Here is a 56,243-nt window from a genome sequence, read left to right on the forward strand (position 1 = left end):
CAGCAGGGCAATCCCAACCCCGGAAACGAACTCAGAACTGGATAAAACTTGGGGGCAACGTCAACACGAGCGTCTCTTCGGCCACCCTCAACATGCCGCCCGTGCCGCAGGCGCCGTCATAGACGAGGTAAGTGCCCGACTGAATGTCGTCGGCGATCGGCATGAAGATTAGGTACGCCATGAGCTCCACCACGTCGTGCGGGGTGAAGTGTTCGCCAGCCTCCTCATTGTTCTCTTCGTTGAACCGACGGATCAGTTCCTCGAAGATCGTTCCCATCGAATGGTTATCGAGGCCCGGCAATCGCACCGTGCCATCGGTGTGCAACACCGGTTTCGGACTGAGATTGACCGAGGGATCGAGGAACTCCTCGATCAAGAAGCCAAGCACGTCCGCTTCGATCAGCGTCGGGATTTGCTTGCGAAACTTGAGCTTATCCAACACCTCTTGGACGTTGGGCGAGAACCCATCGAGATATGCCTCGAAGTCGGCCTTGAGCTGCTGACGGCGAGCGCGCGCCGCGAGGTCTCTCAGCCTGAATTGCGAGGTGTTGTAGAACGCCTCGTCGGACGCCTGGTAAAGCGCAGCGTGCTGGTTCGCCACGCCCGCTTTGTCGAGCTGGGCCTTCATTGACAGCATTGCGTCCTTCGTCGGCTCAAGCACCGCGTCCAAACGCCGGATCACCGTCATCGGCAGGATGACGTCGCGGTATTTCCCCCGCACGTAGACATCCCGAAGAACATCGTCGGCAATGTTCCAGATGAAATCGCTGATGTTGAGATTGCTCACGATCCCCCCTTCGGCTTCAACTTCTTATCGCCCGTTACCGAGCTCGCGCTTCTCGTAGACTGTCGTTATCCGCGCTCCGTCCCAGACGTAGCAAAGGTGCCGCTCTTGGCGTGCGTTGGAGAGCAGGGGCGGGCGAAACACGGCCACACACTCTCCGCCATCGCGCCGCACGCTGTCGTAGGCGACGCCGTTCGAGCCGTCCTTGCGCAGCGACTTCGCCAGATGCTGGGCCGCAGCGTAGTTGTCGTTGTGATAGACGAGCGGATAGCCGGCTTTCTGTCCCCTCAGGTCGTGGAGATCGCCCGCGAGGTCGATGACATAGACCCGCATGTCGAGTTCCATTTGCGCCTGCGCGGTGGCCAGCATGAAGCGCTCACGGTGGTACCTCGTCTCTGCAATGGCCGTCTCCAGGTCATTGGCGGCGTAGAACACGCCGAAAGTCCCGTCAGTGAAGCGGCTCCCATCGGGATTGAGGTGCGTGAAAGCCGCCATGATGATGCTGGTGCCGGGGCCGCTGATCCGGTCCTCCGGCTGCACGAGGCTGATTTCGCCCACTTCATCGCGCAGACGAGGGTTGGTGAGCGACTCTAGCTCGAAAATGGCTTCGAGGTCGTCCGGCGCGGTCACTCGCTCGAACAGCTGAATCGGAGGAAACCGGCTGGGGATGATCCGCCAGCACGGCTTCCAGTCGATGTGGGCGACCGGCAACGTCATGCCCAACCGCCGCGCTGGGCGTCGAGGTATTGGCGGACGACGAATAGGTCGGCTACCTGGCCGGACAGCATCCGATCGAGCGCCGACTTCCCGGCGAAGAGAGGGGCTTGGTTCGGCCGCTTGACCCAAGCATCAGCGGCCTTTTCGTTGGGCAGGAGGATCTGAAGCGCCTTGTAGACCCCGAGGATGTACGAGATGCGCTCCAGCGTGTCTTTCGGCAGTGCCGTGTTCGTGTCCTTCTTCCACTTGAAGAAGGTCGAGCGCGCCGTCACACCGAGAAGCGTCATCTGCTCGTCGACCGACAGGCCCCATAGCTCGGCAATGCGAAAGAACGTCCGCAATGCCGGGCCCGAAAGGCCTTTGCGATCAATCGCAGGTGCTGGTTGTCCGTGCGCAGCCATGGCTCGCCTCCAATAGTGGGTTATATGCTGATTATTGTCCATATATGGACTTAATGCAAGGGGTGAGTTTGAACGAAAGAAGCCCCGCACGGGGGTGGGGCTCCAGTCGCGGCCGCGATGAGGGCACATCGCCATCCTTCATCGAAGAATTTTCCGGAGCCGATTGAGTCCCGACGACTCTTTCGCCCCGCCTGCGCCTGTGCTACACGACGGTGATACCATACTGTCATACACGCCCAGACGGCATTGAAATTTACCGATATAGATCAATAGCTTGTGGCGGCCCTAAAATTGGCTGCGAATCCAGGTCCCCCAGCCAATTCCCCTATTCCGATAAAGTCCACCAGCCCGATATGCTGCTGCACACCCGACAACTTTCATCGACCCAGGCATGTTCCGATGGATAGGGAAGAGCAAGACAGGGGCGAGGCAGCCATTCTTGAGCTTTGGCTAGGTATGGCGGGCCTTATGGCGCTCATTGCTTTTGCAGGCATGGCATTCGCCTATGAGGCTGCGCCTTATGCATACACGCTCGGTATCCTCGTCTCGGCCGTCACTGGCTTGAGACTTGGCTATGGATGGCTGTCAATCCTGATCAGACTGAGCCTTTCCCTCCTGATGGTCTGGTGGGTTGTCGCAGACTTGGTCAACCTGTCCAACCTGCCGGGAACATCTCGCATGAGCAGGGCGTTTCATGCTGCTGGCTGGAGCGCTTTCATTGGGTTGACGTTGTTATTCCCGTTCGTATTGACGATGCTCTGGGTACGCCCTTACCGAGACCCAACAAAACCACGTCCACGGTGGTGGCCGTACCAATAAACTCGGCCCGTCAAAACACCGCGTGTTCGCCCCGGTCGATCGTTTCCTCGCCCCGCACAAGCCGGCCATAGAATTCCGCCAGCGTGTCCGTGCCGGTTTCCGGCGTCGCATCCGCATCATAGCGGCCGGTGGCCGGGTCAAGCATCAGCATGGACTCGGTGGCGTAATAGCGACCGATCCGGGCGAGTTCCGCCTTGGCGGCGAGGCGAGGGCTGAAGCGCCCGCCCAGCGAGAGCAGGGCGATGATCCCGTCCAGGAAACCCACAGGCACAGACCGGAAACGCGGCGACTGCCCCATGGCCGCGAACAGCAATTCGCCCTGCTGCCGGGGTGTCAGGGCCGGACCCGGCCCGCCGATCGGCAGGATGCGGTTCCAGCGCGCTTCCTCATCAAGGCAATCCGCCAGATACGCGGCCAGATCCGCATCGCTGATTGGCTTGCAGGCGGTCAATTCGCCATTTCCGAAGATCAGGAAGGGCTTGCCGGCCCGAACGCGCTCGAGCTGGCCGGACAGCGACTTGAAGTAGGCGGTTGGTCGAACGATCGAATAGATCAGGCCGGAATCCCGCAACGCGGCCTCGAAGGCGAGTTTTGCATGCTGGAAGGCGAGGTGCGGCTTCTGCACGCAGATGGCCGAGAGCAGCACGACCTGCCGAACCCCCGCCGCCTGTGCAGCGGCAAGCGCAACACAATGGGCCTTGTGATCGATGGCCCAGGCATCGGCAGGCGCGCCGCTGCGCGAGGCAAGGCAGGAGACCAGCACGTCAAAGTTTTCGCCCTGGAGCGCTTCATCACGCAAAGATTCAGCGTTTGTCACGTCACATTGGCGAAGTTTGGCGGCGGCGGGAAGGATCAGGCGGGCGTTGTCCGGGTTGCGGACCGGGCAGACCACTGTATGTCCCCTGGCGAGCAGCGCGGACACGGTGGCACGCCCGATTGTCCCCGTCGCACCAAGCATCAGGATCCGCAGGGAGGGCGGGGTGGGCCGCAGCCCAGGTGGCTCGGGCAGGGTCTCGGCCTTCATGAATTTTTCCATACGCCCGGAAGAGCAGACCAAACCTGCTGCTGCGAACCTGCCTCGGCCTTCAGTCCCGGTCAATCTGCGCGATGGCGTCGCTGGTGCGGAATCGCCTGAGCCTCTACGATCCCCCGGGTCCCCGGGGCGGCCCGCTCCGGAACTGAAGGGAAGCCTGCACGGATGAAGTCCCTGTTGTCGCGCATCATCCTCGTGCTGGCCCTCGTGCTGGCCGGCGCGATGGCATGGCTCTGGACGCCGGACCGGCCGCGTGAGCTCCTCGAGAAGGCCTATCTCCAGCGGCCGGAGGACCTGATGTCCCTGCTCGGGATGCGCGTCCATGTCCGAGACAGCGGGCGCGCCGATGCCCCTGCGATCATCCTGCTGCACGGCTTCGGCTCCAGTCTGCACACATTCGAGCCCTGGGCGCGCGGTTTGGAACAGACGCATCGCATCGTCCGGTTCGACCTGCCGGGATCCGGCCTGTCCGATCCCGATCCGACCGGTCGCTATACCGATGCCCGTTCGATGGAACTGATGATCGCGCTGATGGATCGCCTCGGCATTGGCCGGGCCGCGATTGCCGGCAACTCGATCGGCGGCCGCCTGGCCTGGACTTTTGCCGCTGCCCATCCGGACCGCACCAGCCATCTCGTCCTGATCGCGCCGGACGGTTTTGCCAGCCCCGGTTTTGCCTATGGCAAGGCACCGGACGTGCCGGTCATGCTCGATCTGATGCGCTATGCCCTGCCGAAATCAATGCTGCGCAGCAATCTGGCCCTGGCCTACGGCGACCCGGCTCGCCTTGATGAGGCAACCCTTGAGCGCTACCACGCGCTGATGCTGGCACCCGGCGGCAGGCAGGCCATGATCGAGCGGATGCGGCAGACCATCCTGCAGGATCCGGTGCCGGTCCTGCGGACCATCCGCGCGCCCGTGCTGCTCCTGTGGGGCGGGAAGGATGCGATGATCCCGGTTATCCATGCGGAAGATTACCGGGCCGTCCTGCCGCGTTCCGAGGTGGTCATCCTCCCCGAACTCGGCCATGTCCCGCATGAGGAAGCGCCGGAGCGCAGTCTTGCTCCGGTGCTTGAATTCCTGACCCGCCCCTGAGGCGGTCAGCCATAGAGTTTGCCGGGAAGCCATAGCGCGATCCCGGGGAAGAGATAGACCAGCACCATCGCCACCAGCACGATCCAGAGGAAGGGCATGACGCCCGAGAAGATCTGGTTGATCGTGACATGTTTCGGCGCCACGCCCTTCAGGTAGAAGGGCGCCATGGCCACGGGCGGCGACAGGAACGACGTCTGGATGTTCAGGGCGATCAGGATGCCGAAGAACAGTGGATCAACGCCGAATTGCTGAAGCAGTGGCAGGAAGATCGGCACGAAGATCACGATGATCTCCGTCCATTCAAGCGGCCAGCCCAGCACGAAGATGATGAGCTGCGTCATGATCAGGAACATGGTCGGGCTGGGATTGAGCCAGGCCATGAAGGTCTTGATCGGCTCATGGCCGCCGAGATACCCGAAAATCGACGAGAAGATGAAGGACCCGACGAACAGCCAGCAGACCATGGCCGATGTCCGGGCCGTGAGATAGACCGAGTCCCGTACCTTCACATAGTCGAGCGAGCGGTAGAGCGTCGCAAGGACGAGCGCGCCGATCGAGCCGATGCCGGCTGCTTCCGTCGGTGTGGCGAGACCGAAGAAGATCGCCCCGAGCACCGAAAGGATCAGCAGTGTCAGCGGGAAGAAGCTCAGCGCCAGTTCCCTGAGGATAACGAGAACCGGAACGTTCCGCTCCTCCGGAGGCAGTTTTGGCGCCAGCGACGGGTTGAGCATGCATCGTACCAGCACGTAGAGCATGTAGAGCGATGCCAGCATCAGCCCCGGGAAGAAGGCAGCCGCATAAAGCTTGGGCACGGAAACGCCGGCAGTGGCCCCATAGAGGATCAGCATCACCGAAGGCGGGATCAGGATGCCGAGGCACCCGCCGGCACAGACGACGCCAGCCGAGAGACGTACGTCATATCCGGCGCGGAGCATGGCCGGAAAGGCGAGAAGCCCCATCAGCGTGACCACCGCGCCAACAATGCCGGTCGCCGTCGCGAAGATCGCGCAGGTCGCGAGGGTGGCAATGGCAAGCGATCCCGGCAGGAAGCCAAGCGCAAGCTGGAGCGAACGGAACAGCCGGTCGAGAATGTTGGCCCGCTCGATGATGTAGCCCATGAAGACGAAGAGCGGGATCGAGACGAGTACGTCATTCGCCATGACCGAATAGGCGCGCTGTACGACGAGGGCGAATACGGTGTCGCCCATGGCGATGTAACCGAAGAACACGCCGAGGGCCATCAAGGTGAAGGCGATCGGAAAGCCCAGCATGATGAAGCCGATGAAGAGCACCAGCATCAGCACGCCGAGTTCAGGATTGGTCAGGCCGAACATCACGCATTCCCCTTGGCGGCGGCTTCAGCCTGTTCGAGGATCAGTTTCTCCGTTTCCTCGACATCCGAGAGGCGCTGCGGCCATTCCCCGGTCCGGAGGCAGACGATGCACCGCGTGACTTCCGCGGCTCCTTGGAGAACCATGAGACCGCCGACAATCGGGATCAGGGCCTTGAAATGGTAGAGCGGCGGCCCGTTCGGCGAGTTGGAGGAATGCTCCTTGATGATCCAGGAGAAGGACGCAAACGTGAAGCCGGCATAGCAAAGCGCCAGGATTCCGGGGAAGAAGAACAGGATATAGAGCACAAGATCGAGAATGGCCTGCCGTTTTGCCGGCCATTGGCGATAGAGGAAATCGCCCCGGACATGGCCGTTTCTTGCCAGCGCGTAGGGGCCTGCCAGCATGAACAGGGCGCCATAGAGGATGTAGCTCGCGTCGAAGGCCCATTCCGTCGGCGCGCGCATGACATAGCGGGCAAAGACCTCGTAACCCATGGCGAAGGTCAGGATCAGGATCGCCCAGGCGCCCAGCTTGCCGACCGCTGTCGAAAGCCGGTCAACCGCGTGAAGCATGGTATCGAGCGTGAGGTTTCGCCTGTTGAGGAAAACGATCACCGCGAGATAGAGCACCACGGCGCCGATCAGAGCGAGCAGAATGCTCAGCAATTCCTTTGAAACCAACGTCAGCCCCCCTGAATCCGCAGGTTTTCGCCAAAAAGAGACCCGGCAGGCAAGCCTGCCGGGTACCGGATCGGAAAAAGACGATCAACCCTTGCTGAAATGGGCAGCAGCCATCGCGCGCGGCGGCGTATTGGCGCGCTCATAGGCCAGCGTACGCTTGGTCCAGGCCTTCTGGCTGTCGACGACCTTCTTGAAGAAGGCGTTGTCGGCGGAGAGCTTGTCGATCACCTTGGTCCAGGCATTGAGCTGCGCCTGCAGCACGGCGTCCGGCGTCTCGATGATGGTCACGCCCTTGGCCTTAAGCCCTTCCATGTCCTTGGAATAGCGGTCGAGCGCCTTCCAGAGCATGTCCGACGAGGCGGATTCCGCCGCGTACCGGACGATCGACTTCAACTCGGCCGGCAGCGCTTCGAATTTCGCCTTGTTGAAGATGATCTCGAAGGCTTCCGCGTCCTGATGGAAGGAGCGCATCATGTAGACTTTCGAGACATCCTGGAAGCCGAGCAGCGAATCCGAGGACGGGTTGTTGAATTCGGCGCCATCGATCACGCCGCGCTCAAGCGCCGGGACGATTTCGCCACCGGCGAGGATCGTGACGGCTGCGCCCATTTCGCGCATCAGGTCAGCAGCGAGGCCGACGGTGCGGTACTTGAGGCCCTTGAAGTCATCGGCGGTCTTGATTTCCTTCTTGAACCAGCCCAGCGGCTGGCAGGGCATCGGGCCAGTGAGGAAGCCGACCAGATTGAGCTTCAGGATGCTGCCCACCAGCTCGTTATAGAGCTCGTAGCCGCCGCCATACTTCATCCAGCCGAGGAAGCTGTTGGCATCCCAGCCGAGCGCCGGCGGTGTGCCGAAGAGCGAGAAGGCCTTGTTCTTGCCGTACCAGTAGGCGCAGACACCGTGACCGCCATCGAGAATGCCGGCATTAACGGCATCCTGCAGCTGGAAAGCCGGAACGACGGTGCCGGCAGCCAGCACTTCGAGCTTCAGGCGGTTGCCCGCCATCTCGTTGACACGGTTGGCGAAATCCTGCGCGAATTCGTGGAAGATATCCTTGGTCGGCCAGGTCGACTGGAACTTCCAGTTCACCGTCTGGGCACGGCTGACCTGCGGCATGGCCACGGTCGCAGCGCCACCGGCCGCAAGGCCCGTCACGAAGCGGCGACGGCTGGTCGATTTGGTCTTGGTCACGTCAGTCATGTTCCTCTCCTCAAGCTCGGCGTTTTGACGCCGTATTCGTGCTTGTCATCAGGATAAGGCGTGACCGGCAAGGATCAAGACCTCCCGGGCCGATAATCTGAATAATGAATTTTGTTCGGCTGCCGAGCTTGGAAAGCATGCTCGCCGAGACCAGCCCGCGACGTCAGAACGCCACCTTGTCCGCCCCCTTGAGCTTCAGGATCTCCCGTGCATCGGCCGGGCTGGCAACTTCAAGGCCGAGCCCTTCGATGATCTGCCGGGCCGCACGCACTTGCTGGGCGTTTGATTCCGCCAGCCGGCCCGGGCCGATCCAGAGCGAATCCTCAAGGCCGACACGCAGATTCCCGCCCATCGAAACCGCCATGGCAGCAATAGCGAGCTGATTGCGGCCGGCTCCGAGCACTGACCATTGGTAATCATCGCCAAACAGGCGGTCAGCTGTCCGCTTCATATGGGCCACATCCTCCGGATGCCCGCCGATCCCGCCGAGGATGCCAAAGACGGATTGAACGAAGAAGGGCGGCTTGACGAGCCCGCGATCCACGAAATGCGCCAGCGTGTAGAGATGCCCGATATCGTAGCACTCGATCTCGAACCGCGTGCCGTTCTCGGCGCAGGTGGTCAGGATGTTCTCGATATCCTGGAACGTGTTCTTGAAGATGCGGTCCTTCGAACCCTCGAGATAGGGCCGTTCCCAGTCATGCTGGAATTCCTTGAAGCGGCCCAGCATGGGATAGAGGCCGAAATTCATCGAGCCCATATTGAGCGAGGCGACTTCCGGCTTGAACACCGCGCAGGGCCGCAGCCTTTCCTCGACCAGCATGGTCGGCGCCCCGCCCGTGGTGATGTTGATCACGCAATCCGAGCGCTGCTTGATGATCGGCAGGAACTTGGCAAAAGCCTCGGGTGACTGGTCGGGCTTGCCGGTCACCGGGTCGCGGGCATGCACATGGACAAGTGCGGCACCGGCCTCGGCGGCGCCGACCGCCGCATCGATGATCTCCTCCGGCGTGACCGGCAGATGCGGCGACATCGACGGCGTGTGGATCGCACCGGTCACGGCACAGGTGATGAGGACCTTGCGGTTCTTGCTCATGATCAGGCTCCCGAGGGTTTGCGCTTGGCGTTCCGTTTATGCGCCTTCAGCGCCGCCAGCCTTGTATCGCGCCAATCCGATACCCGCTTCACATTGTCCGGCGAGGGTGCATCGCCCCATTCCGAAAGGATGCGGCCGACATTGGCTTCGCCGAACGGATCGCCACCCTGGCATTCCTCGGCAATCCGCGTGAGCGACGGGCCATACCGCCGGCAGTAATCGCCGATGCCGCCAGGGGCATTGAGCTCGATCGTCTCGAAGGGACCCATGAAGGACCAGCGCAGGCCGAGCCCGTCCTTGATCGTCTTGTCGAGATCCTGCGGCGAACAGATGCCGGAGCCGACGATGCGGAAGGCCTCGGCCAGCAGCACGGCCTGCAGCCGGTTCAGCACGAAGCCCGGATGCTCCTTGCGCAGCACGATCGGCACCTGCTTCGCCTTCTCGTAGATCCGCTTCGCCCGGGCGACGACCGCCGCCGAGGTCCAGGGCGCCGGAGCAAGCTCGACGATCGGCACGAGATGCGGCGGGTTGACGGGATGCGCGACGAGGCAGCGATGCCGGCCCTTCAGCCCTTCAGCAAAGCGCGAGGCGATGATGAAGCTGGTGGACGAAGCGAGAATACAGCCTTTCGGCGCCAGCCGGTCCATCTCGGCGAAGAGCGCCTGCTTGGCTTCGACCGTCTCCGGCCCGTTCTCCTGCGCCAGTTTCGCGCCCTTCAGCGCATCGGCAAGGTCCTTCGCCACGCGGATCCGGGCCAGCGAAGCCCGGGCATCGTCGACAAGGCCAAAACCGGCCAGCTCGCGCAGGTTGCGGCCGATATGCGCCCGGGCCTTGGCAGCAACGCCCGGCACGACATCATAGAGCGCCACCTCGAAACCGTTGCCGGCGAACACGGTGGCCCAGGCGCGTCCGATCAGGCCCGAGCCGATAATCGCTATCTTGTCCGTCACAGCCACAGAACCTTCCTGCGCAAGTCGAGATCATCCAGCAGGGCCTTGCACGGCCCGGTATGCGCCACAGCGCCGCGTTCAAGGACAACCGCCCGGTCGGCCAGAGCCAGCGCGAGGTCGAGATGGTGATCGACGATGATGATCGCGATTTCCCGGCGCAGCTTGTCGAACGCCTCGAACAATTCCTCGACGATCGCCGGTGCCAGCCCTTCGAAGGGCTCGTCCAGCAGCAGGATCCGCGTATCGCCGGTCAGCGCGCGCGCAACCGCCACCATTTGCTGTTCGCCACCCGAAAGATAATCCGCCGGCGAGAGCCAGCGCTCGCGGATCCGGGGGAAGAAGGTGAAAACCTTGTCCTCGTCCCAGAAGGTGCCGGCGCCGTTGCGCCGCTTCAGGCGACCGAGTTCCATGTTCTCCTTGACGCTCATCCCCGCGAACAGGCCGCGCCCTTGCGGCACATAGGAAACACCCTGCCGGGTGATCTGGGCCGAGCTGAGGCCGTCGAGGCGCCCATCGCCCAGCCGGATCGAGCCCGAAGCCGGCGGGGCGATCCCCACCAGCGTCTTGAGTAGGGTCGATTTGCCGGCCCCGTTCCGCCCGAGCAGGGCGACGATCTCGTTCCGGTGAACCTCGAGGCCGACATCCCGGAGGATATGGCTCTTGCCATAGAAGGTATTCACACTCTCCAGCGCAAGCAGCGTCTCGTCCCGCGCGGCGCTGGCCCGTGGCTTGGCGGCGAGGGCATGGCTTCCCGATCCGATATAGACCTCCTGCACACGGGGCGAACTGCGTGCCGTCTCGACAGAGCCATCGACCAGCACCGAGCCCTCGTTCATCACCGTAACATGGTCCGCGATCTGGAAGACGCGGTCGATATCATGCTCGACGAGGAGAACCGGAAGGTCGGTGGAAATCGCCTTGATCAAATGCCCGACACGCTCGCGTTCTGCCGCCGCGAGGCCCGCCAAGGGTTCATCCAGCAGCAGGATCCGCGGCTTGGTGGCGAGGGCGAGCGACATGTCGAGCAGGCGCTGGCCACCGTAACTGAGCGAGCCGGCTTCCGCCTGCTCGACGCCGGCAAGGCCCATCGTTCGCAGCACGCTGAGGCATTCGGCATTGACGCCCTGAAGGGCCCGGGCCGGCCGCCACGGATCAAACGCCTGCGGCGAGCGGGCCTGACAGGCCAGCCGGACATTCTCTTCCACCGAAAGGCCGGGGAAAAGATTGGTGATCTGGAAAGAACGGCCGATGCCAGCCTGTGTCAGCGCCTCGGGCGACAGGCCGGACACCACCCGGCCAGCCAGCCGGACTTCGCCTTCGTGAAGCGGGAACAGGCCGGAAATCAGGTTGAAGGCGGTTGTCTTGCCGGCACCGTTCGGACCGATCAGCGCATGCAGGCGCCGGTCGAGCACATCAAAGCTGACGCCCTGCACCGCCTTGATGCCCCCGAAATGCCGGACCATGCCCGTGGCCTGCAGCACCGGGCCATCGCCCAGCAGGGAATCCGGTTTGAGGAAATTCGGCAGGGTGACCGCTCCGGCCTGTCGTGCCGACATGGCGGCATCCTGCATCACCACCTTGCGGAAGGGGCGGAGCAGCCGCTCGGCCATGCCGACAAGCCCTGTCGGCGAGAACAGGATGAAGGCCACGAAGAGAAGGCCGAACCAGAGCAGCCAGTTCTCCGTGATGCTCGAGAGATAATCCCGGAAAATCACGAAGAACAGCGCGCCAAGTGCCGGCCCCAGGAAAGAGCGCATGCCCCCGATCACCACCATGGCGAGCAATTCGCCGGAAAACGCCACCGAGATCGGCTCGGCCGAGGTCATGCGGTTGTTGAAGAGCAACAGCGTTCCGGCAAGCCCTGTCAGGCTGGCCGAGATCACGAAGGCGAGCAGCTTGTACCGGTCGACCGCATAGCCGATGAACCGGGCGCGCTGTTCGTTTTCACGGATCGCAACAAGGGTGGTCCCGACCGGCGAGCGGTGGAAGCGCCAGAGGATGTACACGACGATCATGCCCATCAGCGCGACAAGCATGTAAAAGTTCTGCGCCTGCTCGAAATCGATGCCACCGAAGAGCGGCCGTTTGATGCCGCCAAGGCCATCCTCGCCGCCAGTCACTGCCGTCCATCGGAATGCGATGGAATAGAGCATGGCCGCAAGAGCGAGGGTCAGCAGCGAGAAATAGACCCCGCGCCGGCGCAGGATCAGCGCGCCGAAGAGGGCGGCGAACACGGCCACCAGCGCCACGGCCCCGAGGATCGGCAGCAGGAACTGCCCGGGCAGCAGCTCCCGTTGGAGAAGCCCGGCCGCATAGGCGGCGAGCCCGAACCAGGCACCATGGCCGAACGAGACGAGCCCGGTCGTGCCGACCAGGACGTTCAGCGCCATGCAGGCCATGGCAAAAACGACGACCTCGGTTGCGGACGTGGTCCCGAGTCCGATCGCCCGCATGAAGAAGGGCAGGGCCAGCAGCATGACGGCGGCAATGACGAGGGGAAGGCGCTCACGCAGGAAGGCAGGCATCGGATGGCCTCACTCGAAACGCTGGATGCGCTCGCCGAACAGGCCGCGCGGTCGGAAGAGAAGGACGAGCAGCATCATCAGGTAGATGACGGCGGTCGCGAATTGCGGATAACCGAGCCCGATCGTGGCCCCCTTGACCAGCCCGACCAGCAGGGCTGCGGCGACAACGCCCCAGAAGGAGCCGAGCCCCCCGATCACCACCACCACGAAAGCCGGGGTGATGATCTCCTGTCCCATGGCCGGGTGGATCGAGTAGATCGGCGCCAGCAGCACGCCCGCCAGCCCCGCGAGGCCGATCCCGATGGCCGCCACCGCCATCATGTAGGGCGGCAGGGCAATGCCGAGCGCGCCGACCATATCGGGATTCTGGACGCCCGCACGAACAACCCGTCCGAACGCGGTGCGGTTGAGCAGGAACCACAGGGCCAGAATGCAGGTCGCGGCGATCAGGATCAGCGTGCCGCGATAGCGGGAATAGATGAAATCCCCCAGGAAGATCTGCCCGCGCAGCCATGACGGAATCGAATAGGAGAGGGGCGGCGCGCCGAAGATCATCCGGAGAAGCTGCTCGGCCACCATGGCGAGGCCGAAGGTGAGAAGCAGCGATAGGATCGGATCGGACCGGTAGAAGCGCTGGAACAGCAGGCGCTCCACCAGCACGCCGAGAATGGCGACGAGCCCCGGCACCACAAACATCGCGCCGCCGAAGCCGATATGCGGCCCGAGTACCACGGTCAGATAGGCACCGATGGCATAGAAGGCGCCATGGGCCAGATTGACGATCCCGCCGAGCGAGAAGATCAGCGACAGGCCGAGCGCGATCAGCAGGTAGTAGACACCATCGAGCAGGCCATTGGCGATCTGCTGGAGAAAGAGCGTAGACACGGGCGGGCTCCCCGGAGGCAAGGCAGGATGTCATCCCCGGCCGGACCGCTTCCCGCCGGGGGAGAGCATTCCGGAGGAGGAACCGGCGGAACCCGACCGCCGGGGATGACCTTGAGCGAGTGGCAATCCGGCCTCAGGCCATCTTGCACTCGTTTTCCTCGGCCGTCGTGGCGATGATCTCGAGGCTTTCATTAGCCGGCGGTACAGCCGCCGAAGACGTGAAGATGTCCCACTGGTTCTTCGCCGAGGCGCCGACCGCCTGCACTGTGTACATTTCGTGCATCATCTGGTGGTCGGACTTGCGGAAATAGCCTTCGCGGGTCTTCATCACGTCGAATTTCGCACCCTTTTCCCAATGTTCGATGATCTTCATCGAGTCGGTCGATTTGATCTCGCTCATCGTCTGAGCGAAGATCTTCACGGCAAGGTAATCGCCCCAGGCCTGGTTTTCCGGCGGCTTCTTGTATTTGGCGGTGAAGGCCTGGACGAATTTCTTGCTGTTCGGCGTGTCGATCAGGTGGTGCCAGACCACTGGCCATGTGCCGCCGAAATTGTCCTTGCCCGCCGCCCAGGCGAGCGCGGTATCAAAGCCGAACCCGGCGACCGGGAAGGTCAGGCCGAATTCCGAATACTGCTTCAGGAAGTTGGTGATCTGGTTGCCGGCAAGGTTCGAAATGACGAGATCCGGCTTGGCATTGCGGATCTCGATCAGCAGGGCCGAGAAGTCGGTCAGGTCGGTCGGGACAAGCTTGTCGGCTGCGAACTGGCCGCCATTGGCTTCCATGAAGCGCTTCGCCACCTTGAGCAGATCATGCCCGAAGGCATAGTCAGCGGTCAGCGAGAACCACCTCTTGCCCTTGACCAGCCCCTGCTGCATCAGCGACCGCCCACAGGTTTTTACATACATCGAGTTCTGGCTCTCGACGTGGAACATGAATTTGTTGCAATTCGCGCCACGAAGGGCATCGGAATTGCCACCGGTATTGACATAGAGGGTCTTCGTGCGGGCGGCGACCTGCGCGATGGTGAGGCAGGAGGCCGAGGAAATCTCGCCGATGATACAGGCAACCTTGTCGCGCTCGATCATGCGCTCGGCCTTGGTGGAGGCCGTCTGCGGGTTCACTGAATCCTCCTTGAGGATCTCGAGCTTGCGCCCCATCACGCCGCCTGCGGCGTTGATCTCCTCTACGGCGAGATCCGCCGCCATCACAGCGAACTCGCCGAGCGGGCCGAGAAAGCCTGTGCGTGGGGTCAGGTGGCCGAAACGCAGCACCTCGGACTGCGCCCGCGAGATGGCCGGCATGCCGATCGTGCCTGCAAGGGCAGTGGCACCCGCCGCCTTGATCAGGCTGCGACGGGACGGACGAATGAATTCGCTCATGACATGTCTCCGTTTGACGTTTCTCTTCCCCGCGGTGGGCCCATTTTTTCGTCGAAGGCCTTGCCGCAATCTGTGATCACAGTTAGCTTCCTCTAATCGACTGGCTTTGTCCAGAGACTGGCGCACAAAAATGTTGGAACGCATTCCCGCCTATACCGACGCGATGCTCGACGAGACCGGAACCCTGTCCGACCGGGTCTACCGGCATCTGGCCGATCGGTTGATTGCCGGGCGTTTTGCGCCGGGGGACAAGCTTTCCCTGCGCGCCGTGTCGGAAGCGCTCGGCCTCTCGATCATGCCTGTCCGGGAAGCGGTTTCACGCCTCGCAGCCGAGGGTGCGCTCGAGGTTGCCCCGAAAAAGGCGGTGACAGTCCCGCTGATGCGCGCCGCGCAGTTCCGTGACATCACGCAGGTCCGGGTCGAGATCGAGGGTTTCGCGGCCGCGCTCGCCTGCAAGACCGCTACACCGGAGAGCCTGGCCGAAATCGAGGCCCGCGAGCGCGAATTCCGTGAACTCAGCGAACAGCCGCAAGCCGATCTCGCCCAGGCCGTGGCCGCGAACCAGGCCTTCCATTTCGCGGTCTATCGTGCGGCTGGCTCGGCGGAATTGCTGGCGATTATCGAACGCCTCTGGCTGCGCGTCGGGCCGATCATCAATCTCGACCTGCGCGAGAATCCGGAACGCCTTCGCCTCGGCGGCGCGGTGCAGGCCCATCGCGCCTGCCTTCTGGCGATCCGCGAGGGGCGGGCCGAAGCCGCGCGTGAGGCCATCGCTTCCGATATTGGCGGCGCCTCCGCCTTCATCCTGTCGCGCCAGCGCCTGCTGGATTGAGTGCCATTCGGACATTGGGGACCAACATGGATATGCAGATTGAAGGGCTCCGGGTCCTCGTTACGGCCGGAGCAGGGGGGATCGGGCTCGAGGTCGCGCGCGCTTTCGTCCGGGAAGGGGCCCGCGTCTATGTCTGCGACGTCGATCAACAGGCCCTGGCCGCCCTCGCGAAGAGCGATCCGGTGATCGGCGCCACCAGCTGCGACGTGGCGGATCGGGCGCAGGTCGCGGTGCTGTTCGAGAAGGCCTTGGACTTCCTCGGCGGGCTCGACGTGCTGGTCAACAATGCCGGCATTGCCGGCCCGACGGCCCGGACCGAGGATGTGACACCCGAGGATTGGGACCGTTGCATCAATGTCTGCCTGACCTCGCAATACAATTGCGCTCGACTGGCCATTCCGTTGCTCCGCCAGAGCCGGAATGCCTCGATCATCAACCTCTCTTCGGCGGCCGGGAAGAACGGTTTTGCGATGCGCTCGCCCTATGCCGCCGCGAAATGGGGCGTCATCGGCTTCACGAAATCCCTGGCGATCGAGTTGGGTGACGAGGGGATCCGCGTCAACGCCATCCTGCCTGGCCTTGTCGCCGGCGACCGGATCCGCCGGGTGCTGGAAGCCAAGGCCCAGCAATATGGCCGCAGTTTCAAGGAGGTCGAGGCGCAGGCCTTCGCCTATACCTCGATCAAGGAATACATCCTGCCGCAGCAGCTGGCGGACCAGATGGTTTTCCTGGCTTCGCCGCGCGGCCGGACCATTTCCGGCCAGGCCATCTCCATCGATGGCGATACGAAGATGCTGATGTAACGCTCAGACCGAGAGCGTGCGCCGGATCGCATCCTTCCAGCCGGCATAGCGCGCATCGGCATCGCCTGCCGCCATGGCCGGCGCGAACCGGATATCCCGTGCCCAGAGCCGTGCGAAATCCGCCGGTTCCGGCGCGAGGCCGGCGCTGAGACCGGCAAGATAGGCCGCGCCCAGCGCTGTGGTTTCCATGATCGTGGGCCGGTCAACCGGCGCTTGCAGGATGTCGGCCAGGAACTGCATCGCATAGGCGGAAGCCGTCATCCCGCCATCAACCCGCAGCACCGTTTCGAACGGGCTGCCCCAGTCACGCCGCATCGCCTCGATCAGATCCCGCGTCTGGTAGCCGACGCTCTCGAGCGCAGCCCGGCAGAGTTCCTTCCGCGTCGTGCCGCGCGTCAGCCCGTACAGCGCACCGCGCGCATCGGCATCCCAGTACGGTGCGCCAAGCCCCACAAAGGCCGGGACGAGAAAAACGTTCTGCGCCGGGTCGGCCTCGGCTGCCAACGTTCCGGCCTCGGCGGAGGCGGCGATGATCCCGAGCCCGTCGCGCAGCCATTGCACGGCGGCACCGGCGACGAAAATCGCGCCCTCAAGGGCATAGGTGCGCTGGCCGCGGATCTGGTAGGCGAGCGTGGTCAGAAGCCGGTTGGTTGAGAAAACCGGCTTGTCGCCGGTATTCATCACCGCGAAGCACCCGGTCCCGTAGGTCGATTTCATCATGCCCGGCTGGAAGCAGGCCTGTCCGATCGTCGCCGCCTGCTGGTCGCCGGCCACGCCGCGGATGGCGACGGCTCCATCGAGCCATTCGGCGGCGGTCGTTCCGAAATCGTCGGCGCTGTTGCGAACCTCCGGGAGCAGGGCCATTGGAACATCGAGGCGCTGGCACAATTCGGCATCCCAGTTGCCGGTCTGGATATCGTAAAGCAGCGTGCGCGAAGCATTGGTGGCATCGGTCGCATGAACCTTGCCGCCCGTCAGCCGCCAGATCAGGAAGGTGTCGACTGTGCCGAAGGCGAGTTCGCCCTTCTCGGCCCGGGCCCGCGCGCCCGGCACCTTGTCGAGGATCCACGCGATCTTGGTTCCGGAAAAATAGGGGTCAAGCAGCAGGCCCGTCTTGCGGCTGAAGAAACCCTCATGCCCGTCATCCCGCAGCCGGGAACAGATTTCGGAGGTCCGCCGGTCCTGCCAGACAATGGCATTGTGGATCGGCTTGCCGGTTTTCCGGTCCCAGATCAGCGTTGTCTCGCGCTGGTTGGTGATGCCGATCGCCGCGATGTCGGCTGCAGAGAGCCCGGCCTTCGCTACTGCCCCGCGCAGGGTGGCGAGGCTGGTCGCCCAGATATCCTCCGGGTCATGTTCCACCCAGCCGGAAGCCGGGTAATGCTGGGGGAATTCCTTCTGGTCCATCGAGACCAGCCGGAAATCTCGCGTGAAGACCAGCGCGCGGCTCGAGGTCGTGCCCTGGTCCATCGCGATGAAATGGGTGCTCATGCCAGGCCCTCCGCTTCCAGCAAGGCCGGCAACGCGGCCGCAACCGCCCCGGCCAGCGCGTCACCGCCATGCAGGCCAAGCTTGGTCCGCCGCCAGATCACGTCATCCGGCGTCCGCGCCCATTCCTCACGCACGAGATACCGCAATTCCGCCAGCCGCAATCCGCTGCCGAGATCTGTGCCGAGATCGTCCAGGCTCGCGGCAGAGCCCAGAACGCGGCGGGCGCGCGTGCCATAGAGCCGCACAAGCCGCTCCATATCCACGTCCGGTACGAATGGATATTCGGCCAGCAGGATGCGCTTGAGCGCCCTCCGGTCACGGTCGGGGAAATCCCCGCCGGGCAGGATCGCGCCATGCGTCCAGTCTCCGCCCATCCGCGGAAAGCCGGCGGCGATCCGGCCCATCGCTTCCTCCGCGAGGCGACGATAGGTGGTGATCTTGCCGCCATAGATCGACAGGAGCGCGGCCTGTCCGGCGGGTTGGTCAAGGTCGAGCACGTAATCCCGCGTGGCAGCCTTGGCCTCTGTCGCGCCGTCATCATAGAGCGGGCGGACGCCGGAAAACGACCAGACCACGTCATCCCGGGTCAATTGGCGGCTGAATTGCGCATTGGCCAAGGCCAGCAGATAGTCGATTTCCTCCGCCGTCGCCCGCACGGCAGCAGGATCGCCGGAATAATCACGGTCCGTCGTGCCGATCAGCGTGAACTCGCCCTCATATGGAATGGCGAAAACGATCCGGCCGTCGCTGTTCTGGAAAATATAGCACCGGTCGTGCTCGTAGAGCCTGCGCACCACGATATGCGAGCCCTGGACAAGGCGCGTCTTCGCCCGGCCGTTCAGGCCCAACGTGCCTTGCAGGACGTCCGCCACCCACGGCCCGGCGGCATTGACGAGCACTTTCGCCCGTACGCGCCGTTCGCTGCGGAAATCATCGCTCCTCACCGTGAGGATCCAGCTGTCGCTTTCGCGCACGGCCGAAACGGCGCGGCTGCGCGTCTCGATCATCGCGCCGCGCTCGGCGGCATCGAGGGCATTCGCCACAACGAGGCGGGAATCATCGACGCGGCAATCCGAATATTCGAAACCCTTGCGGAACAACCCGGGCTTGAGCGGCTGCCCTGCAACATGCGTTACAAGGTCGATCACCCGCGTCGAGGGCAGCAGCTTCCGGCCACCGAGATGATCGTAAAGGAACAGCCCCAGCCGCAGCAGCCAGGCCGGCCGCAGGCCCTTGTGATGCGGCAGCACGAAGCGCAGGGGCCCGATCAGGTGCGGCGCCATGGTCCACAGCGTTTCGCGCTCGATCAGCGCCTCCCGCACAAGGCGGAACGCATAGTATTCGAGGTAACGCAAACCACCATGGATCAACTTTGTCGACCAGGACGAGGTATGGCTGGCGAGATCATCCTGCTCGCAGAGATAGACGGCCAGCCCGCGCCCGGCCGCATCCCGCGCGAGCCCGGTGCCATTGATACCGCCACCGATAATGGCCAGATCGACGACTCGTTCCATGCGATTTAGGTGCCTTCTTGCGCAGCGAAAGGCAATCGCTCTCGACGCGAATCCATGGCTTCACGCGGGAATATGAAATCGCTAGCCTCTTCCAAAGGCGAGGGATTCTCCAATGGCAGGCCGTGAGGCAATCATCATTGACTGGGGAACGACGAATTTCCGCGCCTATCGCTTCGATTCTGCGGGAGAACCTGTCGCCGAGCACCGGGCCGCGGCCGGCATCCTCAGCGTTGCCGACGGCGCCTTCGAGGCCGTGCTGGATCGCCAGATCGGTGCTTGGATCACGTCGGATTCCGAGTTGCTCTTTTCGGGTATGATCACCAGCCGAAATGGCTGGGTCGAAACGCCCTATGCCGAAACGCCGGCCAGCCTCGAAGCCCTCGCTGCGGCCTCGGTGCATCGTCGCCATGCTTCCGGTGCCACGATGCGCTTCCTGCCCGGCGTTGCCATGCGGCACCCGGTGCCGGATGTCATGCGCGGCGAGGAGATCCAGGTTTTCGGGGCGTGTGTACCGGAGGAGGAATCAATCGTCGTCCTGCCGGGCACGCATTCGAAATGGGTCCGCCACCATACAGGGCGGATCGAGGCTTTCCATACCTTCATGACCGGCGAGATCTATGCCGCGCTGAAGGGCCATACGATCCTCGGCCGTCTGCTACCGGAAGGCGCCACGGGCGCACCCGGGGCCTTTGCCGAAGGTGTGCGCCACATGCGCAGCCATGCCGGTGCAGGTTTGCTCCATGCCGCCTTTTCGGCGCGAAGCCGCGTGCTGTTCGATGAACTCGCGCCGGCCGATATCGGGGAATACCTCTCCGGGATCGTCATCGGTGCCGAGATGGCCGGCGGGCTCGCCTTGGGCTGGAATCCCGCCTCGCTGCGTCTCGTTGGGGAGCCACCACTGACCGCGCGCTATGCCGAGGCGGCCCGTATTTTCGGCCTCGCCTCGCAGATCGCCCCCGCGGATACGACCATCAGGGGCTTCCGTCGCCTCGCTGCCTTGAAGGAGCCCGATGCATGACAGCGGAAGCCCTTGAATCCCTGTTCCGCGAAACGCTGGCAGCCGTACCGCTGGTCGCGATCCTGCGCGGGATCCGCCCGGAAGAGGTCGAGGTGATCGGAGCGGCGCTCGTCGAGAGTGGCATCCGGCTGATCGAGGTGCCGCTGAACTCGCCCGATCCGTTCAATTCCATTTCCCGGCTGGTCAAGCGTTTTGGCGAGGCCGCGCTGATCGGTGCCGGTACAGTCATCCAGCCGGATGACGTACTCGAATTGGCCGAAATCGGTGCTGGCCTCGTCATTTCACCTCACACTGACTGCGCCGTAATCGAGGCAACGCGGCGGGCCGGGCTGATTTCCCTGCCAGGCATCGCCACGCCATCGGAAGCCTTCGATGCAATTGCTGCCGGCGCTCATGCACTGAAACTCTTCCCGATGGAGATGATCGGCATCGGCGGCATGAAGGCAATGAAGGCCGTTCTGCCGCCGGATATGCCGCTTATCGCCGTAGGCGGCGTCGGCGCTGCCAATCTCGCCAGCCTCCGTAACGCGGGATGCGCTGGATTTGGGCTCGGTTCCTCGCTCTACAAGCCGGGCATGAATGCAGGTGCGGTCCGGGCCGCAGCTGAAGCCTGCCTCGCCGTGCTTGCCGAGGGCTGAACCCTGGGCCTCCGCTCTTGCCCGGTCGGGGCGGATATGCGACATCCCGTCCACGAGCAGTGCCTTCCGCAAGGAAGGTGAAACGGGAATGCGGTGGGGGCTTTGCCCGAAGCCGCGGCTGCCCCCGCAACTGTAGGCGGAGAGCTGACCCCATCGCCACTGGCCGCTCGGCTGGGAAGGCGGGAGCCGGCAGAGACCCGCAAGCCAGGAGACCGGCTGCTCGGATAGGCTGCTGATGGGCGCAATCCGGCGGGGTGCACGGGCGGCGCAACCCTTGCGGGGCGAAGCCCCGGCTGTCAGAGCTGGCCCTGGACAAGGCTGGCCGCCATGAATGCTCCTGTCATTTCTCCGGAAGTGATCACCGAACCCGTTGCCTCCCCGCAGGCGCCGGTTGTCATCACCATCTGCACCACCTGCCGCAAGGCCGAGGCAGCCCCGGATTATCGCCCCGGTGCCTTGCTGGCGGATGCGCTGGCGGCCTTGCCGGATTCCGGTGTCACGATCCGCCGCACGCAATGCCTCAGCGTCTGCACACGGGCCTGCACCGCGGCACTGTCCGGCCCCGGCCGCTACACCTTTCTCTTCGGCGATCTTGACCCCGAACGCGATGCGCCCACCCTCGTCGAGATGGCACAGGCCATGGCCAACCAGCCCTTCGGCTTCGTGCCATGGAAAGCGCGACCTGAAGCCTTGCGATCCCGCATCATCGCCCGCATACCGCCACTGGAATGGTCGCCGGCCGATGGGTCGGCCCCGGTATGAAAGCGCGTCTCACCCTCGTTCTCGGCGGAGCGCGGTCCGGCAAGTCGCGGCATGCGGAGGCTTTGGCGCGGCAGACGGGCCTTTCCCGCCTCTACCTCGCCACAGCACAGCCTTTCGATGAAGAAATGCGCGAGCGGATCCGGCAACACCGGGTCGATCGGGAAGGCGATGGCTGGCAGACGATCGAGGAACCGCTCGACCTTGCTGGCGCAATCACCCGCGCTTCGGCGGCGGATGCGGTCCTGCTGGTGGATTGCCTGACGCTCTGGCTGTCGAACCTCATGCTGGCCGACAGGCCCGTCGCTCCGGAAACCGCTGCATTGCTAGGCGCACTCGCAACCGCAAGCGGCCCGGTCATCCTTGTCTCGAATGAGGTCGGCCTCGGCATCGTGCCCGAGACCCCGCTGGGACGTGCGTTCCGGGATGCGCAAGGCCGGCTCAACCAGCACGTGGCCGCTCTGGCCGATCATGTTGTCTTCATGGCAGCCGGGCTGCCGCTGACGCTCAAGGAACCCCCGCGATGACCGAATCCGATGTCGATGCCCGCCACAACGAGAAGATGCGCCGCCACAAGGAGGCGCGCGAGAAGATGATGGCCGGGAAAACCCTCGAGAGGGGGCTGCTCATCGTGCATACCGGCGCGGGCAAGGGGAAGACCTCGGCCGGGCTCGGCATGGTTTTCCGGCATATCGCCTATGGGATGCGGACGGCCGTCATCCAGTTCACCAAGTCGCCGGACTGGGTGACGGGGGAAGCCATCCTGCTGCGGCAATTCCCCGATCTCTGTACGCTCGATATATCCGGAGACGGTTTCACCTGGGATACGCAGAACCGCGCGCAGGATATCGCTACCGCCCGAGCCGGCTGGGAGCGCGCCAAGGCCTGCATTCTCGACCCCGCCTACAGGCTGGTCATGCTGGACGAACTCAACATCGTCCTCCGCTACGATTATCTCCCCGTCGAAGAGATCGTCGAATTCCTGCGGACACAGCGGCCTGCCGATACGCATGTCGTGATCACTGGCCGGAATGCGAAGCCCGAGCTGATCGAGCTGGCCGATCTCGTCACCGAGATGGTGCAGGTCAAGCATCCGTTCCGCGAAGGCGTGAAAGCCCAGGCCGGGATCGAGTTCTGACATGGCAAGGCGCGCCGCCGTGATCATGCTGCAGGGGACCGGCTCGAATGTCGGCAAATCGATGCTTGTCGCCGGGCTCTGCCGCCTTTTCGCCGATCGCGGCCTCGTGGTCCGGCCGTTCAAGCCGCAGAACATGTCGAACAATGCCGCCATTGCCCGCGAGGGCGGCGAGATCGGCCGGGCGCAGGCCGTGCAGGCGCAGGCGGCACGCTGCTCGCCGAGCATCCATATGAACCCGATCCTGCTGAAACCGGAAACCGATACCGGCAGTCAGGTCATCGTCCAGGGGCAACGCCGGGGCAGCCTCCGCAGCCTCGGCTTCGGCGCGCGACGCGATGAATTGTTCCCGGCAGTGATGGAAAGCTTCGGCATTCTGGAAGACGAAGCTGACCTTGTCATCGTCGAGGGCGCCGGCAGCCCGGCGGAGATCAACCTCCGGGCCGGCGATATTGCCAATATGGGCTTTGCCGCCGCTGCGGATGTGCCGGTCCTGCTGGTTGGCGATATCGACCGGGGCGGGGTGATCGCCAGCCTTGTCGGAACCCATGCCATCCTGCCGGAGGACGACCGGCGGCTGATCAAGGCCTTCGCGATCAACAAGTTCCGCGGCGATGCGCGGCTCTTCGAGGCCGGAATGCACGCCATCGAGTCCTTCACCGGCTGGCCGGGCCTCGGCATTGTACCATGGTTTGCCGAAGCCCATCGGCTTCCGGCGGAGGATGCGCTCGACCTCGAAGAGCGCCGCGGAACGGCCGACCGCCCTTTGCGCATCGCCGTGCCGATCCTCGCGCGGATCGCCAATTTCGACGATCTTGATCCGCTCTCTGCCGAGCCGGCCGTGGAATTGACTTTTGTCCCGCCCGGGCAGCCGTTGCCCGCCAATGCCGACCTCGTCATTCTGCCGGGCTCGAAGGCCACGCTCGCCGATCTCGCCTTCCTTCGCGAGCAAGGCTGGGACATCGACCTTGCCGCCCATCATCGCAGGGGCGGGCGTATCCTCGGCCTGTGTGGCGGCTACCAGATGCTCGGGACCTCGATTGCCGACCCGGAGGGAATCGAGGGGCAGGCCGGCACCATGCCCGGCCTCGGTTTCCTTGACATCGAGACGCGGCTGACACCGGACAAGATCACCCGGCTGGTCGATGCCGTACATGTGCCCTCGGGCCAGCCGATCCGGGGCTACGAGATCCATCTCGGCCGCAGCGAGGGCCCGGACTGCGCGCGCGCCTTCGCGCGGATCGAGGGCCGACCGGACGGGGCGATCTCCGCCGATGGCCGGGTGCAGGGCACCTATCTCCATGGCTTGTTTTCAGGCGATGCCTTCCGCGCCGCCTTCCTTCAAGGGCTTGGGGCAGGCAGCGCTCTGGCCTACGAGGCGGAAGTCGAGGCTGTACTCGACCGGCTGGCCGCGCATTGCGAGGCCCATCTTGATATCGAGGCGATCCTGCGCATCGCCCGGTCACGCCAGAGCGAAAGTTAAGGCCAGGACGATCAGCATCAGCAAGAGGCAGGCCGCGGCCATCACCGCCAGCGCCTGCCGGATATCAGCCGGGCCGGCATCCCGGCGCCCGCCCGGATTGAGATAGGGGTCATCGACCCGCTCGGTACCGTAGATCCGCGGTCCCGCGAGAGCGAGCCCGAGCCCGCCGGCCATCGCGGATTCCGGCCAGCCGGCATTCGGCGATTTGTGCAGTCGCGCATCCCGCAGCATCACGCGGAGGGCCGGTCCGGGCTGGCGGCCCACGGCGGCGCAGGCCGCCGCGATCAGCAGCCCCGAAAGGCGGGCTGGCGCGAGATTGAGGAGGTCATCCAGCCGCGCGCTGGCCCAGCCATAGGCGAGGTAGCGTGGCGAGCGATGACCGATCATCGAATCCGCCGTATTCACCGCCTTGTAGACGGCCAGCCCCGGCAGGCCGAGCAGGAGGAACCAGAAAACCGGCGCCACCACCCCGTCGGAGAAATTCTCGGCCGTCGTCTCGATGGCCGCCCGCGCCACCCCGGCTTCGTCCAGCACGTCCGGGTTGCGCCCGACCACCATGGAGACAGCGCGCCGTCCGCCCGCGAGCCCCTCGCTTTCCAGCGCATCGGCAACCCGCGCGACATGATCATGGAGCGAGCGCTGCGCAATCAGGACAGAGCCGGCAAGCCCCGCCCAGATCCAGCCATAGGGGAGGGCCATCAGCGCCTCTTGCAGAAGGAAAGCACCGGCGCAGGCGACGGCCACCAGGATGACGAGGGCCAGCAGGCCCAGCAAACGACGCTGCGTCTCCGGCCATTCCGGGCGGTTCAGCCGGGCCTCCAGCGTGCGGATCAGCCCGCCGAACCATGCGACAGGATGCGGTATGCGCCGCCAGACAATGTCCGGATCGCCGATGAGCGCGTCGGGCACAAGCGCCACCAGGACGATCAGGAGGGTTTCCGGAAACAGGGTCATTTCCGGCCGATCCGCGCCAGTTCGCGGGTGAGATGGTCGATCGCCTCGACCAGCATCGGACCGCCGCAGACCGTCAGCTTCTCCGGCATGGTCAGTTTCCGCCCGGCCGTGAAGCGACCGGCGAGGGCAGGGTGCAGCAGCTTGGCCGTGCCCTGATCCTCCGGGGCGAGATCATCCCGTGCAACGAGGATCGCGTCCGGCTTGAGCAGGACGAGGCTTTCGAGCGAGGCAAAACCACCCTGCCGGAAGCCAAGCTCGTCCGCCACGTTCACGAGGCCCACCTGCGCCAGAAGATCGGTCACCAGCGATTGCGATCCGCTGACCCAGCCCCGCCGGGCAACCGGCAGGACACGCAGCCTCAGCGGGGAGACCGTGCTCTTGAGGCGGGCAAGCGCAGCGTCGATTTCCTCAACCCGCCGCTGTGCCCCTTCCGGGTTGCCCACAAGAGCACCCATCCGGAGGATCTGTGCTCTTGTTTCGGCGATGCTGCGCACCGCGTCGAATTCCTCGAGGCGAAAGCCCTGCTGACGGATGAATTCCCGGGTTGCGCGGCGGGTGAACCGGCCGCCGACGACAAGATCCGGCGCGAGGACGAGCACCTCCTCGGCGGTGCCGGAAAGGCGCGGATAGGGCTTCGCTTTCGCGGCAGCCCAGGAGCGCAGCGGATCGGCACCGAACGGGCTGAGGCCAACAATCTGCTCCGGTCGCGCAAGGTCCAGCAGGAGCTGGTCCGTACACATGTTGATCGAGACGATCCGCGTCGGGGCAGGCTGCGCGAAGGCCGCAGCTGACAGGAAAATGGAAAGGGCAGCCAGACGGCACTGGCGATGCACGCGCTTCCATGGCATGGCCGCAGGATGCAGCATGGCGGTGATCTTGGCGAGGCGATGGCCCTGTTCGGCGGGAAGCGGGGGGACTGGCTTGACCTGTCCACCGGCATCTCGCCCTTTCCCTATCCGCTGCGGACCCTCGGCGCCCATCTCTGGACCGCCTTGCCCGGCAGACATGAACTCGAGGCGCTGCTCGCCGCAGCCCGGATCGCCTATCGCGTGCCGGACAGCCATGACATCGTGGCCGCGCCCGGAACACAGGCCCTCATCCAATGGCTGCCCCGCCTGGCACCCGGGGGCGGGACCGTGGGTATCACCGAGCCGAGCTATGCCGAACATGCGCGTGCCTGGCAGCAGGCCGGCCATGAAACGGAACCCTATCGCCCCGGCAAGCCGCTCGCCGAGACCATCCGCCATGCGGTGCTGGTCCATCCCAACAACCCGGATGGGCGGTCGGCCGCACCGGCCGACGCAATGATTCTTGCCTCGACCCTTGTTGAAAGACAGGGCTGGCTTATCGTGGACGAGGCCTTCATCGACACGATGCCGGATGCCTCGTTGACCGGCATTCTGAAGGATTTTCCGGTCATCACCTTGCGTTCGTTCGGGAAATTCTATGGCCTGGCCGGGCTCCGGCTCGGTTTCGCGATCGGGCCGAAAGACCTGGTCGCCCCGCTGCGCGAAGCCATTGGCCCGTGGCCCATCAGCGGCGCGGCGATCCAGGTTGCTACCGCCGCCCTGTCCGACCTCGCTTGGGCCGAAGCCATGCGGAGCCGCCTTGCCGAGGAAGCCGAGGCTTTGGACCGGGTCCTGTTGCGCTATGGCTTTGTGGTCGTCGGCGGCACGTCCCTGTTCCGGCTCGCCCGGATACCCCGTGCCGATTCCCATGCGGCCTTGGCCGGTCGACGGATCTGGACACGCTGCTTCCACTGGGACCCGCGGCTGATCCGCTTTGGCCTGCCGGCCGGGCCTGCTGCGCGCGAACGCCTCGCGCGGACCCTGTCCGAGCTTCGTCACGGCTGAGCCTCCACCTGCCAGGGGATCAGGGCCGGCTCGCCGCCATGATCGAGACGCAGCGCCCGGATTCCATAGGTCTCCGCCAGTTGCCGGTCTGACAGGACGTCGGCGGGGGCTCCGGACGCGACGACCATGCCGCCATCCATCAGCACGATCCGGTCCGCCATCCGGGCCGCCAGCGTCAGGTCATGCGTGACAGCGACAACCAGGCGCCCCTGCCGCGCCTGCTGGCGAAGGATCTCCATCACCACCAGCTGGTGCCTCGGGTCGAGCGAGGCCGTCGGCTCGTCGGCCAGCAGGATCGGCGCCTCGACCGCCAGCACACGGGCCAGCATGATGCGGGCGCGCTCGCCTCCGGAAAGGGTGGTGGCGGATTGCCCGGCCAGACCCCGGGTGCCAGTCACGCGCATCGCCTCGTGGATGATCCGTCCATCCTCCGGCGAGAGGCGTCGCGGATCCACCACGCCATGTGGAAAGCGGCCGAGTGCCACGATATCTTCCGCCGGCAGCGGCCAATGCACCTGATGGCCCTGCGGCAGGTACCCGATCAGCCGTGCGCGCGCCCGCCTGTCGAGCGAAGCGCCTTCACTGCCATTGATGGCGATCCGGCCCCCATGCGGGAGCAGGCCGGCCATCGCCTTGAGCAGGGTGGTCTTTCCCGCCCCGTTGGGGCCGATCAAGGCCACGAGAGCGCCGCCTGACAGTTCAAGCGAAACCCCGCCGACAATGCCGCGGCCGGCAAGCCGGACGGCCACATCCTCAAGGACGATCCGCGGCGGGTTCATGCCATCCCTCCGGAGAGCGAACGCCTTTCCCGGACAATGAGATAGAGGAAGAACGGCACACCGATGATCGAGGTCAGCACCCCGACCTTTATGTCCGAGGTGGCCGGGATCAGGCGCACGGCGATATCCGCTGCGAGGAGCAGGGCCGAACCGCAGAGTGCCGCCGGAACCAGCAGATGGGCAGGATCATGCCGGACGAATGGCCGCATGAGATGCGGGGCGATCAGCCCGATAAAGGCGATCGTGCCGGAAACGGCGACAGCCGCCCCCACGCCCATGGCCACACCAAGAATGGTCGTGAGCCGCAGCCGCTCGACCGGCACGCCGAGGCTCGCGGCGGCATCCTCTCCAAGGGCCAGCGCACGATAGCCGCCCCGCTGGAGCCAGAGCAGCAGCAGCGCGACCGTGATGAAGGGCAGGGCCAGCATGACATGGCGCATCGAGCGATCTTCAAGCGAACCCAGCAACCAGAAGGCGATTTCCAGCGCCGCGAACGGGTTGGGCGCGAGGTTCATCGCCAGCACCGTCCCGGCACCGGCCAGCGAGGAAACTGCGAGCCCCGAGAGGATCAGCAGGAGCAGCCCTGCATTCCGCCCGGCAATGGCCAGCAGAAGGAATACGGAGGCAAAGGCCCCGGCAATCGCCGCCAGCGGCAGGCCCCAGCCCAGGGCGTCATTGATCCCGAGCGAGATCGTCGCCACGGCGGCGAGCGCAGCCGATTGCGGCGCGCCGAAAAGGGAAGGGGCGGCGAGCGGGTTGCGGAGCAGGCCCTGCAACGCTGCGCCGCCCATGGCCAGCACGGCGCCGATGGCCAGAGCGAGGATCGCGCGCGGCAGCCGGATTTCCCAGATGATGATCCGGTGTGCCGCCTCGCCCCGCCCGGCCAGAGCGGCAATCACATCGCCCGGCGGGAGGGCGACAGGTCCGACCCCGAGCGAGATCACGAACAGCCCGCCGACGAGCAGGGCAAGGCCCGGCAAAAGCCAGGCCCGCCAAGGCGTCCGTTCGGGCAGGGAGGCGCTTCTCGCCTCCGTTTCGGCTACCACGTCGTCTTCATCCCTGCATAGAAGGCCCGGCCGGTCGTGCCATAGTTCCAGACCTCGTGATAGCGGGCATTGTTGAGGTTCTCGCCCCGGATATAAAGTTCGACCTGTTCTGTCGGCTTGTAGCTGGCCAGCATGTCGAACCTCGCATAGGGGGCGAGCCGCTGCGTCTCGTTGGCTCCACTGAACCGCTTCGAGACCAGAGTCACGGAGGGTTCGAAGCTCCAGTTGGCGAAGGGCGTGATGGCAAGCCCGATCTTGCCGACGCTTTCCGGCCGCCGGGCGAGGGTCCGGTTGGTCGTCAGGTCCTTGGCCTGCAGATAGGTATAGGCCCCGCGCAGCTGGAGCAGGCCGGTCCAGAGCTGGGCCGTACCCTCGAGTTCGAGCCCAATACTCTCGGCCCGCGCGACATTCACGTAGCAGCCGAAGGCCTGAAGTGCGTTGGCAAGGCAGGTCGGGCTGGTCTGGAAATTGATCAGGTCGCGGCTGCGGATCCAGAAACCGGTGGCGGAAATCCGGACACGTCCGTCGAGAAACTCCTGGTCGATCCCGATATCGCCGCCGAGATTATGCTCGGCCTGAAGCGCCACCGAACCCTGATAGCCGCCGAAACGCTGGTAAAGCGTCGGTGCCTTGCCGCCGGTGCCGAGGCTGGCGCGCAGCTTGGTTCCAGTCTCGGTGATGCGGTAGGCGCCGGTGGCGCGCCAGGTGAGAAACGTATCGACGTCGGTTACGTGGTCGAGGCGCCCGCCGAGAGACACGTCCAGCCGCTCCGTCACCGGAACCTGCCAGAGGCCGAAGGCGGAAAGGGTGGTCTGGTTGCCGCCAAGCGATTTGGTGCGCGCACCCAGCGGTATGATGCTCTGGTTGAAGGTTACGGCGATCTCACGCTCGGCTTTCGTGCCAAAGATCATGGAACCGTAGCGCTCCAGCCGGTAGGTGCCTTGATACTCCGCCGCGAAGCGGTCACCGGTGAAATCGGTATGCCGCCACGTCGCGACATTGGGGTTGCTGGCCGCCGTGATCGAGGTATCGCGGAACATCCTGTCGGTCCGGCTGGCCGTCAGCGTCAGGGCATGCGTCAGCTTGTTCTCGAGCGTATCGAGTTCCGCCTTGGCGAAGGCGGAGAAAAACCGCCGGTTGCTGGCCGAAGGCGTGTCGGGAAAGGCACCGAAAGCGGCATCATATTCCGCGCGGTGGAAGGTGATCATCCCACCGGCCTCGAAACGAAAGCCCTCGCGGGCATCGAACCCGACCCGGCCGAACCCGCCCAGGGTCTCCGTCCCGTCCTTCTCGTAGGGCGCGCCGGCCTTCAGCCGCGCGACACGGTGGCCATACCGGGAGAACCCATCATTCCGGAAGCCGGACCCGGCAAAGGAATAGGACCACGCACCCTGCTGGCCATAGGCGCCGGCATTGCCCGAAAGCGTGCCATAGCTGCCGCCCTCGACCTGCCCGAATGCCTTGAAGGGGCCGCGCCCCCGGCGGGTGATGATGTTGATGACGCCGCCCATCGCATCCGAGCCATAGAGCGCGCTTTGCGGACCGCGGAGAACCTCGATCCGCTCGATGAGACCGCCTGGGATGCCTCCGAAATCCGCCTCGCCATTGGCCGAGGACGCATCGTTGATGCGCACGCCATCCACCAGCACGAGAAGCTGGCCTGGATTCGTGCCCCGGATCCGCACCGATGTGGAAGCGCCGGGCCCGCCCGTTTCAGTGATGTCGAGGCCCGGAACGAAGCGCAAGGCATCGACAAGGGAGCCGGAATGCGTCTTCTGGATTTCGTCGGAGCGGATCACAGTGATGGCGCTGCCGGTCCGCTGGATCGAGGTGGGCGAGCGATTCGCCGTGATCAGGATATCGAGACCGGCCGGCTCTGATGTTCTGGATTGAGAAAAGGCTGGAAAGCTTTGATAAACAGCAAGAATGCCACCCATCCCAAGGATGAGTGCGCAGGAAGCGCGAGACATGGTTCCTCCATTCGGCCCGCCGCCGAATTGTTGGGGTTGCACGGACTCTCGGCCGGTCTCCTGGCTCGCGGATCGCCGCTTTCATCCACCTTCCCGGTCATCGAACCAGTGGTGTTCTGGAAGAAAGCTCACCGCTTACAGTTGCGGGGGCAGCTGCGGCATTGGGCCTGAAGCCCGCACCGCATTCCCGTTTCACCCTCCTCGCGGAAGGCACCGAAAGCTGGATTACCCAAACACAGCCGGAAGGGCGTGGCAAGTCGTCGCAAGTTGCAAATGGGGTGAAAACGCAACCCTTACGAGGCGGAGGGCTCGGCCAGCGGCTCGATGATCATTTCCATCCGCGGCCCGGCAAAAACGCTGACAACAAACTGGATCGGCCTGTGGTCGGGCAGGGCGTCGAGCCCGATCGATTGCAGCACCGGACTGCCCAAAGGCAGCGCGAGCAGGGCGGATTCCTCGTTCGAGGCGATGCGGGCGGAGAGCCGCGTCGAGAGGCGAAGATAGTCCTGGATTCCCGCCGAGGCGAAGGCGGCCGAAATCGACGCATCGTTCATCGCCAGCCGCTCCGGAAAGTCCGGGAACCGGGCGATGTCGAGATAGTGAAGACTTGTGGATACCGGGACCTGACCCGCGAGGCTGAGCGTGCGGACCACATGAACCTCGCTGTCCGGTGCAATCTCGAGCGCCTCGGCCACCATCGGATTGGCGCTTTCGCGGATGGTGGAAATGATCTTGCCCGTAACAGCAATGCCGGCGGCGCTGAAATTGGTCCGGAGACTGACGCGGCGGCCGATCCGGTAGGGGAAGCGCTGGGCGAGCACCTCGGTGCCGCGTCCCCGCTCGACGGAGACAAGCCCTTTCTCCGCCAGATGCTTGAACGCCTGCCGAACCGTATGCCGGTGCACGCCGAACCGTTCGGCCAGAAGAGCCGAGGGCGGCAACAGGGCACCGACCGCATGCTGCCCGGCGCGGATTTCCTCCTCCAGTGCATCGGCGATGCGCTTCCAGGCGAGGCTCGGGGCAGGAGCGGCAAGGGTCGAGGCAACGGTTTCCATGTCGGTCGTCATCATCCTGTCACCCAATAAGTCTAGACATTCCGCTGATCAGACATTAAAGTCTAGACTTATCACGGTCAACGGATTCGACAAAGATGCAATCGAACGAACCTTTGGCGCGCCGGCAGGGACATTTTGCCGTTCTGGCCCGCGCCGCTCTGGCTGAGGTAGAGGCCGTTCTGGCCGACGCGCCAGCCATCCCGCCCTTCATGGTGCTCAAGCAGCCGGAAACCGGCACGATCATGGTTGAAGGGCGCGCCGGCGGCGGCGGGCGGCGTTTCAATCTCGGCGAGGCGACCATGACCCGCTGCGCCATACGGCTGGAGGACGGCACCCTCGGCTTTTCTTACGCGCTCGGGCGGGACACGGCCAAGGCGCAGAAGGCGGCCGTTCTTGACGCCCTTCTGCAAAACGAGCCGCCCGAGGGCCCGATGCACCGGGCGATGCACCGTCTGGCCGAGCGCCAGAAGCAGGCCCGTGAGGAAGCCTCCCGCAAGGCGGCGGCCACCAAGGTCGAGTTCTTCACGATGGTGCGGGGAGAGGGCTGATGGCCGAGCAGAATGCACTTTTGCCGAAGGATGGGTCGGCCAATGCGCCGTTCAATCCGGGAATCGGCTTTTCCGATCCCGTCTTCCAGTCGCAGGCGGCCTTCCGCGGGATCCTCACGGCCTTGTCCGAGCCGGGCACGATCCACGATCTCGGCCCTTTCGCCCCCTGTCCTGTCGGCCTTGAACCCGCAACGGCGATCCTGCTTCTGACACTCGCCGATTATGAAACGCCGGTCTGGATGCCGGAAGCGCTTGAAAGCGGGGAGGCGGGTGTCTGGCTGCGGTTCCATTGCGGCGCGCCAGCGGCATCCGCTGCAAAGGCGGCCTTCGCGGTCGGCACGGCCGGGCATGGCTTCCCGGGCGTGGATGCCTTTAGCCCGGGCAACGAGCTTTACCCCGACCAGTCAACAACCCTGATCCTCCAGATCAGCAGCCTGACCGGCGGCGAAACGCTTGATCTCGAAGGGCCTGGCATTCCGGGCACCCGGCAGATCGCGCCGCGCGGCCTCCCTGCCGGCTTCGCCGTCGAATGGGCCCGCAATACCCGCCTCTATCCGCTGGGCGTGGACATTGTTCTTGCCGCCGGCAGCCAGATCCTCGGCCTCCCGCGGACGACCCGTATTGCCGCGCACGACCCGCGCCCCTGAGGAACCGATCATGTATGTTGCCGTAAAGGGCGGGGAAGCCGCCATCCTTGCAACCCACGATCTTCTCGCCGAAGCCCGGCGGGGCGATCCCGCCGTAAGGGAAGTCGAAGTCGCGCAGATTCGCGAGCAACTCGGCCTCGCCGTGGCGCGGGTCATGAACGAGGGCTCGCTCCATGACCCGGATCTCGCCGCCCTCGCGCTGAAACAGGCACAGGGCGATGCCATTGAAGCCGCCTTCCTGATCCGCGCCTTCCGGACGACCTTGCCGCGCTTCGGCTCCTCCCTTCCGGTTGAGACCTCGCGCATGGCGATCCGTCGACGGATCTCTGCCGCCTACAAGGACCTGCCAGGCGGGCAGGTTCTCGGCCCGACCTATGATTACACCCACCGCCTGTTCGATTTCGCGCTGATGGAGGGCGAGTCCCGGCCGGAGGCGCCACAGGCGGCATCGACCCTCGCGCAGACGATGCCGCGCGTGCCGGATATTCTGGGTGCGGAAGGACTGATGGAACCGGAGATGCCGCCTGAAGGCGATCCGGCCCCGTTCGATCTCACGCGGCAGCCTGTCTCCTTCCCGGCAGATCGCGATGTCCGGCTGCAAGCCATGGCCCGGGGTGATGAGGGCTTCCTGCTCGGCCTCGGCTATTCGGTCCAGCGCGGCTTCGGAGGCAACCACCCCTTCGCCGGCGAGATCCGGATGGGTGAGGTCAGCGTCGAATTTGTGCCGGAGGAACTCGGCTTTGCTGTCGATCTCGGCGAGATCACGCTCACAGAGTGCCAGATGGTCAACCAGTTCTCCGGCTCGAAGGACGTGCCGCCGCAATTCACGCGCGGCTATGGCCTCGCTTTCGGCCATTCCGAGCGCAAGGCGATGTCGATGGCGCTGGTCGACCGGGCGCTGAAGGCCCGTGAATTCGGCGAGGCCGCGGATTACCCCGCCCAGCAGGACGAGTTCGTCCTCTACCATTCGGACAATGTCGAGGCCGCCGGTTTCGTCGAGCATCTGAAACTGCCGCATTACGTCGATTTCCAGGGCGAGCTGGAGTTGATCCGCCGCATCCGTGCGGAGCGCGAGGCGCGCCTTGCGCCGGAAACCACCCCGATCCAGGAGGCTGCGGAATGAGCTTCGCCGCGCAGGGGGCTACCCCGTACAATTATGCCTATCTCGACGAGCAGACGAAGCGGATGATCCGGCGCGCGCTGCTGAAAGCCGTGGCGATTCCCGGCTATCAGGTGCCGTTCGGCAGCCGGGAGATGCCGCTGGCACGCGGCTGGGGCACCGGCGGCATCCAGATTACCGCTGCGGTGATCGGGCCGTCTGACACGCTCAAGGTGATCGACCAGGGCGCAGACGACACGACGAATGCCGTCTCGATCCGCCGGTTCTTCGAGCGGACCGCCTCGGTCAGGACAACCGAAGCGACCCACGAGGCCACAATCATTCAGACCCGACACCGCATTCCGGAAGCCCCGATGCAGGCCGGGCAGATTCTCGTCTATCAGGTGCCGATGCCCGAACCCCTGCGGAAGCTCGAGCCGCGCGAACTCGAGACGCGGAAAATGCACGGCTTTGCCGAGTACGGGCTGATGCAGGTGCGCCTCTACGAGAATATCGCACGGTTCGGCGAGGTCACGACCACCTATGACTACCCGGTCCGCGTCAACGGCCGGCATATCATGGCGCCGTCGCCGATCCCGAAATTCGACAATCCCAAGATGGACATGTCGCCTTGCCTGCAGTTGTTCGGCGCAGGCCGCGAGAAAAGGATCTACGCGATCCCGCCGCATACCCGGGTGGTAAGCCTCGATTTCGAGGATCATCCGTTCCGCATCCAGAGCTGGAAGCAGCCCTGCGGCCTTTGCGGCGCGCGGGACAGCTATCTTGACGAGGTGGTGATCGATGATGCCGGCGGGCGGATGTTTGTCTGCTCGGACAGCCATTACTGCGAGACACGCCGCGCCGAAGGCCATGCCGGCCCGATGCTGGGCCATCAAGCCGCAAATGTGCTGGCCAACTCCCCGACCCCTGCCAAGGAGCCCCGGCCATGAATGCGCTGGTATCCCCGAATGCCCTGACGGGTACCCTCCGGCCGATTCTCAGCGTCCGCTCGGTCTCGCGTTTCTATGGCGAACGGATCGGTTGTGCCGATGTCTCCTTCGATCTATGGCCCGGCGAGGTGCTCGGCATTGTCGGCGAATCCGGATCCGGCAAGTCCACTCTGCTTCGCTGCCTCTCCGGGATCGACCGGCCGGATGCCGGCGAGGTGCTGTTCGAGGCGACCCCCGGGGCGGACTTCCTCGAGATTTTTGATCTTCCGGAACAGGATCGTCGCCACCTGATGCGCACGGCATGGGGCATCGTGCACCAGAATCCGCGCGATGGCTTGCGGATGAATGTCTCGGCCGGCGGCAATGTCGGCGAGCGCCTGATGGATCGCGGCGACCGGCATTACGGCCGCATCCGCGAGGCGGCAGCCGATTGGCTGACCCGGGTGGAAATCGAGGCGGCACGCATCGATGACCAGCCGCGCCAGTTCTCCGGCGGGATGCAGCAGCGCCTGCAGATCGCGCGTGTTCTCGTTTCCAATCCGCGCCTCGTCTTCATGGACGAGCCGACGGGGGGGCTCGATGTCTCCGTTCAGGCTCGCCTGCTCGACCTGCTGCGCGTGCTGGTGCGCGATCTCGGCCTCGCGGCGATCATCGTCACGCATGACCTTGCGGTAGCCCGGCTGCTGACCGACCGCCTGATGGTGATGAAGGATGGTCGCGTGGTCGAAGCCGGCCTGACCGATCAGGTTCTCGATGATCCCCAGCATGCCTATACCCAGCTGCTCACCTCGGCCGTCCTGGCGGTGTGATGTCATGGCTCTGTCACCCAAACCTGCGAACGACACCGGAATGCCGATGAGCGACCAGCCTGAAATGATCCGCGTCGAGGCGGTTTCTAAGTCCTTCACGCTGCATAATCAGGGCAGCGTGCGCCTTCCCGTGTTCCGGGATGTAAATTTCTCGGTCCGCGCCGGGGAAGTGCTGGTGCTTGCCGGCGCCTCCGGCGCTGGCAAGTCCAGCCTGCTGCGCATCCTCTATGGCAATTATCTGCCAAGCAGTGGCCGGATCGAGATCCGCCATGACGGCGAAATGGTCGATATCGCCTCCGCCCTGCCACGCACGATCCTTGAAGTGCGACGGCGGACGCTCGGTTTCGTCTCGCAGTTCCTGCGCGTCATCCCCCGGGTGTCCGCGCTCGATATCGTGCGTGATCCGCTTCTGGCCCGCGGCCTGGACCCGGCTGAAGCGACCGAACGGGCAGGGGCCATGCTGGCCCGCCTCAACCTGCCGGAACGGCTCTGGACACTGGCTCCCGCCACATTCTCAGGCGGCGAGCAGCAACGCGTGAACATTGCCCGGTCCTTCGTCGATCCCTCGCCGGTCATGCTGATCGACGAGCCGACGGCCTCGCTGGATGCTCGCAACCGCGATGTTGTGGTTGAACTCATCGCCGAAGCCCGTTCGCATGGCTCGGCGATTGTCGGTATCTTCCATGATGAAACCGTCCGCGAGCGCGTAGCCACGCGCTGGCTTGATATCACCAATTTCCGTGCGGCCGCCGACGCGGCCTGAACCGACGATCAAGGAGCCTCGCCCGTGAGCGAAACCATCCTGACCAACGCGCGCCTGATCCTCGAGAACGAGGTCGTCACCGGGACGATCGTGTTCGATGCCGGTGGCATCAAGGCGGTCGACCAGGGCACGAGTGCCGTGCCCGGCGCCGAGGATATCGGCGGTGACTATGTCGCGCCCGGCCTTGTCGAAATGCATACCGACAACATGGAAAAGCATTTCATGCCGCGGCCGAAGGTGTTCTGGCCGAACGGCCTCGCCGCAGCGCTCGTCCATGATGCGCAGATGGCGGCAGCCGGGGTGACGACGGTCTATGATGCTGTCTGCGCCGGTACGCCCTTCTCGTCGAAGGATTACCGCAAGGACATTTTCCGCGACGTGATGGATGCGCTGGAAAAGGGCAAGGAGCTCGGCGTCTTCCGGATCGACCACCACATCCATATGCGCTGCGAACTGACCAGCCCGGACCTTGTGGCCGATATCGAACCCTATGCCGACAATCCGCTCGTCCGCCTCGTCTCGTTGATGGATCATACGCCAGGCCAGCGCCAATGGCGCAATATCGAACATCTGCGTACCTATTCGCTCGGCACCGGGAAGTCCGAAGAGGAATTCGAGACCGATCTGGTCGAGCGCTCGCGCGAGGCGGCCAACGTGCCGACGAACTGGCAGGCCGTGGTCGAGATGTTCCGGCAGCGCAACATTCCCATTGCGACCCATGACGACACGACCATCGACCATGTTGAGGCGGGCGTGGCCTCGGGCGCAGTGATTTCGGAATTCCCGACCACGGTCGAGGCTGCTGCCGCTGCAAAGGCACGCGGGCTGGCCACTGTTGCAGGCGCACCGAATGTCGTGCGCGGTGGCTCGCATTCCGGCGGCGTCTCGGTCTCGGAACTGGCGGAGAGGGGCATTCTCGACGGGCTCTCGTCGGATTACGTGCCCTCGAGCCTGCTGCAGGCCGTTCTTAAGCTTAATACCGCCAGCGGCATCGCCCTGCCGGAGGCGATGGGCATGGTGACGTGGAAGGTCTCTGACATTCTCGGCCTGAAGGATCGCGGCCATCTCAAAGCCGGCCTTCGCGGCGATCTGGTCCGATTCGCCGTGGTGGCGGATACGCCGGTCATCAAGGCCGTCTGGTCAAACGGACAGCGTGCCTTCTGAGCTGGCCATGTCGAACGAGACGCCGCGCTACGCTGTCTATTTCGCGCCGGAAGCCGGCTCGGCCCTGAGCCGCTTCGGCACCGGTGTCATTGGCTACGATGCCTGGAGCGGTGCGGATGTGCCGTTTGATCCGCCGGTTCTGGCGGAGGTCAATGCAAGCCTCAATGCCGATTGGCATCCGCGCCGCTACGGCTTTCATGCCACACTGAAGGCGCCGATCACACTGGTTGAGCCGGAAGGCGAGGGCGCCTTACTGGAATTTGCCGCAACGTATGCCGCAACCGCCCGGGCGGTCCGGCTCGACGGGCTGAAGCTCGAATGGCTCGGCACGAATTTCGCGCTCCGTCCCGAAGGCGATGTCACGGCGCTCAATGCGCTGGCCTTCGAAATTGTCCGCGCCTTTGACCCTTTCCGCGCACCACTGACCGAAGCGGAACGCGCGCGCCGCCTCGCCGGCAAGCTGACGCCGCGCCAGATCGAGAACCTTGATCGTTGGGGCTATCACTACGTCGATGAGGATTTCTGGTTCCACATGACGTTGACTGGCCCGATCGCGCCGGAGCGGCAGGCGGAAATCGCCTCGGTCCTTGAGGAAGCCTACCGGCCGGTGCCGGCACGGCCGGTGCTGATCGACAATGTCACGATCTTCCGGCAGGACAGCCGCTCGGTGCCGTTCCGCATCCTGCAGCGCTTTCCCTTCGCCGGCTGAGTCCGATGCCCGAGGGCCGCCGGTCAATCCGCCTCGGCCCGGATCAGGGCAATAAAGGCTTCGGCAACCTCGGCGAGCGGCCGGTCATTGGCGAGGCGCAGATGGCGCGCCCGCGTCACGACAAGCGGCGCCTCGCGGGCCAGCCGGGCCTCGATCGCCGCCGCGCTCTCGCGCCCGCGCGTAGCGAGCCTTTGCGCCAGAATCGCTGGCGGCGCCGTGATCTCGATCACAGCCAAGCGCTCGAAAACGCCTTCTGCCACCGGGATCTCGCGTCGAGAAAGGTTGACGAGCATCACGCGTCCCGCGGCGACCTCATCCAGCACATCGGCCGGAATGCCGTAGTCGAGCCCATGGGCATGCCAGTGCAACGCGAAGGCGCCATTCGCACGGGCTTCGGCAAATTCTGCTTCCGTCATCGGGACATGCGCTTCTCCGCCGGCCTCGCGCGGGCGGGTGATCACGCGGGTTACGAAGCCGAAGCGCGGCTCATTTTGCAAAGCAAGGCGAGCCGCATCCATCAACGTATCCTTGCCGACACCGGAAGGCCCCACCACGGCAACGACGCAACCAGAGGGCAAGGAAGAGGAGGCTGACATGGCAGGCAAGAAACTCGGGCTGGAGCCGCTGATCGATGCTACCGCGAATGTCCGGCAGGCAACCCTCGGGCGTTACACGGAAATCGGCGCCCGGACCAGCTTCGTCGAATCCAGCATGGGCGATTACTCCTACGTCGTGAATGACTCGAATGTCATTTATACGACGATCGGGAAATTCTGCTCGATCGCCGCCCATACCCGCATCAACCCGGGCAATCACCCGATGCATCGCGCCACGCAGGCGCATTTTACCTATCGCGCCTCGGCCTATTTCGATGATGCGGAAGATGAGGCGGCCTTCTTCGACTGGCGCCGCAGCCATGCCGTGACGATCGGGCATGATGTCTGGATCGGCCATGGCGCGATCATCCTTGCTGGCCGCACCATTGGCACCGGCGCCGTGGTTGCCGGCGGCGCCATCGTCACGAAGGATGTGCCGGATTATACGATCGTGGCTGGCAACCCCGCACGGATCATCCGCCGCCGCTTTCCGGAGGCGATCGCCGAGCGCCTGCATCGCCTCGCCTGGTGGGACTGGGACCACGCCACCCTGCGCGGGGCGCTCGACGATTTCCGGAACCTCCCGGTCGAGGCTTTTCTGGAGCGCCATGAACGGCAGGCGGCCTGATCACAGACCTGTGCCGATGATGTGTGACGACATTGATCGACCAGACGGCGAGTGTTCCCGTCCTGAACGGTTGATTGTTCATCCGCCGTTGCATTAGCCTCAGCGATAGTCACGCGTGGATGCTGGGGGGCATCGTGAAAAAGGGCACCAAGGGGGGCATGTCGATGCGGCGCCATGCGCGAAATCGGGCCGGGCCGGCACAGGAAAACTGTTCCTGATGGCCGGAACGCAAACCGAGACGAGGCCGCCCGAGCGGTTCCTCACCCTGTGCCGGGGCTTCTGGAAAGGCCGCACCGCCCCTCTCGCCTGGGGCCTTAGCCTCGGTCTGATTGCACTCGTGTTGCTGACGCTCGGCGCACAGGTGGCAATGAATTCGTGGCACCGCACCTTCTTCGATGCGCTGGAAAACAAGAACTGGCCTGCGCTGGTTGGCGCCATGTGGATGCTGCCGCTCTTCGTTTTCTGGTACACGGCGGTGATGACGGGGCAGGTCCTGTCGCGCATGTCGCTCCAGTTGCGCTGGCGCGAATGGCTGACGGAATTCCTGCTTTCCCGCTGGATCGACCGCCAGCGCTATTACCGCCTGCAATTCACGCTGGTCGATCAGGGCGCGCCGGAATACCGGATCGCCGAGGATGTCCGCCTCGCGATTGACCAGCTTGTCGATTTTGTCCTCGGCTTTCTCGGCGCGGTCTTTTCGGCCATCACTTTCGCAGCAATCCTCTGGCAGGTTGCGGGCTCCTACAGCTTCAAGATCGGCAACGCGAGCATCACCATCCCCGCCTATATGGCGGTGGCGGCGGTCCTCTATGCCGCCATCGTCACGGCACTGATCACCTGGGTCGGACGGCCCCTGATTGACCGCGTTGCCTTCAAGAACGAGCGCGAGGCCCGGTTCCGGGCAGACATGACCCGCCTGCGCGAGAATGCCGAGAGCGTCGCGCTGATGCGCGGCGATCCCGGCGAGCGGGCCACCATCCGCACCCGTTTCGACGAGGTGCGTTCGGCCTGGTTCTCGATCATCCGGCAGCAGGGTATTGTCGGCCTCGTGCTGAACACCAACGGCGCGCTGTTCCCGCTGCTGCCGGTTCTGCTGGTCACGCCGAAATACCTGTCTGGCGCGCTCACCCTGGGCGCCGTGATGCAGGTTGTCGCGGCCTTCACGGCAGTGCAGGCGGCGTTGATCTGGTTTGTCGACCATTTCGTGAAGATCGCCGAATGGTACGCGTCCGTCCGCCGTGTCGACGAGTTGCTCGATGCGCTGGGCGATCTGGACCTGGCGCCGCCACCGCAGGCCGGCCCGGGCATCCGGATCGACACGCATCCTGGCCGGGCAATTCTTCTCGAAAACCTCGAGGTGCTGCACCGGACCGGCGTGACCGTCATCGCGGAATCCAGCGTCCGGATCGAACAGGGCGAGAAAGTCCTGTTCAGCGGAGCCAGCGGCACCGGGAAATCGACCCTGATCCGCGCCTTGGCCGGGCTCTGGCCCTGGGGTGCCGGGCGGATCCGGCTGCCGGAAGGCGCCCGCATCGCCTTCGTGCCGCAGAAAGCCTATATTCCGACAGGCACGCTGCGGCAGGTCCTGGCCTATCCGATGCCGTCGCACAATTTCACCAGTGCGGAGCTGGCCGAAGCACTCCGTCGCTGCGGGCTGGGAGACATTGCAGGCCGTCTTGATGAGGTCGAGCATTGGGACAGCGTGCTCTCCGGCGGCGAGAGGCAGCGCCTGGCCTTTGCCCGCGTGCTTCTGGCCCAGCCGGATATCCTGATCCTCGACGAGGCCACCTCGGCGCTGGATGAAACCGGTCAGGAGGAAGTACTCCGGCTGATCAGCGAGGCTTTTGCACAGGCCACGGTGATCAGCGTCGGTCATCGCACAGGCCTCGCCGCTTATCACGAGCGCCGGATCACGCTGATCGGCCGCGAGACGGGCGCCATCCTCTCTTCGCGGGCCATCAAGCGGCCGCGCAAATGGAACGACGTCCAGATGGACCTCACCAAGACCGGCTAGGGCCTCAAGCCAGCCGACCCTCTATCTGACCACGGATTCGCTCCTGCGTGGCGGCATCAACCGGAAAGTTCCACATCAGCCCGATTGCGACGAGCTTGAGCAGGACCGGCAGCCCGGCATAGAGGAAGGCCAGCATGCCCAGCCCGGTGCTGCCCTTGCCCTGCGCGTCGAACCCCGCCCAGCCGAGCAGCGGAAAGGCCAGCCCGACAGCAAGCGCCAGCGCCAGTTTTGTCGCCAGCCCCCAGAAGGCCAGATAGAGGCCGGAACGCTGGGAACCGGATTCAGCGGTATCAAGATCGATGACATCCGCCTGCTGTGCGCCGGGCAGGATCATGTCTGCCCCAAGGGCAAGCCCGGTCACAATGCAGACGATGGCGAAAGCCGTCACCGCCCCGGCATCAAGGAACACCGCCGGCAGGAAGCCGGCGCAAGCGAGGATCATCGCATAGCACCAGCTCCGGTGCTTCCCGATTCGTTTCGACAGCCAGAGCCAGAATGGCACGCCGATGACCCCGCAGAGAAAGTAAAGCACCAGCAGCGGGCCCTGCGCGGCCTCGGCGCCGAGCACCCGGCCGACATAGAAGAGGAACAGGGTTGCCGGCAGGCCATTGGCGAGGCCGTTGAAGAAGAACGCAGCCAGCAGACGCTGGAACGGCCGGTTGGCCTTCAGGAAGGGCAGGCCCTCGCGGAAGGATAGCGCGCGGGCGGAACGGTCGACCGGCTCGGGCACGGCCACGAGACAGGCCAGCGTGGCAACCGGCAGGAGAATGACAAGCACGAGCGCGAAGGCATCCAGCACAGGTCGCAGCGAGCCCGGCTTCTGCAGGGCACCGGCGAGCGCAATCGCCGCGAAAGTGCCGAGCACGACCAGCGTTTCGCGGAACGCCATGACGCGCGTCCGGCCCGCATAACTGGAGGAAAGTTCGGCGCCCCACGCATTGTAGGGCACGAGCATGGCTGTCCAGGCAAGGGAAAGCGCCGTGCCCCAGAGGAAGAGGTAGCCGGCGCCGGCATCGGCCGGCGGCACGAAGACGAGATAGCCAGCCATTGCGGTAGGCAGGACCGCCAGCGCGACCCAGATCCGGCGGCGGCCGAAGCGCGAGCGGGTGCCATCGGCGAGATGCCCGGCCAGCGGGTCGGAAAAGGCATCGATAACCCTTACGAGCAGCAGCGCCAGCCCGACCGCCTGCAAAGGCGCGCCAAGCTCCTCGGCATAGAATTTCGGCACGATGACGTAGAGCGGCAGCGTCAGGATCGCGAGCGGGAAGGCCGGCAGCGCATAGGCCAGCAACCGGAGGGCAGAGGGTTCGCTGGCGGGCGAGGGGGGCGCGGGCATCGGCAATTCCTGTGAGGATCTGCCCGGCTTACGTGCCGCGCGCGCGAACCGATCAGCCCGGCAGGATCCACGGCGCCTCCGCAATGCGCCGGGCCCGGAAAGCGGTAATCTCGCCGGCATGGCGGCGCGTCAGGTCGAGATCGTCCCAGCCATTGAGCAATTGCAGCCGGCGCACGGCATCGATGGCAAACGGGAAGGACCGATGACCGATCTCGATCCGCAGGTCTTCGAGATCGACCTTGAGGCGTGGATGCTCGGCGCCTTCCAGCAAAGCGAGGATCGTCTCGGCATCTTCCGGGCTGACCTGCGCCGGCAGAAGGCCGTTCTTGACGGCATTCGAGGCGAAGATATCGCCGAAGGACGGAGCGATCACGCAGCGTATGCCAAAATCCCACAGCGCATAGACCGCCGCCTCGCGTGAGGAGCCGGTACCGAAATTCCGCCGCGCGACAACAATCGCCGCCCCGGCATGGCGGGCCTCGTCGAGCATAAAGCCGAGGCTCTGCCCATCCGGACCGAAGCGGAGATCATGCAGCAGGAAGCGGCCATAGCCCTCGCTGCGCGGCCGGCTCATGAAACGGGCAGGGATGAGCTGGTCCGTATCGACATTGGCGAGGCCGAGCGGGCAGGTGGTGGCTTCAAGATGGATGAAACGTTCCATGGATCAGCCTCCGGCCAACTTGCGCAGGTCCGTCAGCCGCCCGGTAACGGCAGCTGCGGCGACCATGGCCGGCGACATCAGATGCGTCCGGGCATCCTTGCCCTGCCGGCCGCGGAAATTCCGGTTCGTCGTCGATGCGCACCGTTCGCCAGCGGCAACAAGGTCACCATTCATGCCGACACACATGGAACAGCCGGAATCCGCCCATTCCAGCCCGGCCTCTCGGAAGATCAGGTCGAGCCCCTCGCGCTCGGCCTGCGCTTTCACGCGCGACGATCCGGGCGAAACCAGCCCGGGCACGATGGCCTTGCGGCCCCGCAGGACAGAAGCCGCCGCCCGCAGATCCTCGATCCGCGCATTGGTGCAGGAACCGATGAAGACCCGGTCGACCCTGACATCCTCGAGCCGCATCCCCGCTTCAAGTCCCATATAGTCGATGGCCTGCTGCAGATAGCCGGCGCGGGCGGGATCGGTTTCTTCCGCAGGGTCCGGCACCCGGGCATTGATCGGCAGGGCATCCTCGGGGCTCACACCCCAGGTGACAAGCGGCGCGATGGCCGAGGCGTCGAGCGCAATGTCACGGTCAAAGACCGCGTCCGGATCGCTGGCAAGGCCACGCCAGACCGCTTCTGCCCGATCGAACGCTTCTCCCTCCGGTGCGAGCGGCCGGCCCTGGAGATAGGCGAAGGTCACGGTATCGGGCGCAACCATGGCGCAGCGTGCACCGGCCTCGATCGACATGTTGCAAAGCGTCAGCCGCCCTTCCATGGACAGCGCGGAAATCACCTCGCCGGCATATTCCAGCGCGTGGCCCCGCGCGCCATCGGCGCCGATCGTGCGGATCACATGCAAGGCAAGGTCCTTGGCGCTGAGGCCGGGCGCCAGTGTGCCTTCGATCCGGATCCGCATGCGTTTCGGCTTCCGCTGCCAGAGCGTTTGCGTCATCAGCACATGCGCCACTTCCGACGCGCCGATCCCGAAGGCATAGGCGCCGAGCGCGCCGTGGGTGGAGGTGTGGCTGTCACCGCAGACGACAAGCAGGCCGGGCAGGGTCAGCCCCTGTTCCGGCCCCACGACATGGACAATCCCCTGATCGGGATCCTCGAGGCCGAAGAGCCGGAAACCATGCCGCGCGGCGTTGGCGGAAAGCCGCTCGACCATGCCGGCAATCTCCGGATTGTCGATCGCGGGGCGGTTCCGCGTGGGCACGTAATGATCGGCCACGCCGAAGGTCAGGGCCGGTTCGGCCACGGGCAGGCCGCGCGCCTCCACCTGCCGGAAAGCATGGTGCGAACCCTCATGCACGAAATGCCGGTCGACCCAGAGCAGGCTCTCGCCATCCTCGCGCGTGACGATGACATGGCTGTCCCATACCTTGTCGAAAAGCGTCCGGGCCTGTTTCATCGGCGCGCCTTATCCGATTTCCGCCAGCATCTCGGCAATGGTGGCGATGCGGGCCACCGGGCGCAAGGCCTCGATGGCCGTCCGGTGGGTTTCCGGCGAGAAGGCCGCACAGCCATCCTCGAGCACGATGGCGTCGATATCCCGCACATGCGCCTCGCGCACGGTCGAGGCGACACCGCCATTGGTCACGATACCCGCCACAACAAGCTGGCTGATACCGGTCTTGCGCAAAACCCATTCGAGGCGGCTCATATAGAACGCCGAATAGGCGACCTTCTCCACCGCGATATCCACCGGCTGCAGCGCATCCACCGTACGCTGCCCCCAGCTGCCCGGGGCAAAATCGCCCTTGGCGAGGAAGGGCCGGAGCTGCTTCAGATGCGGTGAGATGATCGGCTCACCGCCCCGGCCCGGCACCAGCGTGAACTGGGTGGCCAGAACCGGCGCGCCGTTTCGGCGGAAGGCCTCCGCCAGCGGCGCCAGCCGGGCAGGCAGGGCGGCGATCTCCGCCGCCCCCTGGCCCGCGCGTCCATAGGCCCCCTTCGGATCGAGGAAATCGTTCTGCAGGTCCACCAGAAGGAGGCCCGCTTTGGCCAGGTCGAATGGCGCGGCCATCAGCTGTCCCTTTCCACGATGAGATTGCCGAAGGCATCAACCCGCGCCGCGAGCCCGGGATCCACGACAATCGTGGAATCCGGTTGTTCGAGAATGGCCGGACCGGCGATCCGCGCCCCGACCGGCAGGTCGAGCCGGGCATAGATGGCCGTGTCATGCCAACCACCGGCAAACCAGACCGGCCGCGTGCCGGTCCGTGCCCCTTCAAGCGTGGTCGTACCGGAAGGCGCGAGCGCCGCGAGGTCGAATTCGGGCCTGCGGCCGATGGCCGCCGTACGGAGATTGACGACTTTCACCGGGATTCCAGGGAGCAACCGCGAGAAAGCCCGCGAATAGGCCGCCTCGAAGGCCGCGCGAACATCAGCCTCGGTGAGCTCGACCCTCCCGCCCTGCAAGGTGGCGGCCAGCGGAACGGCAACCGTATGCGTCTGCCCGAGATAATGCATGTCGAGCTCATAGGCGATGTCGATCCGCGTGACCGAGAGCGAGGCGCAAGCCACCACCGCGCGGGCCGCCTCGCCGGTCTCGACCATCCGGCGTGTCAACGCGCCGGTATCGAGCCCGTCGAGCATGAGATTGACCGTCGCCACCTCGTCATGCCGGATATCTGCAATGATGCAGCCCAACGCCGAGGTAATCCCGGGATAGCGCGGCACCAGCGCCGAGCGCAGGCCGACCTCATGGATCAGCGCTCCGACATGCAGCGCACCGCCGCCGCCAAAGGGTACGGCGGTGAATTTTGTCGGATCATGGCCGCGCTCGATGGAGACGAGCCGGATCGCCCCGGCCATTTTCGCGTTCGCGACCCGGACAATCGCCTCGGCCGCCGCCTCGACCGAAAGACCCAGCCTGTCTCCGATCGAAGCGCCGATGGCCGCCCGCGCGGCTTCCACATCGAGCCGCTTCAGCTTTCCGCCGATCGGCTTGTCGGCATTGATCCGCCCGAGCACAATATTCGCATCGGTCAGCGTCGGGCGGGTATTGCCCTGCGCATAGGCGACAGGGCCCGGCCGCGAGCCTGCGCTTTCCGGCCCGACGGCAAGCAGACCGCCCTTGTCGACATGGGCAATCGAGCCACCGCCGGCCCCGATCGTGGTGATTTCGATCATCGGCGTCCGGACGACGAGGCCGAAATCGATCGTCGTCTGCGCCGCCAGAGCGGCCTCGCCGCCGGCGACGAGCGAAACATCGAAGGACGTGCCACCGAGATCGGCGGTCACGATATCCGGGAAACCGGCCGCGCGGGCAATCGCCGCCGCCGCGATAACCCCGGCCGCCGGGCCTGAAAGCGCGGTGCGGACCGGGAATTTCCGGGCCACCGCGGTCGACATCACCCCGCCATTGGACTGGACGATATGGAAGGACCCGCCGAACCCGTCCGCCGCCAGCGCGTTTTCCAGCTTGGCCAGATAGGACGCCACAACCGGCTGGAGATAGGCATTGAGCGCCAGCGTGGAAGTGCGCTCGAATTCGCGGATCTCCGGCAGCAACTGGTGCGAGGCCGCGACATGGTCATTCGGCCAGACCGCCTTCACCGCTGCATAGGCGGCTTTCTCGTTGGCCGGATTGGCATAGGCATTGATGAAGACGATGGCCACGGCCTCGGCCCCTGCGGCCAGCAACGCGCGCGCAGCCTCCTGGCATTCCGAAGCAGAAACGGCCTGCCGCACCGTCCCATCGGCCAGCACGCGCTCGGCAACGCCGAGCCGCATGTCGCGGCTGGCGACAGGTTCGAAATCGCCCCAGAGGCCCCAGGTTTTCGGACGGTCGCGACGGCGCATCTCAAGCACGTCGCGGAAGCCCGCGGTGGTGATCAGCCCGATCCGCGCGCCCTTACGCTCAAGCAGCGCATTCGTGCCGACAGTCGTGCCATGCACGATGGCGCCCAGGCGGGCAATCGCGTCAAGCTGGCGCAGCCCGTCGATGAACCCCACCGCCTCGTCGCCACGGTTCGACGGAACCTTGGCCACGCGGAAGCTGCGGGTGGCCTCGTCGAAATAGGCGAGATCGGTGAACGTGCCGCCGACATCGACACCGACGATCGAGCTCTGGCCCTTGCTCATGATGCCGCCCCGTTTCTCAGCGTGGCCGTTGACGCCGCATCGACATCACCGCCGGCATCGAGCGCCACGCCGTAGACTTCACGCGCCACGTTGGCGCCGATCAACCCCTGCCGGACATCCCGTGCCACTGCGACGGGATCCCGCGCCATCGGCGGCCCCCAGCCGCCCCCGCCGGGCGATTGCAGCCGGATTTCCTGTCCGGGCGCGATCCGGACACCGGTGATCTTCGAGGCCATGGGCGGTGATTGCAGGCCATTCTCGCTTTGCCAATGGAAGAGGTTCAGCGCCCCGGGCTCGCCGCCGGCCACGCCGAACGGCGCATAGCGCCCGCGTTCGCCGAGCAAGGCCACTTCCGCGCCGCCTTCCGCCAGAACCTCGAGCGCGTAGACTGCGCCGACACCGCCGCGATGCTTTCCCGCGCCGGCGCTGTCCGGCCGCAGGCCCCATTCGGTGAACATCACCGGATAGGAGGCTTCGAGAATCTCCGCCGGCGGCATCGTGGCGGTCGAGATCGGGTTGTTGGAATGGTTGAGGCCATCCGTTTCCGGATTGCCGCCCAGCCCGCCACCGAAAAACGAGAACATCACCCAACGATCGCCATTGGCCCGGTGGCCGGCGACGGACAGGGCGTTGATCGTGCCGAAGGGCGCCGCCGTGGCACGGGCAGGATCCGCCTGGGCGAGGGCGCCGAACACCACGCCGATCATCCGCAGGATCGTCTCGGTATAGCCGGCCACGGGGCGCGGCGCAGAAACGCCGAGGAAGCTGTTGTCGGAAATCTCGAAGGTGATCGGCCTCAGGCAGCCGGCATTGGCCGGCACTTCCGTGAAAACATGCTTCAGCGCGACATAGCAGGCTGCGACCGCCGTCGACCGCGCAATATTCACCGGCCCCCGGCAGGCGGGCGAGGAGCGCGAGAAATCGAGCACCATCGTCTCGCCGGCAATCGTCAGGTCGAGCGCGATGGTCAGCCGCTCGTCGGTGATGCCATCATTGTCGAGATAATCCTCGAACGTGTAGGTACCGTCGGGCAAGGCGGCGATGTTGTCGCGCATCAACCGCTCGGCCCGCTGCGAGGCGGCCTCCAGCGCGGCCTCGACAACGGCATCGCCATATTCGTCAATCAAAGCCTGGAACCGCCGCTCGCCAAGATCGAGCGCATTGAGCTGGCCGTTGAGATCGCCCCAGTTGGAACGGGGAACACGGCTGTTGGCCTGAAGGATATCGACGATATCCTGCTGCATCACGCCCTTGCGGAACAGCTTCACCGGCGGGATCAACACGCCTTCCTGGAAGCTCTCCACCGCCTTGGGATTGTAGCCGCCGGGCACATTGCCGCCGATATCGAGCCAATGCCCGACCGAGGCGAGCCAGGCGAAGATCCGCCCCTGCCGCATCAGCGGCTTGACCAGCCGGAAATCGTTGAGATGCGTGCCGCCGGCGTAAGGATCGTTGAACAGGAAGACATCGCCTTCCTCGAGTCCGCCATCCCGTGCCACCTTGTCGATCACCGCCTTCACGGCAAAGGCCATGGCGCCGACGAAGATCGGCAGGCCGTTCTGGCCCTGCACCAGCGTGTCGCCGGTCTCGGGGTGGTAGAGCCCGTGGCAGGCATCGCGCGCCTCCGCGATGATCGGGTTGAAGGCCGAGCGATAGAGCGTGGCGTCCATTTCGTCGGCAATCTGCTCCAGCCGCCCGGTCAGGACGGCGAAGGTCACGGGGTCGAGCGCAATCATGGCTGTCCTTCGTAGCTCTTGCCCAGGGCCAGCATCTCGGGCGTGCCGATCACGGCGTTGAGTTCGTCGAAATCGAACATGGCGTTGCGGAAACCGGCCGTCGTGCCGTTCTGCAGGAGGTTCCCGTAGAAGGCTTGCGCGGCATGGGCGATGGCCCGGACAATCCCGCCGGGGAAGATCACCAGCGCGAAGCCGAGGGCCTCGAGCTCCCGCGCGGCCGTGAGCGGCGTGCGCCCGCCCTCGACCATGTTCGCCATCAGCGGCAACGTGCCCTTGAGCGCCTCGGTGATGCGGGCCAGTTCCTCGACGCTGCCCGGCGCTTCGACGAAAAGCGCATCCGCGCCGCTCTCGGCATAGAGCGCTGCCCGGTCGATCGCGGCGGAAAACCCTTCGACGGCAATCGCATCGGTCCGGGCGATGATCAGCGTTTCGGCGGAATGGCGGGCATCGGCGGCAGCACGCAGCTTGCCGGCCATGTCGGCGGGCGAGATCAGCGTCTTGTCGGAGAGATGGCCGCAGCGCTTCGGATAGGCCTGGTCCTCGATCTGCAGCGCATTGGCGCCCGCCCGCTCGAACAGGCGCATCGTCCGCTGCATGTTCAGCGCATTGCCATAACCGTTATCGGCATCGACGATGAGCGACGTCGGCACGCGGTCGCGGATCAGGGCGATCGTCTCGACCACCTCGTTCATCGAGACGAGGCCGATATCGGGCCGGCCAAGCCGCGTATAGGCAATGGCCGCACCCGAGAGATACAGCGCCTCTGCCCCCGCATCGGTGGCGATGGAGGCGCTGAGCGCATCATAGATGCCGGGCGCGAGCAGGATCGGCCGGCGGTTCAGCCGTGCCTTCAGCCCGGGAATGTCATGTCCGTTCTGGCTCATGAGAGGGCCTCGCCAAGCGTGAGGAAAGCGCGGGTGGAGGGAAGGGTTTCAAGCGCGAGAGCCTGGGTGACCACCGCCTCCGCGCGCCGGGGACCAAGGAGCGGGTCGGCGATTTCGCGGAATTTGGCAATCACATCATCGGCGCTGTAGGGATCCTCGGTATCGCCCCTGTTGGTGCGGACCTCCGCGACGAGGCTCTCGCCGGAGGTGAGCGTCACCGTAACCCGTGCCGGCCGCAAGCCGGGCAGCATCGCGGTGAGGGAGGGGTCTTCCTGCACCTCGACCCGCCGGGCAAGGGCGCGTGTGGTCTCGTCCGCCCGGGCGGCGTCGCGGAACGCATCCAATGTCGCCGCGCCGTTGACGATCGTCGTCGCAAGCCCGAAGGGCAGCGAGAATTTCGCGGCGAGCATGTTGTCCGGCGCCGGATGGTCGAGCTGCGCCGCCCAGACATAGGTCTCGACCCGGATGGCGCGGATGGCATCCGGCTGAAGCGGCTTCCCGTGCTGCCGCGTGATCTCCATCAGCGCGTCGATGGCACCATGGGTGTAGCGGCAGGCGGCATGGCGCTTGAAATAGTTCCGGGCGACTTCCCAGCGCGTGCCGAGCGCCTCGGTCATCACCGCCGGCTCCCAGTTTTCGGCGGCAATCCCGCCATAGACCGAGCCCACACCGTCCGCCTCTCCCGTAAAGCCGGCTTCGGCAAGCTCCCAGGCCATCAGCCCGAGCATATTGGAAAAGCCGGCATAGCTGTTCCGGATGGTTGCCCCTTCCAGCATGGTCCGGCGGCTTGTCGTCAGGCCGAGCGAGGAGGCGACATTGATCGTCGAGAGCATCCGGCCCGGCCCGGCGCGGTTCAGCGCCGCCACGCCGAGCGCCGCCCCCACGACACCCCAGGTGCCGTGCGGATGCATGGTCACACGCAGTTTCGAGGCCATGCCGATGCGGGCACCGATCTCGTAGCCGAGGATCAGGGCCCGGAGGAAGGCCGCACCGGAAACATCGCGCAGCCGGGCCGAGGCCATCAGGGCCGGGAAGACATGGATCCCCGGATGGCCGCGCGCATACTGGTTGCCTTCGTCGATCTCCAGCATCGTGCCGGCTGTGCCGTCGAGGAAGGCCTCCAGCGCCGGCGATCCGGATTTCCGCGCCTTGAAGCTCTTGCCGAGCCGCCGCGCGGCCTGCTGCACTTCCGGCTCCGTCCGGCCGGCGAGGATCGCGCCGAGGCAATCCAAAGCCACCAGCCGCGCGCGGCTGACCGCCTCTGGAGACATGTCCCGCAATTTCGTCCGGGAGGCGAAGCGGCTCCATTGCCGCAACCATGCCGGGTGCTTGCCGGTAACGAGGCGGGAGGCGGGAACCACGCCATGGGACAGCGTTTTCATCGTCACATCCCCAGATAGGTCTTCTCGAGTTCGGGATCGCGCGCCAGAACGCTGGCCTCGCCTGACAGCGCAACGGCGCCATTGGCAAGGACATAGGCGCGGGCGGCGAGTTCGAGCGATTGCACGACATTCTGCTCGACCAGCATCACCGCCAGCCCCTGTGCCGCAATGCTGGCAATGAGCTGGAACAGCTCTTCGACCAGCAGCGGCGACAGGCCGAGCGAGGGCTCGTCAAGGATCAGCAGCTTCGGCTCGGCCATCAGGCCGCGCCCGATCGCCAGCATCTGCTGCTCGCCGCCGGAAAGCGTGCCGGCAAACTGCCCCTCGCGCTCGCGAAGGCGCGGGAAGGTGGTAAAAGCCTGCTCGAGATTGCGGTTCCGGTTGGCCCGGGCACGGCGATAGGCGCCGAGTTCGAGGTTTTCCCGCACGGTCATGTTGGGAAAGATCTTGCGTCCCTCGGGAACATGGATCAGCCCGCGCGCGACAATGCCGGCGGCATCCAGCCGCTCGATCGCCTCGCCCTCAAAACGGATGCTCCCGCGATCCGGGCGGATCAGGCCGGAAAGCGCACGGTTCAGCGTGGTCTTGCCGACGCCGTTTGCCCCGAGCACGGCGACAATCTCGCCCGCGCCGACCGATAGCGACACGCCCCGCAGCACGGGCATGGCGCCATATCCGGCTACCAGATCCTGCACCTCAAGCATGGGACGCTCCCTGCTGGGCCTGCATCCGCTTGGCGGCACCATGACCGAGATAAGCCTCGATCACCTTCGGATCGGACGCCACTTCCGAGGGCCGGCCCTTGGCGATCATCCGGCCCTGCGCGAGCACGGCCACCGTATCGCAGAGCTGCATCACCGCCTGCATCACATGCTCGACGATCAGGATCGTCACGCCGGAATCGCGGATTGCACGGACCACGGGAATCATGTCGCGGATTTCCGACGGGTTGAGGCCCGCAAGAACCTCGTCGAGCAGAAGAAGGCTCGGCTCCGTGGCCAGCGCCCGCGCCATTTCGAGCCGCTTCCGCCCGGCCACGGTGAGATCGCCGGCGGATTGGTCGAGCATCGGGCCAAGGCCGAGGCGCAGGGCGATATCCTCCGCACGCGCCATCGCCGCCTCGCGGCCGGGATGGCGCAGATAGGCGCCTACGGCGATGTTCTCGCGAACGGAAAGCCCGGCAAAGGGCTGCACGATCTGGAAGGTGCGGGCGATGCCGATCTCGGCGCGCCGATGCGCGGGCAGGGCAGTGATATCCCGTCCCCGGAAGGTGACCGCGCCAGCCGTCGGCTCGGCAAAACCGGCAATGACCGTGAAGAATGTCGTCTTGCCGGCGCCATTCGGCCCGATCAGACCGGTGATCGAGCCGGCCTCCACGTCAAGCGAGGCATCATCCACGGCCACGAGCCCGCCGAAGCGCTTCGTGATCCCGGTACAGCGGAGCAGGGGAGTAGCGCTCATGCCCGGCCTCCCCGGAAAGCGGGCAGGATCCGGCGCAGGACGCCGAGCACGCCGCGCGGCGCAAAGGCAACGCAAAGGATCAGCAGCACGCCGAACACCACGAGGTCGATCCCGGGCACCGCGCCGCCGAGCAGCCAGGTGAAGAAGGTCTTGGTAATTTCGCCGAGGCCGAGCAGCAGCACCGCCCCGGCCAGCGGGCCGAACACCGTGCCGATGCCGCCGATGATCGGCGCCAGCAGGGCCTCCACCGAGATCCACGGCCCGAAGGCGAGATTGGCATCGATATAGAGGAATTTCTGCGCATAGAGGCAGCCGGCTGCCGCCGTGATGCCGCCGGAAAGTGTGATCGCCTTCAGTTTGACCGCCAGCGCATCCACGCCGAGCGCCCGCGCGGCATCCTCGTTCTCGCGGACCGCAACGAGATAGGCGCCGAACCGGCTGCGGGCGATCCAGTGCGTCAGCAGCAGCACAAAGGCAACGAAGGACAGCGCAAGCCAGTAGAAGCTCCGCTTGTCGGCGAACTGGAAATTCGCGGCATCGATCCGCAGCGGGATCAGCACGCCGGCGGCGCCTCCGGTGAAGGTGGAAGCATTGGCGAGAATGCGGAACACCTCCGCGAAGGCCAAAGTCACCAGCGCGAAATAGGAGCCGCGCAGCCGCGCCCGGAAGCTGAGATAGCCGAGGATCGTGCCCGTCAGCGCCCCGAGCGCGATGGCGAGCGGCAGGGCCAGCCAGGGGTTGAGCCCGAACCGGACCTGCGCCAGCGCGATGCCGTAGGCGCCCATGCCGAAAAACGCAGCATGGCCGAAGGAGAATTGCCCGCCATAGCCGGCCAGCAGATTCCAGCCCTGCGCTGCCAGTGTGACGATCAGTACGAAGCCGAGGAAATTCAGCGTCGTATTGGCCGAAAATCCGAAGGGCAGAACGGCAAGCGCCACCACCACGATCAGGATCGGCCCGTAGCCGCTGGTGAAGAGCCCGCCTTTCATGCCTTGGCTCCGAACAGGCCGGTCGGCCGGAAGAGCAGCACGACGAGGAAGATCAGGAAAATGCCGATCTGGCCCAGGCTTTCGCCGAAATAGAGGCCGGACAGGCTCTCGACCACGCCGATGATCAGCCCGCCGGCCAATGCACCGCCGATCGAGCCCATCCCGCCAAGGACAACGATGGTGAAGGCCACGAGCACGAAGGCATTGCCGACCCGCGGATTGACGAGGAAAGTCGGCATCAGCAGGCAGGCAGCGATGGCGAGGCATGCCGTGCCGATGCCGAAAGTGACCGCATAGATATGTGCGACATCAATCCCGCAGAGCGCTGCGCCGGTCTTTTCCTTTGCCACGGCCCGGATGGCCTTGCCGGTATCGCTCCGCGCAAGCAGCAGCCAGAGCAGCCCGGCAACGGCAAGAGTGGCAACGAAGGCAATCACCTTTGGCGTCGAGAGGAACAGTGGCCCGACCTCCATGACCGAGAAGCCGTAAGGCACGTCGATGGACCGCGTATCGGAACGGAAAATGGCAAGCAGGGCATTCTCGATGATGATCGAGATGCCCAGGGTCACGAGCAGGATATTGCCATCATCGCCATGGCTGGCCGGGGTGATGACCGCGCGCTGGAGTGCATAGCCGAGCACGAAGAACAGTGGCGTCAGGATGAAGACGGCGATGTACGGATCAAGCCCGAAAGCCTGATGCGCAACGAAAACCGCAAACATGGCGAGTGTCAGCGTCGCGCCATGGGCGAAATTGATGATGTGCAGCACGCCATAGATCAGCGTCAGGCCAAGCGCGATCAGCGCATAGACTGCGCCGGTCAGCAGGCCATTGGCGAGGGCCGAGAGGAAGATGTCGAACTTCAGCATCATCGAACCATGCGAAAGGATGGCGCGGGCGCGAACGCCCACGCTTGAAGCGTAGCCCTCGAGGGGAAAGCCGTCCGAGGGCCGTCAGATCACCGGGAAAACCGGCTTCGCATTGGCAACTTCGGTCGGGAAGATGATCTTGATATCACCGTTCTGGACCTGCGTATTGACGGCGCGCGCCCCGGTGTTCTGGCCATCGACGAACTTGGTCGGGCCATAGGGCATGATGTGGTCGGAGAAGGTCGAGCTGTTCAGCGCCTCGATGATCTTCACCCGGTCGGCCGAACCGGCGCGCTCGATCGCATCCGCCAGCACCAGCACCGACGAATAATTGAGCGGCGTATTGTAGAGCCAGACCTTGCCGGCGCGCTCCACTTCGGCCTTCACATTGGCCGTGCGCGGCTTGCGCATATCGGCCCAGTGGTTGCAGTCCATCACGTTCTCGGCCGCCGTCGGGAATTCCTTCACGAAGCGGAAATTCGACGCTGCGCCATTGAGCACCGCATAGATGCCCTTCGGCTTGATGCGCTGCTGCTGCATCGTGCGGGCGAGCAGCACGAATTCCGAGTAATAGCTCGACGGGATGACGAGATCCGGGTTCAGCGCGCGGATGCGCAGGGCGACATTCGCCATATCGCGCGACGGCGTCGGATGCGCAACGGTTTCCAGAACCTCGAAGCCGCGCT

Annotated in this window: 54 protein-coding genes and 2 riboswitches (1 of these 56 running past the window's edge); of the genes, 20 read left to right on the top strand and 34 right to left on the bottom strand. The window is 65.0% G+C overall.

Translation table 11 applies throughout. The annotated features are described in order from the left end of the window. Nucleotides 1–31: 31 nt before the first annotated feature. The 4 genes from P0652_RS00005 to P0652_RS00020 form a co-directional block, all read right to left on the bottom strand. On the bottom strand, nt 32–787 hold the full coding sequence (locus P0652_RS00005) for a type I restriction-modification system subunit M N-terminal domain-containing protein (protein WP_284176693.1): 756 nt from the start codon (nt 785–787) through the stop codon (nt 32–34). A gap of 24 nt (nt 788–811) precedes the next feature. Then, complete coding sequence (locus P0652_RS00010) at nt 812–1,501, bottom strand: RES family NAD+ phosphorylase (protein ID WP_284176694.1); 690 nt, start codon at nt 1,499–1,501, stop codon at nt 812–814. Continuing rightward, nucleotides 1,498–1,902, bottom strand: coding sequence for an MbcA/ParS/Xre antitoxin family protein (locus tag P0652_RS00015; protein WP_284176695.1), 405 nt, complete (start codon nt 1,900–1,902; stop codon nt 1,498–1,500). Before P0652_RS00015 ends, P0652_RS00010 begins: the two co-directional genes overlap by 4 nt. A gap of 829 nt (nt 1,903–2,731) precedes the next feature. Beyond that, nucleotides 2,732–3,679 carry an NAD(P)H-binding protein gene (locus P0652_RS00020; protein ID WP_284177399.1) on the bottom strand — a complete coding sequence of 316 codons (948 nt, stop codon included), beginning with the start codon at nt 3,677–3,679 and terminating at the stop codon, nt 2,732–2,734. Nucleotides 3,680–3,919: 240 nt separating this feature from the next. Here P0652_RS00020 and P0652_RS00025 point away from each other — a divergent pair, with 240 nt between their 5' ends. After that, nucleotides 3,920–4,849, top strand: a complete 930-nt coding sequence (locus P0652_RS00025) for an alpha/beta fold hydrolase (protein WP_284176696.1) — start codon at nt 3,920–3,922, stop codon at nt 4,847–4,849. A gap of 5 nt (nt 4,850–4,854) precedes the next feature. Here the strand turns inward: P0652_RS00025 and P0652_RS00030 are convergent, their stop codons facing one another. From P0652_RS00030 to P0652_RS00065, 8 genes are all read right to left on the bottom strand, one after another. Beyond that, complete coding sequence (locus P0652_RS00030; protein ID WP_284176697.1) at nt 4,855–6,183, bottom strand: TRAP transporter large permease; 1,329 nt, start codon at nt 6,181–6,183, stop codon at nt 4,855–4,857. After that, entirely contained in the window at nt 6,183–6,863 is a 681-nt protein-coding gene (locus P0652_RS00035) for a TRAP transporter small permease subunit (protein ID WP_349774955.1), read from the bottom strand. The genes P0652_RS00030 and P0652_RS00035 overlap by 1 nt, the downstream gene beginning before the upstream one ends. Before the next feature lie 84 nt (nt 6,864–6,947). After that, nucleotides 6,948–8,063, bottom strand: coding sequence for a TRAP transporter substrate-binding protein (locus P0652_RS00040; RefSeq protein ID WP_284176698.1), 1,116 nt, complete (start codon nt 8,061–8,063; stop codon nt 6,948–6,950). Between the two features lie 163 nt (nt 8,064–8,226). Beyond that, nucleotides 8,227–9,159, bottom strand: a complete 933-nt coding sequence (gene kce, locus P0652_RS00045) for a 3,5-dioxohexanoate:acetyl-CoA acetone transferase (protein ID WP_284176699.1) — start codon at nt 9,157–9,159, stop codon at nt 8,227–8,229. Between the two features lie 2 nt (nt 9,160–9,161). Then, nucleotides 9,162–10,115 carry a 3-hydroxyacyl-CoA dehydrogenase gene (locus tag P0652_RS00050; RefSeq protein ID WP_349774956.1) on the bottom strand — a complete coding sequence of 318 codons (954 nt, stop codon included), beginning with the start codon at nt 10,113–10,115 and terminating at the stop codon, nt 9,162–9,164. After that, a complete protein-coding gene (locus P0652_RS00055) occupies nt 10,106–12,634 on the bottom strand; it encodes a branched-chain amino acid ABC transporter ATP-binding protein/permease (protein WP_284176701.1) in 2,529 nt (842 codons plus the stop codon). The genes P0652_RS00050 and P0652_RS00055 overlap by 10 nt, the downstream gene beginning before the upstream one ends. A 9-nt stretch (nt 12,635–12,643) precedes the next feature. Then, entirely contained in the window at nt 12,644–13,519 is an 876-nt protein-coding gene (locus P0652_RS00060; protein WP_284176702.1) for a branched-chain amino acid ABC transporter permease, read from the bottom strand. 133 nt (nt 13,520–13,652) lie between these two features. Beyond that, nucleotides 13,653–14,900: an ABC transporter substrate-binding protein gene (locus P0652_RS00065; RefSeq protein ID WP_284176703.1), complete on the bottom strand. Its 1,248-nt coding sequence runs from the start codon at nt 14,898–14,900 to the stop codon at nt 13,653–13,655. Between the two features lie 130 nt (nt 14,901–15,030). On the opposite strand from P0652_RS00065, the gene P0652_RS00070 reads away from it, so the two are divergent. Both P0652_RS00070 and P0652_RS00075 read left to right on the top strand, forming a co-directional pair. Continuing rightward, complete coding sequence (locus P0652_RS00070; RefSeq protein WP_284176704.1) at nt 15,031–15,732, top strand: GntR family transcriptional regulator; 702 nt, start codon at nt 15,031–15,033, stop codon at nt 15,730–15,732. 26 nt (nt 15,733–15,758) lie between these two features. After that, complete coding sequence (locus P0652_RS00075) at nt 15,759–16,535, top strand: SDR family oxidoreductase (RefSeq protein WP_284176705.1); 777 nt, start codon at nt 15,759–15,761, stop codon at nt 16,533–16,535. A 3-nt stretch (nt 16,536–16,538) separates the two neighbouring features. Here P0652_RS00075 and glpK read toward each other — a convergent pair whose 3' ends face one another. Together glpK and glpD are read right to left on the bottom strand one after the other, a co-directional pair. After that, nucleotides 16,539–18,026, bottom strand: a complete 1,488-nt coding sequence (gene glpK, locus P0652_RS00080; RefSeq protein ID WP_284176706.1) for a glycerol kinase GlpK — start codon at nt 18,024–18,026, stop codon at nt 16,539–16,541. Continuing rightward, the gene (gene glpD / locus P0652_RS00085; protein ID WP_284176707.1) at nt 18,023–19,540 is read right to left on the bottom strand and encodes a glycerol-3-phosphate dehydrogenase; all 1,518 of its coding nucleotides are present in this window, start codon (nt 19,538–19,540) and stop codon (nt 18,023–18,025) included. The genes glpK and glpD overlap by 4 nt, the downstream gene beginning before the upstream one ends. Before the next feature lie 112 nt (nt 19,541–19,652). Between glpD and P0652_RS00090 the strand changes: the two genes are divergently transcribed. From P0652_RS00090 to P0652_RS00115, 6 genes are all read left to right on the top strand, one after another. After that, nucleotides 19,653–20,558, top strand: coding sequence for a 2-dehydro-3-deoxygalactonokinase (locus tag P0652_RS00090; RefSeq protein ID WP_284176708.1), 906 nt, complete (start codon nt 19,653–19,655; stop codon nt 20,556–20,558). Next, nucleotides 20,555–21,196, top strand: a complete 642-nt coding sequence (locus P0652_RS00095) for a 2-dehydro-3-deoxy-6-phosphogalactonate aldolase (protein ID WP_284176709.1) — start codon at nt 20,555–20,557, stop codon at nt 21,194–21,196. Before P0652_RS00090 ends, P0652_RS00095 begins: the two co-directional genes overlap by 4 nt. Nucleotides 21,197–21,236: 40 nt before the next feature. Continuing rightward, nucleotides 21,237–21,431: riboswitch (cobalamin riboswitch) on the top strand. Between the two features lie 92 nt (nt 21,432–21,523). Beyond that, nucleotides 21,524–21,958: a DUF1636 family protein gene (locus tag P0652_RS00100; RefSeq protein WP_284176710.1), complete on the top strand. Its 435-nt coding sequence runs from the start codon at nt 21,524–21,526 to the stop codon at nt 21,956–21,958. After that, complete coding sequence (gene cobU / locus P0652_RS00105) at nt 21,955–22,482, top strand: bifunctional adenosylcobinamide kinase/adenosylcobinamide-phosphate guanylyltransferase (protein WP_284176711.1); 528 nt, start codon at nt 21,955–21,957, stop codon at nt 22,480–22,482. Before P0652_RS00100 ends, cobU begins: the two co-directional genes overlap by 4 nt. Then, entirely contained in the window at nt 22,479–23,093 is a 615-nt protein-coding gene (cobO, locus tag P0652_RS00110; RefSeq protein ID WP_284176712.1) for a cob(I)yrinic acid a,c-diamide adenosyltransferase, read from the top strand. The genes cobU and cobO overlap by 4 nt, the downstream gene beginning before the upstream one ends. Nucleotide 23,094: 1 nt before the next feature. Then, nucleotides 23,095–24,573, top strand: coding sequence for a cobyric acid synthase (locus tag P0652_RS00115; RefSeq protein ID WP_284176713.1), 1,479 nt, complete (start codon nt 23,095–23,097; stop codon nt 24,571–24,573). Here P0652_RS00115 and cbiB read toward each other — a convergent pair. Then, entirely contained in the window at nt 24,553–25,527 is a 975-nt protein-coding gene (gene cbiB / locus P0652_RS00120) for an adenosylcobinamide-phosphate synthase CbiB (RefSeq protein ID WP_284176714.1), read from the bottom strand. The genes P0652_RS00115 and cbiB overlap by 21 nt on opposite strands. Beyond that, nucleotides 25,524–26,393: an ABC transporter substrate-binding protein gene (locus P0652_RS00125; protein WP_284176715.1), complete on the bottom strand. Its 870-nt coding sequence runs from the start codon at nt 26,391–26,393 to the stop codon at nt 25,524–25,526. The genes cbiB and P0652_RS00125 overlap by 4 nt, the downstream gene beginning before the upstream one ends. Between P0652_RS00125 and cobD the strand changes: the two genes are divergently transcribed. Next, nucleotides 26,385–27,380, top strand: coding sequence for a threonine-phosphate decarboxylase CobD (gene cobD / locus P0652_RS00130; protein ID WP_284176716.1), 996 nt, complete (start codon nt 26,385–26,387; stop codon nt 27,378–27,380). The genes P0652_RS00125 and cobD overlap by 9 nt on opposite strands. Here the strand turns inward: cobD and P0652_RS00135 are convergent. From P0652_RS00135 to phnF, 4 genes are all read right to left on the bottom strand, one after another. Further along, complete coding sequence (locus P0652_RS00135; protein ID WP_284176717.1) at nt 27,371–28,159, bottom strand: ABC transporter ATP-binding protein; 789 nt, start codon at nt 28,157–28,159, stop codon at nt 27,371–27,373. The genes cobD and P0652_RS00135 overlap by 10 nt on opposite strands. Beyond that, nucleotides 28,156–29,139, bottom strand: a complete 984-nt coding sequence (locus P0652_RS00140) for a FecCD family ABC transporter permease (RefSeq protein ID WP_284177402.1) — start codon at nt 29,137–29,139, stop codon at nt 28,156–28,158. Before P0652_RS00140 ends, P0652_RS00135 begins: the two co-directional genes overlap by 4 nt. Nucleotides 29,140–29,198: 59 nt before the next feature. Continuing rightward, nucleotides 29,199–31,175 (bottom strand): TonB-dependent receptor plug domain-containing protein, encoded by a 1,977-nt coding sequence (locus P0652_RS00145; RefSeq protein ID WP_284176718.1) that lies wholly within the window; start codon nt 31,173–31,175, stop codon nt 29,199–29,201. Nucleotides 31,176–31,208: 33 nt separating this feature from the next. Next, nucleotides 31,209–31,408: riboswitch (cobalamin riboswitch) on the bottom strand. 60 nt (nt 31,409–31,468) lie between these two features. Further along, the gene (gene phnF, locus P0652_RS00150; RefSeq protein WP_284176719.1) at nt 31,469–32,245 is read right to left on the bottom strand and encodes a phosphonate metabolism transcriptional regulator PhnF; all 777 of its coding nucleotides are present in this window, start codon (nt 32,243–32,245) and stop codon (nt 31,469–31,471) included. A gap of 80 nt (nt 32,246–32,325) precedes the next feature. Between phnF and phnG the strand changes: the two genes are divergently transcribed. The 8 genes from phnG to P0652_RS00190 are packed head-to-tail and all read left to right on the top strand — an operon-like array spanning nt 32,326 to nt 38,919. Beyond that, a complete protein-coding gene (phnG, locus tag P0652_RS00155; RefSeq protein WP_284176720.1) occupies nt 32,326–32,778 on the top strand; it encodes a phosphonate C-P lyase system protein PhnG in 453 nt (150 codons plus the stop codon). Continuing rightward, on the top strand, nt 32,778–33,425 hold the full coding sequence (gene phnH, locus P0652_RS00160; protein WP_284176721.1) for a phosphonate C-P lyase system protein PhnH: 648 nt from the start codon (nt 32,778–32,780) through the stop codon (nt 33,423–33,425). Before phnG ends, phnH begins: the two co-directional genes overlap by 1 nt. A 10-nt stretch (nt 33,426–33,435) precedes the next feature. After that, nucleotides 33,436–34,548, top strand: coding sequence for a carbon-phosphorus lyase complex subunit (locus P0652_RS00165; RefSeq protein ID WP_284176722.1), 1,113 nt, complete (start codon nt 33,436–33,438; stop codon nt 34,546–34,548). After that, the gene (locus P0652_RS00170; RefSeq protein WP_284176723.1) at nt 34,545–35,474 is read left to right on the top strand and encodes an alpha-D-ribose 1-methylphosphonate 5-phosphate C-P-lyase PhnJ; all 930 of its coding nucleotides are present in this window, start codon (nt 34,545–34,547) and stop codon (nt 35,472–35,474) included. The genes P0652_RS00165 and P0652_RS00170 overlap by 4 nt, the downstream gene beginning before the upstream one ends. Continuing rightward, the gene (phnK, locus tag P0652_RS00175; protein WP_284176724.1) at nt 35,471–36,283 is read left to right on the top strand and encodes a phosphonate C-P lyase system protein PhnK; all 813 of its coding nucleotides are present in this window, start codon (nt 35,471–35,473) and stop codon (nt 36,281–36,283) included. The genes P0652_RS00170 and phnK overlap by 4 nt, the downstream gene beginning before the upstream one ends. 46 nt (nt 36,284–36,329) lie before the next feature. Then, nucleotides 36,330–37,046: a phosphonate C-P lyase system protein PhnL gene (gene phnL, locus P0652_RS00180; protein ID WP_284176725.1), complete on the top strand. Its 717-nt coding sequence runs from the start codon at nt 36,330–36,332 to the stop codon at nt 37,044–37,046. A 24-nt stretch (nt 37,047–37,070) separates the two neighbouring features. Next, the gene (locus tag P0652_RS00185; protein WP_284176726.1) at nt 37,071–38,210 is read left to right on the top strand and encodes an alpha-D-ribose 1-methylphosphonate 5-triphosphate diphosphatase; all 1,140 of its coding nucleotides are present in this window, start codon (nt 37,071–37,073) and stop codon (nt 38,208–38,210) included. 7 nt (nt 38,211–38,217) lie between these two features. Next, nucleotides 38,218–38,919, top strand: coding sequence for a DUF1045 domain-containing protein (locus P0652_RS00190; protein ID WP_284176727.1), 702 nt, complete (start codon nt 38,218–38,220; stop codon nt 38,917–38,919). 23 nt (nt 38,920–38,942) lie between these two features. Here P0652_RS00190 and phnN read toward each other — a convergent pair whose 3' ends face one another. Continuing rightward, on the bottom strand, nt 38,943–39,515 hold the full coding sequence (gene phnN, locus P0652_RS00195) for a phosphonate metabolism protein/1,5-bisphosphokinase (PRPP-forming) PhnN (RefSeq protein ID WP_284176728.1): 573 nt from the start codon (nt 39,513–39,515) through the stop codon (nt 38,943–38,945). On the opposite strand from phnN, the gene P0652_RS00200 reads away from it, so the two are divergent. Next, complete coding sequence (locus P0652_RS00200; RefSeq protein WP_284176729.1) at nt 39,514–40,143, top strand: LbetaH domain-containing protein; 630 nt, start codon at nt 39,514–39,516, stop codon at nt 40,141–40,143. The two genes, phnN and P0652_RS00200, sit on opposite strands and share 2 nt — an antisense overlap. 217 nt (nt 40,144–40,360) lie before the next feature. Then, on the top strand, nt 40,361–42,157 hold the full coding sequence (locus tag P0652_RS00205; protein ID WP_284176730.1) for an ABC transporter ATP-binding protein/permease: 1,797 nt from the start codon (nt 40,361–40,363) through the stop codon (nt 42,155–42,157). Between the two features lie 4 nt (nt 42,158–42,161). Here P0652_RS00205 and P0652_RS00210 read toward each other — a convergent pair whose 3' ends face one another. The 13 genes from P0652_RS00210 to P0652_RS00270 all read right to left on the bottom strand — a co-directional run. After that, the gene (locus P0652_RS00210; protein WP_284176731.1) at nt 42,162–43,493 is read right to left on the bottom strand and encodes an MFS transporter; all 1,332 of its coding nucleotides are present in this window, start codon (nt 43,491–43,493) and stop codon (nt 42,162–42,164) included. A gap of 52 nt (nt 43,494–43,545) precedes the next feature. Then, nucleotides 43,546–44,154 carry a 3-isopropylmalate dehydratase small subunit gene (leuD, locus tag P0652_RS00215; protein ID WP_284176732.1) on the bottom strand — a complete coding sequence of 203 codons (609 nt, stop codon included), beginning with the start codon at nt 44,152–44,154 and terminating at the stop codon, nt 43,546–43,548. A gap of 3 nt (nt 44,155–44,157) precedes the next feature. Then, nucleotides 44,158–45,558: a 3-isopropylmalate dehydratase large subunit gene (leuC, locus tag P0652_RS00220; RefSeq protein ID WP_284176734.1), complete on the bottom strand. Its 1,401-nt coding sequence runs from the start codon at nt 45,556–45,558 to the stop codon at nt 44,158–44,160. 9 nt (nt 45,559–45,567) lie between these two features. Next, entirely contained in the window at nt 45,568–46,173 is a 606-nt protein-coding gene (locus tag P0652_RS00225; protein WP_284176735.1) for a cysteine hydrolase family protein, read from the bottom strand. Continuing rightward, nucleotides 46,173–48,236, bottom strand: a complete 2,064-nt coding sequence (locus P0652_RS00230) for a hydantoinase/oxoprolinase family protein (protein WP_284176736.1) — start codon at nt 48,234–48,236, stop codon at nt 46,173–46,175. The genes P0652_RS00225 and P0652_RS00230 overlap by 1 nt, the downstream gene beginning before the upstream one ends. Then, entirely contained in the window at nt 48,233–49,972 is a 1,740-nt protein-coding gene (locus P0652_RS00235) for a hydantoinase B/oxoprolinase family protein (protein ID WP_284176737.1), read from the bottom strand. Before P0652_RS00235 ends, P0652_RS00230 begins: the two co-directional genes overlap by 4 nt. Beyond that, the gene (locus P0652_RS00240) at nt 49,969–50,856 is read right to left on the bottom strand and encodes an isocitrate lyase/PEP mutase family protein (protein ID WP_284176738.1); all 888 of its coding nucleotides are present in this window, start codon (nt 50,854–50,856) and stop codon (nt 49,969–49,971) included. The genes P0652_RS00235 and P0652_RS00240 overlap by 4 nt, the downstream gene beginning before the upstream one ends. Continuing rightward, complete coding sequence (locus P0652_RS00245; RefSeq protein ID WP_284176739.1) at nt 50,853–52,238, bottom strand: MmgE/PrpD family protein; 1,386 nt, start codon at nt 52,236–52,238, stop codon at nt 50,853–50,855. Before P0652_RS00245 ends, P0652_RS00240 begins: the two co-directional genes overlap by 4 nt. Before the next feature lie 2 nt (nt 52,239–52,240). After that, on the bottom strand, nt 52,241–52,942 hold the full coding sequence (locus P0652_RS00250) for an ABC transporter ATP-binding protein (RefSeq protein WP_284176740.1): 702 nt from the start codon (nt 52,940–52,942) through the stop codon (nt 52,241–52,243). Further along, entirely contained in the window at nt 52,935–53,699 is a 765-nt protein-coding gene (locus P0652_RS00255; RefSeq protein WP_284176741.1) for an ABC transporter ATP-binding protein, read from the bottom strand. The genes P0652_RS00250 and P0652_RS00255 overlap by 8 nt, the downstream gene beginning before the upstream one ends. Beyond that, on the bottom strand, nt 53,696–54,688 hold the full coding sequence (locus P0652_RS00260) for a branched-chain amino acid ABC transporter permease (protein WP_284176742.1): 993 nt from the start codon (nt 54,686–54,688) through the stop codon (nt 53,696–53,698). Before P0652_RS00260 ends, P0652_RS00255 begins: the two co-directional genes overlap by 4 nt. Continuing rightward, nucleotides 54,685–55,557, bottom strand: a complete 873-nt coding sequence (locus P0652_RS00265; RefSeq protein WP_349774959.1) for a branched-chain amino acid ABC transporter permease — start codon at nt 55,555–55,557, stop codon at nt 54,685–54,687. Before P0652_RS00265 ends, P0652_RS00260 begins: the two co-directional genes overlap by 4 nt. Nucleotides 55,558–55,641: 84 nt before the next feature. Then, a protein-coding gene (locus P0652_RS00270; RefSeq protein ID WP_284176744.1) for an ABC transporter substrate-binding protein crosses the window boundary here: on the bottom strand, nt 55,642–56,243 show its end. Its footprint extends 616 nt past the window's final position; the window shows 602 of its 1,218 coding nt (coding positions 617–1,218); its start codon lies beyond the right edge, outside the window; the stop codon is at nt 55,642–55,644.

The sequence above is a fragment of the Rhabdaerophilum sp. SD176 genome, from assembly GCF_030143245.1.
Lineage (GTDB): Bacteria > Pseudomonadota > Alphaproteobacteria > Rhizobiales > Beijerinckiaceae > Rhabdaerophilum.

Coding starts and splice junctions, on each gene's coding strand:
- P0652_RS00010 (WP_284176694.1), bottom strand. CDS start 1,501: ATGACGTTGCCGGTCGCCCACATCGACTGGAAGCCGTGCTGGCGGATC.
- P0652_RS00015 (WP_284176695.1), bottom strand. CDS start 1,902: ATGGCTGCGCACGGACAACCAGCACCTGCGATTGATCGCAAAGGCCTT.
- P0652_RS00020 (WP_284177399.1), bottom strand. CDS start 3,679: ATGCTTGGTGCGACGGGGACAATCGGGCGTGCCACCGTGTCCGCGCTG.
- P0652_RS00025 (WP_284176696.1), top strand. CDS start 3,920: ATGAAGTCCCTGTTGTCGCGCATCATCCTCGTGCTGGCCCTCGTGCTG.
- P0652_RS00030 (WP_284176697.1), bottom strand. CDS start 6,183: ATGTTCGGCCTGACCAATCCTGAACTCGGCGTGCTGATGCTGGTGCTC.
- P0652_RS00040 (WP_284176698.1), bottom strand. CDS start 8,063: ATGACTGACGTGACCAAGACCAAATCGACCAGCCGTCGCCGCTTCGTG.
- kce (WP_284176699.1), bottom strand. CDS start 9,159: ATGAGCAAGAACCGCAAGGTCCTCATCACCTGTGCCGTGACCGGTGCG.
- P0652_RS00055 (WP_284176701.1), bottom strand. CDS start 12,634: ATGCCTGCCTTCCTGCGTGAGCGCCTTCCCCTCGTCATTGCCGCCGTC.
- P0652_RS00065 (WP_284176703.1), bottom strand. CDS start 14,900: ATGAGCGAATTCATTCGTCCGTCCCGTCGCAGCCTGATCAAGGCGGCG.
- P0652_RS00070 (WP_284176704.1), top strand. CDS start 15,031: ATGTTGGAACGCATTCCCGCCTATACCGACGCGATGCTCGACGAGACC.
- P0652_RS00075 (WP_284176705.1), top strand. CDS start 15,759: ATGGATATGCAGATTGAAGGGCTCCGGGTCCTCGTTACGGCCGGAGCA.
- glpK (WP_284176706.1), bottom strand. CDS start 18,026: ATGAGCACCCATTTCATCGCGATGGACCAGGGCACGACCTCGAGCCGC.
- glpD (WP_284176707.1), bottom strand. CDS start 19,540: ATGGAACGAGTCGTCGATCTGGCCATTATCGGTGGCGGTATCAATGGC.
- P0652_RS00090 (WP_284176708.1), top strand. CDS start 19,653: ATGGCAGGCCGTGAGGCAATCATCATTGACTGGGGAACGACGAATTTC.
- P0652_RS00095 (WP_284176709.1), top strand. CDS start 20,555: ATGACAGCGGAAGCCCTTGAATCCCTGTTCCGCGAAACGCTGGCAGCC.
- P0652_RS00100 (WP_284176710.1), top strand. CDS start 21,524: ATGAATGCTCCTGTCATTTCTCCGGAAGTGATCACCGAACCCGTTGCC.
- cobU (WP_284176711.1), top strand. CDS start 21,955: ATGAAAGCGCGTCTCACCCTCGTTCTCGGCGGAGCGCGGTCCGGCAAG.
- cobO (WP_284176712.1), top strand. CDS start 22,479: ATGACCGAATCCGATGTCGATGCCCGCCACAACGAGAAGATGCGCCGC.
- P0652_RS00115 (WP_284176713.1), top strand. CDS start 23,095: ATGGCAAGGCGCGCCGCCGTGATCATGCTGCAGGGGACCGGCTCGAAT.
- cbiB (WP_284176714.1), bottom strand. CDS start 25,527: ATGACCCTGTTTCCGGAAACCCTCCTGATCGTCCTGGTGGCGCTTGTG.
- cobD (WP_284176716.1), top strand. CDS start 26,385: ATGCAGCATGGCGGTGATCTTGGCGAGGCGATGGCCCTGTTCGGCGGG.
- P0652_RS00125 (WP_284176715.1), bottom strand. CDS start 26,393: ATGCTGCATCCTGCGGCCATGCCATGGAAGCGCGTGCATCGCCAGTGC.
- P0652_RS00135 (WP_284176717.1), bottom strand. CDS start 28,159: ATGAACCCGCCGCGGATCGTCCTTGAGGATGTGGCCGTCCGGCTTGCC.
- P0652_RS00145 (WP_284176718.1), bottom strand. CDS start 31,175: ATGTCTCGCGCTTCCTGCGCACTCATCCTTGGGATGGGTGGCATTCTT.
- phnF (WP_284176719.1), bottom strand. CDS start 32,245: ATGATGACGACCGACATGGAAACCGTTGCCTCGACCCTTGCCGCTCCT.
- phnG (WP_284176720.1), top strand. CDS start 32,326: ATGCAATCGAACGAACCTTTGGCGCGCCGGCAGGGACATTTTGCCGTT.
- phnH (WP_284176721.1), top strand. CDS start 32,778: ATGGCCGAGCAGAATGCACTTTTGCCGAAGGATGGGTCGGCCAATGCG.
- P0652_RS00165 (WP_284176722.1), top strand. CDS start 33,436: ATGTATGTTGCCGTAAAGGGCGGGGAAGCCGCCATCCTTGCAACCCAC.
- P0652_RS00170 (WP_284176723.1), top strand. CDS start 34,545: ATGAGCTTCGCCGCGCAGGGGGCTACCCCGTACAATTATGCCTATCTC.
- phnK (WP_284176724.1), top strand. CDS start 35,471: ATGAATGCGCTGGTATCCCCGAATGCCCTGACGGGTACCCTCCGGCCG.
- phnL (WP_284176725.1), top strand. CDS start 36,330: ATGAGCGACCAGCCTGAAATGATCCGCGTCGAGGCGGTTTCTAAGTCC.
- P0652_RS00190 (WP_284176727.1), top strand. CDS start 38,218: ATGTCGAACGAGACGCCGCGCTACGCTGTCTATTTCGCGCCGGAAGCC.
- P0652_RS00200 (WP_284176729.1), top strand. CDS start 39,514: ATGGCAGGCAAGAAACTCGGGCTGGAGCCGCTGATCGATGCTACCGCG.
- phnN (WP_284176728.1), bottom strand. CDS start 39,515: ATGTCAGCCTCCTCTTCCTTGCCCTCTGGTTGCGTCGTTGCCGTGGTG.
- P0652_RS00205 (WP_284176730.1), top strand. CDS start 40,361: ATGGCCGGAACGCAAACCGAGACGAGGCCGCCCGAGCGGTTCCTCACC.
- P0652_RS00210 (WP_284176731.1), bottom strand. CDS start 43,493: ATGCCCGCGCCCCCCTCGCCCGCCAGCGAACCCTCTGCCCTCCGGTTG.
- leuD (WP_284176732.1), bottom strand. CDS start 44,154: ATGGAACGTTTCATCCATCTTGAAGCCACCACCTGCCCGCTCGGCCTC.
- leuC (WP_284176734.1), bottom strand. CDS start 45,558: ATGAAACAGGCCCGGACGCTTTTCGACAAGGTATGGGACAGCCATGTC.
- P0652_RS00225 (WP_284176735.1), bottom strand. CDS start 46,173: ATGGCCGCGCCATTCGACCTGGCCAAAGCGGGCCTCCTTCTGGTGGAC.
- P0652_RS00230 (WP_284176736.1), bottom strand. CDS start 48,236: ATGAGCAAGGGCCAGAGCTCGATCGTCGGTGTCGATGTCGGCGGCACG.
- P0652_RS00235 (WP_284176737.1), bottom strand. CDS start 49,972: ATGATTGCGCTCGACCCCGTGACCTTCGCCGTCCTGACCGGGCGGCTG.
- P0652_RS00240 (WP_284176738.1), bottom strand. CDS start 50,856: ATGAGCCAGAACGGACATGACATTCCCGGGCTGAAGGCACGGCTGAAC.
- P0652_RS00245 (WP_284176739.1), bottom strand. CDS start 52,238: ATGAAAACGCTGTCCCATGGCGTGGTTCCCGCCTCCCGCCTCGTTACC.
- P0652_RS00250 (WP_284176740.1), bottom strand. CDS start 52,942: ATGCTTGAGGTGCAGGATCTGGTAGCCGGATATGGCGCCATGCCCGTG.
- P0652_RS00255 (WP_284176741.1), bottom strand. CDS start 53,699: ATGAGCGCTACTCCCCTGCTCCGCTGTACCGGGATCACGAAGCGCTTC.
- P0652_RS00260 (WP_284176742.1), bottom strand. CDS start 54,688: ATGAAAGGCGGGCTCTTCACCAGCGGCTACGGGCCGATCCTGATCGTG.
- P0652_RS00265 (WP_349774959.1), bottom strand. CDS start 55,557: ATGCTGAAGTTCGACATCTTCCTCTCGGCCCTCGCCAATGGCCTGCTG.